We start from the raw sequence: 48427 nt of genomic DNA, 5'->3' as shown, positions 1-48427 counted from the left end.
GCTCCCTGCTCCCCTACCTATTCTCCCCCACCCCTATTTAATAAAACTTCAAATAGGTTTATTATCCTTTAAAATCTTTTGCAAAAATTTAGGTAGGTATATGGCTGATATTGTTGATATTGCTGTTACGGCTGAGTCTTTCAAAACACTAGTGGCGGCTGTACAAGCTGCTGGTTTAGTAGAAACATTAAAAAGTCCTGGCCCGTTCACTGTCTTTGCACCAAATGACGATGCTTTTGCCAAATTACCGCCGGGAACTATCCAAACTCTCTTACAGAATATTCCCCAGCTAACGCGGATTTTAAAGTATCATGTCGTTCCAGGAAAGCTGCTAAAGGATGATTTGGCAGAACTCGGCACGGTTAATTCTGTGGAAGGTTCACCGATTAAAATTCATTCTTTAGATGGTTTTGAAGTTAAAAATGCCACAGTTTTAGCAGCAGATATCGAAGCTGATAATGGCGTGGTACACGTTATCGATACCGTGATTTTACCGGGTTAATTCAGCTAGGGTGGAAAACATCCACCCTACTTATCCAAAATCTTTATAATTAACTAACTATTGAGTAGTATCAAAACGCAACTCAATATTTTAATTTATGTTATGTTTGCAATGTGATTACTCACTCACCTGTTAATGTAAATTTAGTTATTTTAAAATAAATTAAGTTCTTAAAAAGCTAACATCTATCCCAACAACATTAATGCTCGATTTTAACACCTTAGTAGAGTTCTCTCGTGGTAACTGCATAAGTATTTGTGCGTTTCTCGTTCCAGCGAACTTGCTTGTCACAATTTTAACAATGGCTCTGGTAGCCTTACGTCGCCCATCACATCAAATATGGCAATCTGCTGGAATTGCTAGCTTTTTCGCTTCTGTAATGATCCTGCACGTATATACTTGGTTTATGATTGGCGTGGTGATGGCTCCTACTTATATCTTGTTGTGGCTAGCAATCACGTGTTTGGTGACTAATTTGGGAGCAATTCTTTATCAAAGACGTTATAGTAACAGCCCTAGCCTTTCCAACAACGTCTGAAATCTAGATTTCTCCATTCATGCTCAAGGATGGCATATAGCCAAGAGTCTCGCCATTCTCCCTTAATCCAATGGTGTTCTCGCAAATATCCTTCTTGCTGCATTCCAATTTTTTGCATAACTCGTGCTGAAGCAATGTTTTCTGGATGACAAGTCGCAAAGATGCGATGTAAGCCTAACTCCTGAAAACCAAATGACACAACTGCTTTTACAGCTTCTGTTGCATATCCTTTTCCCCAAAATTTATTAGTAAAACAGTATCCAATAGAGCCTGTTTTATTATCAATATCCTTAACGGATATGCGACAGATACCAATTAATTGCTGTTGGGTTTTTAAAGTCACTGCTAGCGCAAAATGTTGACGGGGTTCTTCTCCTTGTAATGAAATCTCTCTTTGCAAAAAGTTTTTGGTATCTTCTTCACTATTAGGGCCAAAAGTCAAATAACGCACAACTTCGCGATCGCTAGCGTATTGATGAACCGCTAGCCAATCTGATTCTACAAAGTCTCGCAGTATGAGACGTTGGGTTTCTAGCGGTAGATTCATTGGGTAAATTCTGCACGTAACTGATTGACAACCCGATCTAATCCCACGGAATGGGCGGCTTTGAACAATAAACGATCGCCTGTTTGCACAAATGTCTTCAACCTAGCCACTAACTCGGCATGAGTTGCAAAGCATTCCGATGGGATACCTTCAGCACTTTGAGCCATAGCTTCGGCATCTTCTCCATCTACCAAAACCAACAAGCCGTCTAAATTCAACTTTCGGACTGTTTCTCCCACTCGCTGGTGCAACTGCTGCGATCGCTCTCCTAATTCTTTCATTGCACCCAATACAGCAATCTTCCGCTTTCCGGGTGTGTCTGCTAATAACTGCAAAGATGCAATCATCGCTTCTGGTGCAGCATTATAAGTTTCATCTAAGATTATCACATCATTGGGTAAGGTAAATCGCTGCGATCGTCCTGTAGGCATATCCACCTCTACACCTGCTTTAAGGCTTGCCCAATCAATCTCCAACACTTTTGCCACTGCTAAAGCTGCCAAGAAATTAGTGGCATTATGACGACCAGGTAGCGGTAGAGGTAGTTGGATTCCTGCAACTTCCACAGTTTCGTTATCAATTAACTGCCCTTGGATATCCCCACCAGAGAAGCCGTAAGTTAAAACTTCTCCTTGCCAAACTTTCGCCGCAGTAGCCATTAATAAAGGATTGTCGTGGTTGAGAATTGCCACACTATCAGCAGCCATTTCAGCTAATAACTCACATTTTGCCTCAGCGATCGCTTCTTCGGAACCCAGTAATTCAATATGTGCCGTTCCAACATTGGTAATTACTCCAATTGTTGGACGCGCTATTTGCGTCAGTTCGGCAATTTGTCCCCTACCCCGCATCGCCATTTCAATCACAGCGTAGTCATTTTCTGCACCAAGTTCTAGGAGAGTTTTCGGAACACCAATTTCATTGTTGTAATTTCCATAAGTTTTGTGAACTCGCCCCTTTGTTCCTAAAACTGCGGCGATCAATTCTTTGGTTGTGGTTTTACCCACAGAACCTGTTACGCCAATTACAGGAATATTAAAGCGATCGCGCCACCATCTGCCAATTTGTTGATATGCCTTTAAGGTATCTTTTACCCGTAACACCGGAAAACCGGGATTTTCGTATTCAAAATCTACAATTGCAGCTATTGCACCCTTTGCGATCGCAGTTGGCACAAATTTATGTCCATCAAATTTATCGCCTCGCAAAGCGACAAATACTTCACCCAGCTTCAGGGTACGGCTATCTGTTTGTATACCGCAACTTACTTGTGTTAAAGCAGTTTCAGATAAGTTTATCGGACTGGCCAAAAGAACTTCAACCAGTTGGGATAGGGTGGCAGAACAACGCATAAGTAATTTACAATTTAAAGTTCAAAATTATAAAATCGAATTATGACACAATACTGCATTGAACAACAAGATTTGCGACTTCTCGAAAAAGTCGCAAATTTAAAATAACACCAAAATATAGTGCCAAAGAAGCTTAAGTCCTTTGGCACGCCTTTTTTAGAAGCTATTTATATAGTTTAATTAAGCAGATGCTTTATTTTCCTATCCACGGTTTTTAATTAAGATTACTTGCATGATTTGTAGTGCTATCTCACGAGAAACGCCTAAAGCTTGATATAGATCGTTTAAGAAGCTTTTTTCTTCTTCAGCTACAACACCTTCAGCTAAGACTAAATCAGTGGCTACTGCAAAGGCTGCTTCCCGCAAGTCTTGAGATAGAGAATCCTTTGCTGCATCAAATAAAGCGTTAAAACCATCCTCCTTGAGAATGCCCAATATTTGGTCAAACAGCCTATTCATCATCTCATGACGATAACCTGTAAAAAGTTTCATCCGAGACAGCACAAAAGTGATAGAATTTGCTTGCTCAACAGAAAGATAACCGTCTGAAGCTGTTGCCGCCAAGACAATAACAGCAAAAGCTTCCGCTGAATTGAGTGCTGCTTGGGTTTGGTTTTCTGTACCCAACACAGCGTTGAATAGACTCATCTGTAGTAACTCCTTGGCTAGAGTCTCAATAGCGCTACAGTTACCTGTATGTTTGGTAGATTTACAAGTAAAACTGTAACGCTGTGAGACTTTCATGCTTTAGTATTCCCAAGATTTATCCACGGCGAACACTTGCACCCAATGGTTTTTAGCAAGAACTACAATTGCCATCTGTAAATTTAGCGTTCTCCTGCCTTTTCTATTGTTTCAATTACCGCTAAACCTATACCAGAAGCTGCTATTAACAGTATTGCTGATATCAAATAGGCATTAGTCAACATCCGTAAGGCTTCACCGAAAAAAATATAGGTGGTCATTGCTTCACCTTTGAAAATTTGTGCTGCTAGTACTTTTTATTTCTCCACACCCTGATAGGTGTATTTCGCTGAGAAACTGCTAGCAATTGCATCTTAACAAAACTTTAGCTCTTTCAGAACCCCATTCAAAATTTTTATTTCTGAAGATTTGATGAACTTGACAAAAAAGCGCATTAAGTATGGGGCATGAAGAAGAAACAAGGCAGAAAAGGGCTTAAAAAGGCTGGTATTTTGTATTTGGTCATTTTTTAACTATTTCAACCGATGTTTAAATCCTGAAACGACCAAACTACGTTAAATAGTTGAGAATTTTCTCAATTATTTTCGACATACTAAAAAACCTATCCTTGAAAGGAAGAAAAGGGGGAGAGACTTGTCTTCAACTCTTCAGTTCAAGAAACCTTTGCCTGCTTGACTTTTGTGAACTTTTGTTCGGTAATGAGGGAAACAAGGAAAGTTAAAGTAAACAGGATTCAATCGTCGCTACAACTGATTGACAAAGAGTATTAAAATCGTAACCACCTTCTAAGCCAAACAGAATTTTACGAGTTAGCCCTAGACAATAATTAGTAAATAAAGCATAGTCTTCTGGCTGCAAATTGATACTTGCTAGAGGATCGGCGGCATTGCCATCATAACCAGCACTCACAATCAGTAAATCCGCTTGAAAATTCTCTAAAAACGGTATGACTTGCCTTTCAAATAATGGCTGATACACTGCAATATCACTACCAGGAGGTACTGGTAAATTTAATACATTATTATGAAAGCCGCGTTCTGTGGCTCTCCCAGTACCGGGATAACATGGATATTGATGTAGGGAACAGTAGGCGATACGTGCTTCAGTTTCAACGATCGCCTGAGTACCATTACCGTGATGCACATCCCAATCGAGAATGGCGACGCGGTTAATTCCGGGTTGTTCGAGGGCAAAGAAAGCGGCGATCGCAGCATTAGAAAATAGGCAAAAGCCCATCCCAGCATCGCTTTCTGCATGATGTCCTGGGGGACGTGCTAATACAAAAGCTGGATTAGCCGACCTTAACACAGCTTCAACACCATCCAGCCATGCACTAACTGCCAACAATGCCACATCATAACTGCGTGGGGAAACTGGTGTATCTCCATCCAAAGGGCCGCCGCCACTAGAAGCGATTTGCCAAAGTTTTTTGATGTAGGCTGGGCTATGAGCTTTAACCAACATAGACATCAGTGATAACTGTTCTGATACTGGTGTGGGCGATCGCCAGTCAATTTTATCTGTGAATCTAGCTGCTTTTAGGGCATTAGCGATCGCAGTTAAACGTTCTGGTTTTTCGGGATGGTATTTTCCAGTCTTGTGATCTAAAAATTCGTCGGAATAGATGACTGGCAGCATAGGACGAAAAAAGTCGGCAGTAGGACAATAAACAATTCGTAATTCGTAATTCGTAGTTATGTCGTGTGACCGAATTTTAACCCCGACACAAAACAAGCTGTGTATGGGAACGGAGGTATCAACCCCTATTCAATTAGGAATTACGAATTATGATGAATGCTATTGTATCGTTACTGGTACAAACAGTTTTTTCTTGTATTAGATGATTGGTCGTTTACTTTCGAGGATTTCTGTTGCTTTCTGTTCAGGAAGTGGCCGGTAGAAGAAATAGCCCTGTACCTCCTCACAGTTGATAGATTTCAAGAACTCCAATTGCTCTGCTGTTTCCACCCCTTCGGCTGTCAACTTCAATCCCAAGCTGTGTCCCAAGGTAACTATGGCCTGGATAATATGAGATACTTTTGAATCCGGTTTCAAATCTCTCATGAAAGACTGATCTATTTTGAGATTGTGGAGTGGCAAAAGCTGTAGGCGCGAGAGCGAGGAGTGACCCGTACCAAAGTCATCAATGGAGATGTTAACACCCATCTGCTTTAGCTCCTCTAACACCGTTCTGGTAAAACCCAAGTCCTCAATGGCTGTGGTTTCCATAATTTCTAATTCTAAAAAATGGGCATCTAGACCCGTTTGCTCTAAAACTCTGGTTATAATCTCCACCAATTTGGGTTGGCGGAACTGCTTCAGAGAAAGATTGACAGCCATAGTTATAGGTGGCAATCCTGAATCTTGCCAGGTTTTATTTTGCATACAGGCTGTCCGTAGCACCCATTCGCCGATGGCGATAATTAATCCGCTTTCTTCGGCGAGGGGAATGAAGACACTGGGTGCAACCAATCCCATTTCTGGGTGCTGCCAACGCAACAGAGCCTCCATACCAGTAATTTCTCCTGTGCCAATGTTCACACGAGGTTGATAGAACACCGTAAATTCTTCACGTTCTAGGGCATAGCGCAAACTCTTTTCTAAAGTCAGAAGTTCAGGATTCTTGGCGCTCAGAGAAACACTATAGAATTGATAATTATTCCGCCCTTTGTCTTTGGCGTAGTATAAAGCGGCATCTGCGTGCTGGATTAGTGTTTCGGCATCAGGACTGTTGTTATCAAGCAACGCAATACCGAGGCTGGCAGTCACATAAAGTTCATGCCCTTGGAGATAAAAAGGATCTTCTAAGGTTTGTAAAATTCTGTACGCCACTTGCGTTACTTCTTCAATATCAGTGACTCGTGGGAGTAAGATAGTAAACTCATCGCCTCCCCAACGGGCTATAGTGTCTCCCCCTCTGAGTAAATTTTGTAATCTTTGAGCGACGTTTTTTAACAATTGGTCTCCCAAAGTATGCCCCAGAGTGTCATTAATTACCTTGAAGCGATCCAGGTCGAGGAAGATCACAGCTAAACTTTCGTCATTCCGAGTGGCATTGGGCAGAGTTTTACTCAGCAGTTCGTTAAATAGTAGGCGATTGGGCAACCCTGTCAGCATGTCATGGAGAGCTTGATAGCGGATCTTTTCTTCTACTTGCTGACGTTGCCGGGCACCAATAATACTAGCGGCCATTGTCAAAAGTGTAGATTCTTCGTGCTTTGACCAATGACGCTCAAAGGTGCAGTCTGCCAAGCCAAGATAGCCCCAGCACTCATTTTCCAAGCGGAGAGGCACCAAAAGAAGGGATTGAATGCCATCTCTAATGAGGAATTCTTGTTCGGCGATCGGAAATTTTTGGGTGAGTCCGCTAATTGACTGGCCGCTACAAAGAACAGTATACCAACGGGCTAATCCAGAACCTTGATAAACCTGATTCTGCCAATGGTGGTGGGTAGATTCAATTAAAGATTGCGTCCATTCAAACCGCAAACTGACTGCTATTTCCCCTGTAGCAGGATGGGGATGATTCTGAAAAAGATAAGCACGATCTGCCTTGGCAGCTTCGCCCAGTATAGCTAAAGCTTGCTCAATACCAGTTTCGTAATTCATTTCCCCCAGCAAATAATTAGCGGCTTCTGCAACTGCTTGCAGCAAGCGATCGCGCTGACGCAATTCGGCTGTAGCTTGTTTTTGCTCTGTAATATCCCTAATAATAAAAGTTCTAATTAAATCACTTTGAGGAAGGTAGAGAACGGATTGTTCAAAAACTTCTGTATCTACTTCCACCTCCCGCACAAAAGAATTTTTTTCTAAATTTTTAACCGTACTCAGGAGTCCTGCTAATATTGGGTGTTCTGTGCCAACTTCCCTAAGTTTGGGAAACTTGAGAGTAGCAGCAGGATTGATATAAGTAACTATTCCCTCAAAATCCATCTCAACAATTGGATTGGGGATGAGTTCAGGGAAAGATGCTAGACGAGCTAAGGCAGACTCACTAGCTGCTTCCAAGCTGGGATCGATAGCTAGGGTTTGAAAAGGATTTGCAGGACTGGCTTGCTCTGATAGGAAGCCAGATAAGTCTTCAACATCAAAAGATTCAGAAAATACTTCTTCTGAAATGTTGGAAATAGCATAATATTTAGCCTGAGCTTGATGACTGCCAAAGTCAATGGTATCTCCATTTCTAAGATTATGAGAAAAGGCTTTAGTACCATTTATAAATAAACCATTAGTACTTCCTTTACCCTTGAAGTTGCCATCAATAATTTGGAAGCCATATTGGTCAGTCTCTGGAACAGTTACTCGCAACAAAATTGCGTGTTGCATTGATACTGACCGGGAAACCAAGACAATGGTGTTTGCAGGATGCCGGCCCAGAGAATAAGTAGTCTCTCGCAGGGGGACAGTTCTCCGCCCTTGCAGGTCTTTGATGACCAACAGATGGCGTATTTTTTCCCGCTCATTTCCTAACATGGCTGTTCCTCAAATTCTCATATATTTTTGTCTTAATCTGAAAAATACAACTCCCAGAAATGCGCTCTGAAAGTCTTAACTTCTAGCAAAACTTGCTTCATAAAATTTGTCACCACCTACAGATAACAGTTGCGTTACCTTATCGCGATAACACACCCTACAACCACGATCGTTGGTTGAAAAATTTTTAACTGGAAGTCCCAGAGATAAGTTATCAGCTTTGTCCCTTCGTCTATTCAGCCCAACCTTGTCTTTCTTAGGATACCCAGAATAAAATCAAACACTGAATAGAATATATAGTATATTTACGGGTTTTTATTCTGAGTGGTAGAGAAACTCCGAATTATATAAATAACCGTCTGATTTTTAGTTTTTAATGGCGGGAACCCCCCGTTAATGTACTCCTAGGTCGAAGTAGCATCTCGTTAGAGAAGCCTATTGTAGATGAGGTAAGAGAATAAACTGTTTCTAACACTTAAATTTTAAAAAGGATTATACAGTAAACTAAAATACAGACCGTTCTCTTGTAATGTTCTCTCATTTGATTCAACTGATATTAAAGGAACGCCCCAATCAAGACGAACAGTGAAGCGATCGCCCTGTGACCAACGCAACCCCAGACCAACAGCAGCTAAAGTATTAGGGTTGGGATTTTCTCTATCCGAACTATTCCAACCAACACCAAAATCCACAAAGGGAACAACCTGTAACGTGCTATCTATCTTGGGTAAGCGCAGAATTGGTACTTGAACTTCCGCAGAAACAAAAGTGCCATTATCCGTTAAAAGGTAATCTTGACGATAGCCGCGAATACTATCTTGTCCACCTAAGCCAAATTGCTCTAAAGGCAGAAGTGTTCTAGATGCAAGTTGCGTATTTAAACGAAATAACATTAAGGTTTCAGGAGCTAAAAGCCGTACCCACTGCGCTTGCCCTTGCCAAGCAAAAAAACGGCTATCGGGAGCATTTTGATTAATCGTGGGACTCAAGATATCTATACCCAAACTAAATTGAGAGCGGAGGGCGATGACTTCACGGCTGTTACGACTCGTCCATTCTTGAAAAAATCGGAATGCAGATACCTTAGTGTGTCCCTGTTCATCAGCTCCAGGTGAAAGTTCAGAGCCGGGAAACCCTTCTCTTTGTAGCAAAGACGAAATATCACTTTCGCGTCGGGAGGCTGTCAACCCAAGGGCGAATTCTTGTGTCGGAGTTTGAACTATGGGCTGGCGGAATGTCAGTTCGTAATAGCGAGAATCTGAGTGGATATCTAAAACGTTGAAAGGAGGTTCAATCACATTGCTTGATGTGATGCCATAGTTGAAAGTCAGTGTGCCATTGCGGGGATTGAGTGGTAATGTATAGTTCGCATCAAGGGAGTTGCTACCATCGGTATTAGTGTAAGCGACACCTAGAGCGTCTCCCAATCCCAATAAGTTGGCTTCATTCAATTGTAAGCGGCGGCGAAAACTGCCAACACTAGGCGATCGCCCATTATCAAGAACTATCTGGCTACTAAAGGTTTTTGCCTCACTAACCTTGACTTCTAAAAGACTCGAACCAGTCAGCGATCCTGCGGAGAGTTCAGCAGAAACATTTTGAATCAAAGGATTCAGTTGCAAGAGTTGTAGTGCTTCTAGTAGACGCTGCCGATTCAGAGGCGGTGATGTAGCGATTGCTAGGCGGCTGCGGACATAATTCGGATTCAACCGCCGAGTTCCAGTTACTTGAATATCTTCTAATTTACCTTCAACGACCTGAATTTTTACAACACCAGATTTGATTGTTTGGGGTGGGATGTATGCACCAGAGGTAATATAACCATTTCTGACGTATAGATCAGTAATTTTAGAACGTGCTTGATACACTTCAGTCAGCGAGATTGGTCGTTTGGTAAATTCAGCAGTGGCGAGGGCTAACTCTTTGGGACTGAAAACTGTGCTACCAATAACTTCAAACCGTTCAACAACAATAGTTTGAGGAAACTTACCAGGTAGTGGTTCATCAGGTGTGGGAGTTGGGACAGAGGGGGGAAATAGTTCTGCTGGTGGGGGAAGTGGCTGAGGCAGTTCAGGTGAGGGAACTGGTGAAGGTACGGGTGGTTGTAAATCTTGTGGTGGTGGGAGTTGTTGTTGTGAAAGGATGAAAGTACTAGTTGGTAATTGTGTAGTATCAACAGCCTGAGCTTTCACTGGATTAGAAGAGATGCTGCTGAGTAATACAAGCATACTCAGTGGTAAATGGGACGCTATAAGATTCTGAGGATATTTATTAATCATCGCACTGCACTATTTTTTGTCCGTAACTATGGAATTATACGGAAACTGTCTCAGATGTGAATCTTACTTCATCTTTTGCCGCTAAGGTTAATATCTTGGGCAAATCTCAATTTAAAAGCTAAAGAATTTGGTAATTGCAAACTTCAAAGCATTGATGGTGTTCAATCTGCATCAGCAAGAAGACATATTGGAATTATCTATTGCTGCCGCAGCAATAGACTTAGTGGTTTGTCTCATTAGCTAAGAGGGCTGATCGGAACTTTATTCCTAGATTTTTCAGCACTGTTCGCGCAATGTTCCCACAGGGTAGTGCTTACTACTAAATCATCAGAATTAATGGTTCATGTCATTCAATTTGATTAGTTTATTTGTCATCAAAACTTTCTAGAGACGTAAAACTTCATGTCTCTACAACCCATTAAATGAAAGCTTAAAAATAATAGTTTTTACTCCATCTCCCTTTGCTGTAACATTCCCATCAATTTACGTTTACGAGCGTGGGTTTGCATCAAGTTTTCCCGATAGCTTAACCAGTCAGCTTTCTTGCCAGATTCCAAGTAGGCGGCACGGACTTTTTTTAACCATTCAACCGCATAGTAGTAATATTCTGCTTTACCTCCATCCATAATCTTTTCGGCACGGCGACGCGCATTAGCAATCACCCAAGCAGGATTGTGAGGGATAGCGGCATTCATGACGCGATGAATCAATTCTGAATAATAAGAACTGAGTTCACTAGCGATCGCAATTGCATCATCAATTAGCCCCTCATGCAAGAATATATCTACCTTGGCTGATTCTGTTCCCCAACCACTATAAGTACGAATAATTCTCAGCAGGTCTATTTTGACAGTTTCCCAGTTTTCCCCAGCTAATCCTGCCATCCTTTCGTAGTCAACAAAAGAGGGCTTGACTTGGAAAGCCGCCTTAATTGCTAATAAAGCAGCTTCGCTATTACCCAACTCAACAGCTAAATCACTTGTCCAAATTCCTAATTCGTACTGACAATTCCCTGGTAAAGTTAACCCACTCTGGGCTATATCTAGTGCTTGCTGTAATGCCCCTTGTTCGCTGATTGCTTTCGCTAGGGCAAACGCCTCTTCTATTGAGTTCATCTGGGTTTGAGCAGCATCAACTGCTTCTTCTACTCTGCCCAAACGCCCTAACATTGTGAGATAGTGCTGGGTTTGTCCTTCTGCTTCTGCTAAATAGAGATATTCTTGGTAACGTTCTTGACGTTCGAGAATTTTTAGCCGAATTAGTGCCAAATCATCTGCATAGTCTGGCACGTCTTCTTCCCAAGCTCCCCTTTCGGTAATATTACCTTGGAGAACTTGCACTAGGGGCAGATAATCCCAACCTTGCCGTAAAGCTTCCATAACTAGGCCAAAATCAGCATTCCACTCATCTTGCCAAGCCTCCAAATTTATTTGAATATCAACTTTTTCTTCTGGGGTAAGTTCAGCAGTCAGAATTGCTTCACACCAAGCCTCATTTAATTCCCCGACAATTTCATCATTTTCAGCACCGTAATCTGCAATATCGTCCCAATTTTCTACACAAGTAAAGGTAATCGCTTCTAAAATAGCGATCGCATTTTCACCCTCTCCCCGTTCGCTAAAAGCTACCGCAGTTTGCACCACACTCACCAATTCTTCGGCAATCGGGTCTTCTTCACACCCTTCCTCAAAAAAGCGCACAGCATCCCGAATAATTTGCCGGACTTGCCGTCGAATGGGAGCTGGATCAATAGTACGGCGACGCAAGGGTTTTATGCTTGTTTGCTCAACAATAGGATTCGTCATCCAACCTACATGACGGTCAATCGCATCAATTAGTGGTGGGTATTCATTTACCAACTCTTGCAGCAGCCTTTGAGTTTGGATATTATCCAGGCGATTGAGTAGTTGTTCTAGGGTGGGGCGCTGTTCAATACTTTCTGAATCACGCACACAGACAAGCATCGTGGCGATAATGTGTTTGCACCACCCGTCAAAGTTGTAGGCACAGGTGCAGTTTGCTGAGGTTAACCCACTGCTATCGAAACTCAAATTGACATGATAAGGTCTTGCTTCAGTACCTGCAACTTCCGCTTGAAGCAGATGACCACGTTGGGTAACAGTATGAACAGCACCAGCCTCATAGTATGCCTCGCCGCGTTGGAAAGATTTGGTGTTGGCATGACGGCGGATAGTAAATTCAGTAATTTGGGGAATAGACATCGAGCGATCGCCTGTGTAAATCCTCTGGATGAATCCTAAATCCAGCTTAGGTGTTAGGCGATGGCGCTGTAAAGTTATTAGTCATCGGGAATCGGGAATTGGGCATTGGGCATTGGGAATTGGGAATTGGTTGTTCTCCTTGTCTCTCCCATCGGGAGCATATTACTTTGGAGTATAAAAAAAATAAGTATCTAGATTTGACTATAATTACTGAAAACATCCATCTTTTCGCCCGAAGTCAGTGAATCATAATTGAAGTTAGCAACACCTGAACGTTAAATCAGTAAATAGTTATCAGGCGGATGGTAGGGGATTTAAATCAGTTAGCAGTTTCCAGTGTTCACTGAAAACTATGTGTTGGGGGCTTAAACTCAGCAATAAAACTGACAACTGATAACTGATAACTGTTAAAGGGGTTGCGCTGATTGTCGGTCAAGTTGAGAATAAATAGGCGAAGCAGACGGGGAACCTAACGTGAGTCAAGGATTTGATTACGATTTAGTCATTATCGGCGCTGGTGTAGGCGGGCATGGCGCAGCCTTACACGCCGTAAGTTGTGGTTTAAAAACAGCGATTATTGAAGCTGGTGATATGGGAGGAACCTGTGTTAATCGGGGTTGTATTCCTTCTAAAGCGCTGCTGGCGGCATCTGGACGGGTGCGGGAGTTACGCAATGCCCACCACCTCAAATCGCTGGGAATTCAAATTGGTAGCGTGGAATTTGATCGCCAAGCGATCGCTAATCATGCTAATAATCTCGTCTCGAAAATTCAAGGGGATTTAACCAACAGTCTCAAACGTCTAGGAGTCGATATTATCAGAGGTTGGGGAAAAATCGCTGGGGCACAAAAAGTTGCTGTAACCGGAGACGGTGGCGAAAAAATCATCACAGCTAAAGACATCATCCTTTCCCCTGGTTCAATTCCTTTTGTACCTCCAGGAATTGAAGTAGATGGCAAAACTGTCTTTACCAGCGACCAAGGTGTGAAGTTAGAGTCGCTACCAGATTGGGTGGCGATTATTGGTAGTGGTTACATTGGCTTGGAATTTTCTGATGTTTACTCAGCTTTGGGTTGTGAAATCACCTTGATTGAAGCCCTAGATCAGTTAATGCCAGGATTTGACCGCGATATTGCCAAACTTGCCGAACGAGTCCTGATTACTCCCCGCGATATTGAAACCAAAGTGGGGATATACGCCAAAAAAGTTACCCCTGGTTCACCAGTGGTAATTGAGTTAGCAGATTTCAAAACCAAAGAAGATGTAGATGTCATCGAAGTAGATGCTTGTTTGGTGGCTACAGGACGCATCCCAGCGACCAAAAATCTCGGTTTAGAGTCTGTGGGTATAGAACTCGATCGGCGGAATTTTATCCCAGTTGACGATCGCATGGCAGTGCTATCAGCTGGTGAAGTAGTACCAAATGTCTGGGCAATTGGCGATGCTAATGGGAAGATGATGTTAGCACATGCGGCTTCTGCTCAGGGCATCATCGCGGTAGAAAATATAGTTGGGAGGGAAAGAATAGTAGACTATCGCAGCATCCCCGCAGCAGCTTTTACCCACCCAGAAGTTAGCTATGTAGGTTTAACAGAAACCGCAGCGAAGGAATTGGGACAAACCGAAGGGTTTGAAATCGCCACAAGTCGGAGTTACTTCAAAGGGAATTCCAAAGCGTTGGCAGAAAATGAAGCCGACGGTATTGCCAAGGTGATATATCGCAAAGACACAGGAGAAGTCTTAGGCGTTCACATTTTCGGACTGCACGCCTCAGACTTAATTCATGAAGCGTCAGCCGCGATCGCAAACCGTCAATCCGTCCAAAGCCTCGCACATCTAGTTCACGCCCACCCGACACTCTCGGAAGTCCTAGACGAAGCATATAAACGAGCTATTTAGTCATTTGTCCTCTGTCATTTGTCCTTTGTCAATAAACAAGGACAAATGACCAATGACAAATGACCAATGACCACTGACAAATGACTAATTATGCAAATCCGTCGTCGTTCCCCTAACCCAGCTATTGCTGTATCCATGTTACGTTACCAGGCTGCCGTACCTGATTCAGCGCCAAACAATATCTTGGAAGAAATTGTCTGGCAGAAAGAAGCAGAATATGACTTGATGCGGGAAAAGGTTCCTTTACAAGAATTGCGAAAGCAGGTACTGACTGCGCCCCCAACCCGTGATTTTGTCGCTGCTTTGCGCCAAGGCAAGACTAAACCAGCATTGATTGCCGAAGTTAAAAAAGCTTCACCAAGTAAAGGCGTTTTCCGAGAAGATTTTGACCCAGTAGCGATCGCCCAATCTTATCAGCAAGGTGGTGCTAGTTGTCTTTCGGTGCTAACCGATGTCAAGTTCTTTCAAGGTAGTTTTGAAAACTTAGCCAAGATTCGGGCTGCCGTAGATTTGCCCCTATTATGCAAAGAGTTTATCATTTATGCTTACCAAATATACTTGGCACGGATTCATGGTGCAGATGCAATTTTATTGATTGCGGCTATCCTGAGCGATCAAGATTTGAAATACTTCCTCAAAATTGCTAACAACTTGAAAATGGCAGCCCTGATTGAAGTCCATAGCTTGGCAGAACTTGACCGTGTGTTAGCCTTGGATGGGGTCTCTTTAGTAGGAATCAATAATCGCAACTTGGAAGATTTCTCCGTTGACTTGCAAACTACTTGCCAACTTTTAGCTGCAAGGGGTAGCCAATTGCAGGAGAAAAACATCCTTGTTGTCAGCGAGTCAGGACTACACAACCCAGATGATTTGAGTTTAGTGCTTACAGCAGGTGCATCTGCTGTACTCATTGGAGAGTCTTTGGTAAAACAACCAGATCCCGGCGCTGCGATCGCCACTATATTACCGAAAAATTTCTGAAATAAAAACTTCCCCTGTACCTCTTAGTACAGGGCAACTAATGGGGCATACTATGCGTAGACACGCAGCACTTTGCTGTCAACTATTATCAATATCTTTGCTAAATCTTCATCGCTAATCAAATCAAAGCCATAAGCAACTAGTTATTTCTTATGTAACAATTTATGTACGAGAGATGAAATTTGACTAAGGCAAAATTCCAAATATGAAATCAAAATTAAACTTCATGGAGCAAATTCCTCTACCTTCACCTATTCACTACGAACTTATACTTCAACTTTTAGAAAGACAAACTATGTTAGCAGTAAATGATAATCCAGATTTACGACATCAGGTAAATCAACTAATTATTACTCTCCGTAAAGCTGCGGTACAACAAAAACGACTAGAAGAAATTTGCGAATTTTCCTCTGTAACTGTCGATCACCGTTGGTCAATCAACCATCATAATGGTAGCAAAGTTGTTGCCCCCGATTGAAGCTGATAACTGGATATCTCAACCTCAAATTTGGCATCTTTTTACTTACTTATGTAGAAAAAGACTGTCATCTTTCTCAAATTTTGGATTGTAACAAGTTCATACTGATTTAGCGGAAACTGTAATTCAGCTAAAATATTTATGAGATTCTCTCTCGAATTTGACGAAAGATGAAATATAACAGCATTGATGAACTCTTCAGAAATAATCAGGCTTGGGTTGCAGAGAAATTAGCTATAGATCCAACTTACTTTCAAGAATTATCTAAGGGACAAACACCACCTTTTCTATACATCGGGTGTTCTGATAGTCGTTTACCCTTGACAAACCTTACTCGTACAGAACCAGGAGAATTATTTGTTCATCGTAATATTGCGAATCAAGTTTCTCTAACGGATATTAACTTTTTAGCCGTTTTAGAATACGCAATTTTACATCTTCAGGTGGAACATATTATTGTTTGTGGTCACTACGACTGCGGAGGAATTAAAGCGGCTTTAGAAGGAAGAACCATCGGCATTCTTGATAATTGGGTAAATCCGATTCGGGAACTGTATTTACACAAACAAGAAGAAATTGATGCTTTACCAACCAGAGAAGAACGTCTGAATCGTTTGGCAGAAATAAATGTAGTGGCGCAAGTGAAAAATCTCTACCAAACTTCTATCATGCGTCAGGCACTTTATGAGCGAAAAGCGCCTATGGTTCATGGTTGGGTACTAGATATACGCACTGGCTTAATCAAAGATTTGAATGTCTCAACTGTGCAATGGCAGTTACACATCTGCCCTTTGCTTCTAGAGTTTAGACTCTATGCGATGTTAAAAAATGAGAGCTAATTTGGGATTGACTGCCACAGAGATTAATACTTTATCGACATGATTTATTGTGTCTTTAGAGTTTTTTAAGTAAAAGAAATATGGTATTGTGATATATCCGTGCAGACATCCAACTCAAAAGCCTTTTTGTAGAGGCAATTGATTAATTGCCTCTGTAGAGATGGTTACACCCAATTTACTCGTACAAAGAATTATTTCTTAGCAATTATCCATACTGCATGAATAATTCCAGGAATGTAACCGAAAAGCGTCAGAACTATATTAATCCAAAAGTCTATACCAAAACCTACTTGTAAAAAAACTCCCAAAGGTGGTACGAAAATGGCACACAGAATCCGAACTAAATCCATTTAAACCTCCTGTTTATCTCACTAAAAATAGCTTGTTAGCGAAGTAATCCACCACCGTTCAAGCATATTTGTACTTTTCAAAGATAACATTCCATTTCTCAATCTAGGTGACAGTTAAGATGCGGTAAACCGCACTCAAAATTAGCCACCGCTAATTTTGGCTTTATAACCTAGCTTGGTCAAAATCTCGACAATTTTCTGCTTGTGTTCGCCCTGAATTTCAATTTCGTTATCTTTAAGTGTCCCACCTGTCCCACACTGGGTTTTTAACTGCTTTACTAAATCTGCCAAGGTTTCTGGTTTAGCTTGAAAACCGCTAATCACTGTGACAGTTTTGCCTTTACGTCCTTTGCGGGAAGCTTGTACTTTAAGATTTTGTTGTTGTGGGGGTAGTTCTGGAATTGGTCTTTCTGTGGCGGCGGAGTTGTCATTACCAAATTCGCGGTAGGCGAAGCTTTTGTCAGAAGATTTAGAATTGGAAGAAGACATAAAATATTTGTTAAGAAAAATTTCAAAGGCAGTGGAAACTTCTACGCAACCATTCTGCTGAGATGTCAATTTCTAGGCTAACATTACAAATCCATTGCCAGGAATTGGGAATTGTTTTTCTACCTCATCCCCAGGTATACCCCAGATATGCCCCAGACTTTTCTATAATAATTAAGTCATTTCCGTCATCGAAAACAGCCTGTGACTACCACTCCCCTCTCTCCAAGTTCAACTGCTCAGGTTCCCGATGCGTTAGGTCGCTTTGGACGCTTCGGCGGTAAGTATGTACCTGAAACGCTGATGCCTGCCCTTTCTGAATTAGAAACAGCTTATCAGCAATACCGCAATGACCCTGGTTTTCAAGCAGAATTACAGCAGTTGTTACGAGACTATGTGGGACGCGCCACACCATTGTATTTCGCGGAACGCCTGACTGCTCATTATGCGCGACCCGATCGCACTGGGCCACAAATTTATCTAAAGCGCGAAGATTTAAATCATACCGGCGCTCACAAAATCAATAATGCTCTTGGTCAGGTTTTGTTAGCGAAACGCATGGGTAAGCAACGGATTATTGCCGAAACTGGTGCTGGACAACATGGAGTTGCTACAGCCACAGTTTGCGCTCGTTTTGGGCTGGAATGTGTAATTTATATGGGCGTTCATGATATGGAACGCCAATCTTTAAATGTCTTTAGAATGCGGTTGATGGGGGCAGAAGTGCGTCCAGTGGAAGCGGGAACTGGAACCCTGAAAGATGCCACTTCGGAAGCAATCCGCGATTGGGTAACAAATGTGGAAACAACTCACTACATCTTGGGTTCAGTAGCAGGGCCCCATCCTTACCCAATGATGGTACGTGATTTCCATGCAGTAATCGGCCAAGAAACTCGCGCCCAAGCAATGGAAAAGTGGGGCACATTGCCTGATATTCTCTTGGCTTGTGTGGGTGGTGGTTCCAATGCAATGGGACTATTCTATGAGTTTATTAATGAGCCTTCTATCCGGTTCATTGGGGTTGAGGCAGCCGGAGAAGGTGTTAATACCGAAAAACACGCAGCAACCTTGACAAAAGGACGGGTTGGTGTGTTACACGGAGCAATGAGCTATCTATTACAAGACGAGGATGGGCAAATCATTGAGGCGCACTCAATTAGTGCAGGGTTAGATTATCCCGGTGTGGGGCCAGAACATAGCTATTTGAAAGACACTGGTCGCGCTGAATATTATAGTGTGACAGATGCAGAGGCAATGGCAGCATTCCAGCGATTATCGAAATTGGAAGGGATTATCCCAGCATTAGAAACAGCCCATGCGATCGCATATCTTGAAACCTTATGTCCCCAACTAAGCGGCAGTCCTCGGATTGTAATTAACTGTTCTGGACGCGGTGATAAAGATGTACAAACGGTAGCTAAGTTATTAGATCCAGCGTAAATCTACTTAAAATATTTGGGAAGAAGCAATGATGGATCAACAATTCCAACACGCTATGCTACCACAACCCACTCATGATGAGTTGGCACGCCAAAACTTTGTGCAAAGCCTGAAAACGCACATTTTCAGGAATATTTCTCCTGGCAATAAAGTAGTTTATGAAAAACTAGCCAAGCCGAAGTTTGCACAAGAACATCAGCGTCCTCCCCAAAATCGCCATGAAATTCTGGAAGTAATGCAGCATGAACCCTACTACCGATGGACTAGTGCCCTCAAGCGCATCAACCAGGAAATATTATGGAATGCTGTAAATACCAGTGTTGACAGACAACTACCAGAATTGATTGAGCGTGCCAAAGATAGTGGTAGTGAACTGGGTACTTTAACCCTCGACCCAAATTTTCAAATACCTAATTATCAAAAAGCTGTAGACATTCACTGTATGCCTGGAGGATATCACAGCGAATTCACTGCTGATGATGTGGCTGCTGGCGCAACCTACGATCGCGGCGCTTACCTTTATGGTCTTGGTTGGTTGGGGCCGCTTAATAATGATATGGGGCTATCTATAGTCCAAAACTACCTTCTGCCAGAGTATCCATACTTTCGACCCAGAAAAATTCTTGATATGGGATGTTCTATTGGTAATAGTACATTACCCTACGTAGATGCTTACCCAGATGCAGAAGTCCATGCCATCGATGTCGGCGCACCCATGTTGCGTTACGGTCATGCAAGAGCCGAAGTTTTAGGCAAACGGGTACACTTCTGGCAGCAAAATGCCGAACATACTAACTTTCCAAATGAATCATTTGACTTAGTGGTTTCTCATATTTTGCTGCATGAAATTCCCCCGCCAGCCGTCCGTAAAGTCATGCAAGAATCTTATCGTCTACTGGCTCCCGGTGGAATCATGCTCCATCTGGAAGCACCCTTATATCATCACATGGATATTTATACACAGTTCATTTTTGATTGGGAAACCGCTAACAACAACGAACCCTTCTGGAGTGCAGTACGCGATCTGGATTTGGTGACATTAGCTACTGAGGCTGGTTTTGCAGCAGATAAGACATTCGAGAAGTTTGTCCCTAATGGGGCATGGAAAGCAAAAGTAACTAATGGTCTTTTTCAAAATGGTAACTCAGGCAGCCTAAACACGTGGTTTGTTGTTGCTGCAACGAAGTAAATACCAATTCGTAATTCGTAATTGAGAAAGCCAGATTTTATCTGGGTTTCTTTGTTTTGTGTATGTAGTCTTACTTTGGGAGAATTGGTATTAGGATGACAAAAATAGCTAAGGGCAAACGACCTGTTTACTTAGACAATCCACAAATCGATAAATTGTTAGCGATCGTCATGGCTTTGACTGGCGAGGTGTCTGTGCTGCATGAGCGTCTGGACACCATTGAAAGGTTACTAGAGGTTAAAGGTATTTTATCGGCTACTGAGATCGAAGCTTACGAACCAGATGCAAAAGTAACAAAAGAGCGAGAACTGTGGCGTGCAGAATATATTGCACGGGTGTTACGTGTAGTGCAGGAAGAGTTATAAACCCTCAACCAAAGCTATTCGCACAGAGGCTTTAGTGGAGAAAATTATGCTATTTAAATAGCGAAAATAATCCTAATGATAGAGGGAATTTTTTCATAAACAGCACTTTTTTCGTAAGATTGTGAATTTTAAAGTTTTGTAGTCGCGTTTGAACAAAAAAGAGCATAAACAGAAATATATAGACCTATAAGCAATTTGTCACATTTAGATTAGTTTGATTAGATTGTCTGGAAGTTTACTTTCAGCACATGATTAAAAGAACAATCTACGGCGTTGCTTTAGGCACTATTGTCCTCAGTAGCGGAGCGATCGCTACTCCTGTAACAAATTCAACTTTTACACCAGTGTCTTCATCTATATCAAGTGATGCTTTCAAAATTGCAGCATTTAGTATCAACACTACTGCTGTAGAGCAATCGGTTTTCAACCAAATTAATAGCTACAGAACTTCCCAAAGGCTACCAGCACTAACTCGTAATTCTGCTATCGATAATCAAGCTAGGATTCATAGTCAGAATATGGCTAGTGGGAAAGTTCCCTTTGGACATACAGGATTTTCACAGCGTATTCAAGCAATCGGTATTTCTTACACATCTGCTGGTGAAAATGTTGCTTACAACCAGGGATCTACTGACCCTGCGACGACAGCCGTTCAAGGCTGGCTCAAAAGTCCAGGGCATCTAGCCAACATCAGAGGCAATTTTAATAAGACGGGGATTGGTGTCGCCAGCAATAGTGCAGGCAAAGTCTACTTCACACAAATTTTCCTTCGCTGATATAGCGGTTCTCAATTGCATAGAATACAGACTTAACAAGAGCAACCCCTTACCTACTAGCGTTGGGGAGTAAGATTCAAAACCTCTCTCATAAAAGTTTTCTCAAATTCCCCAGACTGAAGTCTGGGGAAAAAGCTTGTTCTAAATTAGGACTTACGCAAAAAGGCAGTGAAAGCCCTGATTTATCTAGAGACAATACTCTGTGGGAAACCACTTTGCATCTATATGAATGCCCCGACATTTCATACCTAATCTGTAAGTCTTGTATAGCAGTTATCGTTTGAATGCAATACAGTTTAACCTCTCTCCTAAAAGTAGAGAGGCTTTGAGTCTTACTCCCCTTCCCTTATAGGGAAGGGGCTGGGGGTTAGGTCTATATTGCATTCAACTAAGAACCGCTATAAATTAAATGTTGAATCATGTAGTATTTAATAGACAAATGTAATTGAAACTACATTATTTTTTAGTAATTCATGAAAATCTTAAATTCTCAGCAAAAATAACCGTGATTTTATGAAAATGAACTATTGAAATATTGACAATTGAAAATGAGTTTTTCTATTTCTTGTAAAGGATTTAGCCAGATTGCCGAAATTCATCAATCCTTAATAGTATCGTGGTATATATCGTTGGAACAATAAGGTAGAGTAGAAGTCTTATATCTCTACACATCACGCAATTCTCCATGTTCCGACAAACTGCTTTTGGCATCGCTTTAAGTGCGCTTGTCCTTGCTAGTGGATTAACGACTGTTCCGATACCAAATCATCCTTCTACGAATACATCCACCCGTAATAAGCTGTTGTCGCTTTTTTCCAGTCAGGTTGCAATATCGACTCCTACTTTTAAAACTACTGAGCTAGAAAAATCAGTTTTTGAGCAAATTAATCGATATCGGGCTGCTAAAGGACTGCCAAAGTTGACCCTGAATGCAAATATTACTCGACAGGCAAGAATTCATAGTCAGAATATGGCTAAGGGTAAAACCCCATTTAGCCATCAAGGATTTGAAAGGCGAGTCAAAGCTGTCCCTATTCGCTACAACAGTGCGGCAGAAAATGTTGCTTTTAACCGGGGATATAGCAACCCCGTAGAGGAAGCTGTTACTGGTTGGATCAACAGTCCCGGGCATCTAAAGAATCTGAAAGGAAATTACAACCTGACTGGAATTGGCGTTGCTACTAATAATCAAGGCGAAGTCTACCTGACACAAATCTTTTTTCGCACTAGGTAGATTTAATTTATGATTTTTTGCACAATAATAATGTAGTGTCTGACAAGACTTGTATCTATTGGACACTGCTATTATTTTTTAACAATTCATGACATTACAAGATTTTCAGGTAAGCGATCGCGATCTTAGTGACGCAGCCCTTGGACAGTATTTAGAATCGACAGCGATCGCAGTTGACACAGAAACGATGGGATTATTGCCACAGCGCGATCGCTTGTGTCTTGTCCAGCTGTGCAACCTAGAAGGGAAAGTCACTGTAATTCGCATAGCCAAAGGACAAACTGAGGCCCCAAATTTAAAAAAACTCTTCGAAGCGGCCAATGTTGTAAAAGTGTTTCACTTTGCTCGCTTTGACATTGCCACTTTGCGGGCCAATCTGGGGATTCAGGTTAGCCCTGTTTTTTGCACCAAAATTGCTAGTAAGTTAGCCCGTACTTACACAAATCGCCACGGACTCAAAGATGTGGTGCAAGAGTTAGAAAAAGTAGAACTAGATAAAAGCTCTCAAAGTTCTGATTGGGGTAACGCCATTAGCTTATCTGAAGCTCAACTGAGTTATGCTGCCAATGATGTGCGTTACTTACTTAGTGTGCAGCAGAAGTTAACAGAAATGCTCAAACGAGAAGAACGCTGGGAAATTGCTCAAGAGTGTTTTGAATTTTTGCCAACGATAGTTTCTTTAGATTTATTGCAATTTAAGGATTTATTTGAACATTAGACCAAACACTAAATCTATTTCAAAATAGTGTATTGGTTATTGCAAGAGAGATTTTCATCTTTCCTTGTGAGTGTAATTCATGGAGTCTCTTGCAAAATTTATTGATGCTGTATTCCAGCATTAAAAGTCAAAATCTTCTGTCTTTCGACTAGTAAATTGTGACCTCTTTGCTCATACCAAATCAAGATTAGACCTCTTGGAAAATTCTCTAACACCCCACCTGTAGCCTCTCCCTGCAAGCAAACAGGGGAGACTGTGGTGTAACTCAAAGGTATAGTGGGGTTTTTATTCTTGATTTCTGCAAGAGGTCTATCGCTGATTTTCTCAGTTATTTTTCCTTAAGAGCCGACATTGGAATCATCTCTGTCTTTAGATTCACTAATGCCTTCTTTAAGGTTGCTAGCTCCCTCTTGAATACCTTCTTTGAGATTACTAGCTCCTTCTTGAATGCTGTCTTTGAGGTTACTAGCTCCTTTCTTGATGGCTTCCGTCGCGCTAGTACCTCCCCTTGGCTGATTTTGTTCGTGATTCTTTAGCCGATCTACGATATTGTAGTCGTCTGCACCTGCGGGAGTTTTTGATTCAACAATCCCTTCTGTTGGGCCACCAATAGCCTTCCATCCAGCAAGACCACCTATCAGTTGAGAGACATGCTCAAATCCATTAGAACGCAGTTGTTGCGCGGCTTGAGCAGTTTCTTCTTCATTAGCGCCGTAAACGTAAATATCACGGCTCTTATCTAAAGAAGGTACTGCACGCTCTACCAATTCATCTATGGGCATGGGCATTGCTCCCATAATGTGACCTTCATTGAAGGTGTTGCGATCGCGCACATCCAGTATTGTAAAAGCTGGTTCGCCCCATTCTAAACGAGACTTCAGGACATGAGCATCAGATTGTCCTTGTATTGGTGGTTGGGGGGGAATGATGCCGCCTACTAAATTGTTAACCATAGGTATTCCTTGCTGACGATATTAATAGCAATTTAACGGAGTCAATATCTTTAATTACTCTTTCTCTAGACTGAATCTATTCAAAATCTCTCTTGAGATAGAGTAGCTAATTAAAATATTTTCTACCATTTAACCCATTGCAAATATAGTCAAATTAGACTATTAAAAGAGATTTTTATTTATATTAATTTTAATAAAATGTTTAAAATTAATATTTTGGATATTTACTTATTTAAATAATAGGCTTTATTCTATTTTATTAAACATCCTATCCAAAATCGTCTAAAAATTAAAATTATTCAGCGAATATTAGAGGAATTACGTAGCTTTTCAATATCTGCGATCGCTAATAATAATGTTTCTTCAATCTCGTGCCGCACTATTGGAGTTACATCAGCCGCAATATTGAGACAATCAACTAGTAATTTATTACCATTATAATATTTTTGGAGCAATTCTTTTTGCTGTTCGTTGAACTGCCAATCATAACCAATATGGCGATGCTTAATTAGCATATCTCTTAATTGTTCACCCCAAATTTTACTTTTAGCTTTCCACCAGTCCCTAAACTGCTCTGGATTACTATCTATTTTTGGTAATTGTTTCTTGAGTTTTTGCAGCACTTGCTTAAATTTAAGATCAACAACAATATCAATAGCTTTATCAAAGGCAATAAGAAGGGCATGAGCATGATCGAGGGCATCGTTGAGGGTATGCTCAAAGGCAAAGTCAAGATCGTGAATACAGGCAACAGTACTGAATAGAAACTCATCTAATACAAGCTCTGCATCAAAGGTGATGTTACCTACAAGAGCGCACTCAAGGTCATAACCAGAGGCATATACAAAAGCATTATGTCTACTGCAAATGCAAGAGCTTCGCTCAACGCAAATGAGATAAAAAGCACGAATACCTGCTGCTTTGTAACTACTAGAAACTGAACTAGATTTTTGATGCAGCCAGGTTAAAAAATACTGCAATTTTTCATCGTCAGCCAATAGCAAATCAATTTTTTGTTTCATTAAATGTAGTATTTCATTAGCATTTGGCAACATAGTAACAGTTAGTAAAAATACTTGCCGCCAGTGCCTTTCAGTTATATGATTGACGAGATTGTTACAATCATAGTCTTGGTAACTTTCAACAATTTTTCGAGCCGTGAAATACTCTTGAAATGTCAGATGAGAAAAAGAGTAAATTCCCCGTGCCCTTTCCACCAATAACCCATTCTGTACCTCAATTGCTTTTAGCACTGCTTCATTATCTAGCTGGCATTGAGTTGCATCAGAGTTAAGATTTTGTATGGGTTCAAGATAGTCAGCAATAAGTTGCAGGATATTTTCTTGTTCAAAAAAGTATTTTTTTTGCTCAAAAGTGATAGCTGCAAGTTGAAAAATCAGTTTTTTCTTACTTGCTAGAGTTAAATTATAAGCAACTCGATCGCGTTTAATTCCTCTGATTTCATCCCATCTGAACAACAAAATGTTCAGTGCTTGCTCATATAACTTGGCTGGATTTACGGGAAATTGATTTTTTACTTGGAACACTAAGCAAATCAAATGCAGCAGTAAGGGAGTGACCGCCAATTCTCGGATATGCTGATTTTCTGGTAGATGAAGCTGATTAATAAATAAATTTCCTATTGCTTCCCCATCTTCTTTAGACTTAAGAGCAACTCCAACAAACCAATTTTTGGCAAAAAATTCTATTTGTCCTTGGTCAAAGTCTTCTAACTCAACTTCAGTAAATCCCTGAAATCTATATTTTTGGGCAGCAATCCGACAGCTAATAACAAACTTATTTTTATAAAAAGTTTGAGTAAGCCTCCGAATTTCGATTGTTAATTGTTCTGCCTTTTCTGCTGGCACTTCATCTAATCCATCTAGCAAAATCAGCAGTTTTCCTTCTGTCAGCAGAGTTTTAGTTGATTCCTTTGCAACACCACAATTGAGAAAATCTTGGATGATGTAGTTTAATAGATTGAATTCACTATCATTTTTGACATCTTCAGCAAATTCTTTCATCCTAATAAAAGTTGCGATGCGGTTTGGCTGAAAATCGCCTTTGTTACACTCAATCGCTAGATATTGTAAAAATATAGTTTTACCTGACCCTGGTTTACCCAGCACCATCAGTTTTGAGTGCCTTAATACTGCTTCCAACCCTGGTAATCTTTTCTGACGGTTGTATCCTCCAAGTTGATTAAAGTCTGATTCAGATTTCAAGTCTTTCAACAGATCAGAAATTTCTTGCCATTGCAGGCTTACTATCTCCTCTAAGACATTAGTATTGGTGTAAATATCCATCAGTTGGACTGTCTGGGAAATGTCCAACATTTGCAGAGTGTTGCACTGGTCTTGAATTTTCTCTTGGCGCTTTTGACGCACTTCCCGCACCAGTGTATCGAGGTCAGTACCTTTGATTTGCGTCTTAGTAGTTACCTCAAATGCCACATTTTCAGGTAAACCAGCAACCTTTTGCCAAGACAACCCTAGCTGTTGGCAAATTTGCACAAAACAAGATCGGGAAACTGACTCACCTGCAAAAAATTTGGAAACTGGTTGACGTGTAATGCCTAAAGCTATTGCTAATTTATGCTGACTCCAAGTTTTGTCTGTTAAAGCTGTTTTTGCTGCTCTTATACCTTCTGGTGATGCTCTGAGTCCTTGGCTTGTCATAGTCTCAGGCTGAAATTTGTAGTATAGTATATGCTTAAAAGGGTAGCTACATGTAAATGCACGTAGAGTGAATTTTCGTAGTCCTTCTTCAGGAGCAGATACTAGTTAGTTCAAGTAGGATTGGGTAGAATCTAAATTGGCTTATGGCTTAGTTTGTGGGCCTCTACGAATCACTAATTAATCAGGGAGTACATTGCTTTTCCAAAGTTGTAGGAAACTGCCGTAGCGTCTGGTGTCTCTCTAGACTATTTTTGATTATACAAATTGTCTCACATTACACTTATCTTAAGTATTAAAGTCAATAATTATACAATGTAAATTCAAAATTATACAAAAACCATACAAAAATCATACAATTTATCAGCATTACGGTGGCTGAAGTTTTCACAAACTTCATGGAAAATTAATTGTATACAAGTACTACAGTAGCGATCGTACTCAGCAGAGACGCGCGTGAATCCACTCTCAACAGAAACACGTACAGCAAAACTGGGACAACAGCGAATCGCCCAATCTACAATAGGCAGCATTATGGTTATGATTACCGCTACTACTCCTAAAATTCTGATTGTTGATGACGACTTCGGCGTGAGAAATCTCGTTCATCGTTTTTTGAGTCGGAAATATCAAATAGAGGCAGCAGCAGATGGTAAGACTGCCTTATCGATGTTTGAGCAATTCAACCCAGCCTTAGTAATTCTGGATTGGAATTTGCCGGATGTTAATGGTTATAGCCTTTGTCAAGAAATGCAGAGTCGTACTAATGTTTTAGTGCTGATACTGACTAGTAGGACTGATGAGGCTGATAAAATTAAAATCTTGAGTGCAGGTGCTGATGATTTCATGACTAAACCATTTAGTCTTGCAGAAGTAGAAGTTAGAGTAGAAGCTCTTTTGAGGCGGATACGCTATATCAACCCTTCACCAACACAACGGATCATTTTCAAGCAGCTAGTAATTAACCCAGAAGGACGGGAGGTAATACTAAACGATAAGCTTCTCGCTTTAACAGCACTGGAATTTAATATTTTACATTTTTTGGCAAGTCATCCTAATCAAGCTTGGAGTCGTCCACAGTTAATCCAAAAAATCTGGGGTTGCGACTACGTAGGAGATGGCCGGGTAGTTGACGTACATATTGGTCAGCTTCGCAAGAAGATGGAAGTCGATCCTAGCGTACCAGAGTTTATTAAAACTGTACGCGGCTATGGTTATAAGTTTGAAGCACCCGACGAAAATACTACTTCCTGAGCTTTGCGATTTCAGGAGTAGTTTATAACAAAGAATGACTCATCTGAGTCAGCATTAGTCTTATTGTTTACTTAAATACTTTTACTGAGGCTTGACCGTATAACTTGCGTTAGTTTGGAGCGTTGATACAAACAGATTTGGTGATTTCGTGTCTGATCAAGCCTCAGATAGTAACTTTATTGCTTTTAATATATCGTCTCAAGATAAGTTTCAGAAAAATCAAAACTTACAAACTTTGTCCGAAGTTTCGCCTATAGGTAAAATTTGGGATAAGCATAGAGCTAATACTGATAAAGTTTTGTATTATTACGCCAAAGCAGACGAACATTATTTTCACCAGTATGCTTGGCGCATGAAAATATGTTCCGAGTTGCTGAAATTGCAATTAGTACCAGACGAATCGGAAGGTATTCTCAAGTTAAAGTTATCCGATGCCCGATTTTGTAGGGTTCGTCACTGTCCGGTTTGTCAGTGGCGGCGATCGCTAATGTGGAAAGCAAGAGCTTACAAAATTCTCCCACAGGTTGTAACTGATTATCCCAACTACCGTTGGCTGTTTGTCACCTTAACTGTAAAAAATTGCCAGTAGAGCGATCGCTGTTGGGGGTATACTCAGGCAGTATATGCGCGAATTAGAGGAGAAAAACCAAGACCTCATTGATGAAAGTGAAGAGACAGATGAGGTGGATGGAAAAAGTTTGTAGTTTCGATGATAAGCTCAAAAAGGTTCAAGTAATAAATTATAATTTTCACATATACTGTTAAATGACAGCTTGCAAAATTAGGAAACACAAAACCCAGACAAACAACTAGTGAATGACTGGGATATTCAAATTAGCTTCACTCGAAATTAGGAAATAACTTCGAGGGGCAATTTATAAACTGTAAAAATAAATTGGTAAGGTATAAGAGGATGTTTGAAAAGTCCTCCAGCGTGTGTTTCACTACCCTGGCTACCGAGAAACTGCTACGAGATAATCAGAGTTTTGGGATTTGACATTGCACCTCTGAGTCGCACTTGAGGATTAATCCGACCCTTTTCAAACATCCTCTAAGACTGAGCGATTTAAACTGTCCTTAAAAAATCACCTCATACTGACTTCACTGTTACTGCTAGCTGTAATCCCAATGCATCCAGTAATTTCCTCAGACAATAAAATTCAATTTCTCCTTGCTCAGATAACATCAAGTCGAGTTGCTCATAGGATTGTTTAACTTGCGCTGGAAACTGATCAATTCCACCCTGTGCCTCAATTACATTCTTGAGCGCTTTTCCTAACATTTTAGGATCGCCCTCTTCTAGAACTACTTCGATATAAGATGCTGCTTCTAGTGGATCTTGGAGATGTTTAACTCGGTCAAGTCTGGCTCTTATTTTAGCTTTTGATTTTCTATCTCGCAGAGAATCAAGCCACTCATCAAAAATATTCTTTCCATCTACTGTCAGATAATTCCTAATTTCTCTTGGTTGCACTTCCATGATTCTTTGGACAAGTCTATTTATAAATCATGAAATAATTCATAGTTTTCTCGCCGCTAACCTTTGACTAACCAACTCAGCCGCTAAATGTATTGCTACTTTCATACTCGTAGCATCAGCAATTCCCTTACCCGCAATATCAAACGCTGTTCCATGATCCGGTGAAGTCCGAACGAAAGGAAGACCAATAGAAGTATTAACTGCCCGATCAAATGCCATCAGCTTCACAGGAATTAAACCTTGGTCGTGGTAAAGTGCCAAGTAGCCATCAGCCGGATTTTGGACTAAAGAATTTCCATACCAAGCTTGACCAGGTTTAACCCACATCGTATCTGGCGGTATTAGCCCATCTAGTTGTAATTGTGGTCGTTTTTGCCGCTCTTGCTCCAACCAGGGAATTAACCAATCCTGTTCTTCATGTCCAAGTTGTCCCTGTTCGCCACTGTGAGGATTCAAACCTGCGATCGCAATTCTCCCATTTTCTATCCCAAAATCTTTCTCCAAACACTCCACCAGCAAATCCAATTTCTGTGTCAACAATTGTGGTGTCAATGTATCCGCTACTTGACGGAGGGGAATATGTGTGGTAGCAAGTAAAGCGCGGAGTGTCCAGTTAGTATGGGGCGATCGCGCCACAAATAACATCCCAAAGCGGTCAACACCTGACTTGTGTGCCAAAAGTTCCGTTTGCCCTGGATAATTATACCCGGCGGCTTTCCAAGCAGATTTAGCGATCGGCCCCGTGACTATCCCATCAAATTTACCAGCGAGTGTTTGTGCGATCGCACATTCCATATAAGCAAAACTAGCCGCACCACTAGCCGCATTACCTATTCCTGGAATAATTTGACCTTTAATTTTTCCATCCAATTGCACATCACTAACAGACAACTCTTCTGGATTTGCCAAAGGTGCTAAATTCTCGATTAAATTCAATTTGTGATAAGTCTGTGCCAGCAAATCCCCATTACCCACCACTGTTACGTCGTATTTTTTACTAATTTCCGGTTCTGCTAAAGCTTTTAAAATCACCTCCGGCCCAATACCTGCCGGATCTCCCAGCGTCAGCGCCAAACGTGGGCGATTCTTTTTGCTAAAATTCACTAAATCACCTTGATTATTTTGATACATAAAATTTATTCATAATTATTATCATTAAAATTTTCCCCATCCCCCTCATCTCCCGCTCTACAGTAGGGATTGCCCCCCAAACCAGTAGGGATTACTTGCTAAACTAGTTTAAAATTATTTACACAGGTCTAATCCTACAGTAACTATTGAAAAGCTTCTGCTAGACCTAGTTTACACACACTAATTTGCATAAGGAGAATCACACCAATGGGCGGCGAAATTTTGAATGCAGCTATATTGTCCTTCGGTTTAATCTTCGTGGGCTGGGGCTTAGGCGCATTGTTACTGAAAATTCAAGGCGGAGAAGAATAACTTCTACGGTAATTGAGTATTGAGAGGGAAGAGGTTTTCCTCTGCCTTGAAAAGTTCTGTTCGCCCCAAGCTGGCGTTCATACTTTTCGCTAACTGGGAAAAAAGCTTGTCCGTTTACCGGACAGCGATTTTCCCATGAATTCTTCCATAACAAACGATTTTCTTAGAAAAGATGTAAACTTTTGTTTACATAGGTTATTCTGATAACATTCTTTTCATAAAACATTAAAATTTATTACAAACCTCATGACATTATTAATCGTCGGTGCCACTGGCACCTTAGGAAGACAAGTGGCTCGTCGTGCAATCGATGAGGGATATAAAGTACGCTGCCTCGTGCGGAGTAGTAAAAAAGCAGCTTTTCTCAAAGAATGGGGTGCTGAACTTGTACCAGGAAATTTACGTTACCCCGATACCCTAGCGGCAGCATTAGAGGGTGTAACCCAAGTTATTGATGCGTCAACATCTCGTCCTACAGATTCACTGAGTATCAAGCAAGTGGACTGGGAGGGCAAAGTAGCATTAATTCAAGCAGCAAAAGCAGCAGGTGTAGAGCGCTTTATCTTCTTTTCAATTTTGGATGCGGATAAATACCCAGAAGTACCGCTAATGGAAATTAAGCGTTGTACAGAACTATTCTTAGCTGAGTCAGGCTTGAATTATACCATCTTGCGGCTAGCTGGTTTTATGCAAGGGTTAATCGGTCAATATGGGATTCCCATTTTGGAAGGACAGCCAGTTTGGGTGACAGGTAACTCTTCTCCCATTGCCTATATGGATACTCAGGACATTGCTAAGTTTGCAATCCGTGCATTGAGTGTGCCCGAAACGGAAAACCAAGCTTTTCCTGTAGTTGGTACTCGTGCATGGAGTGCAGAAGAAATCATCAACCTGTGCGAACGCTTATCTGGAAAAGATGCCAGGGTAACGCGGATGCCAATCAGCGTACTGCGTGCCGTGCGGGGCTTAATGCGGTCTTTTCAGTGGGGATGGAACGTGGCAGACAGGCTAGCGTTTACAGAAGTATTGGCTAGTGGTAAACAGCTAAATGCTTCAATGGATGAAGTATATACAGTTTTTGGTTTAGATCCGCAACAAACCACAACTCTAGAAAGCTATCTCCAAGAGTATTTCAGCCGGATTATGAAGAAGCTCAAAGAGGTAGACTACCAGAAAAATAAAAATAAAAAGCAGAAACCTAAAAAAACTCCTTTTAAACAGTCTTCAAAAGCCAATAGTCAATAGTAATTACAGAAGAGACATTAGTCATGAAACTCTACACTCTGGATATTTGACTCCAGATTAATGACTACATGACCCAAAATGTGTAAGGATTACATAATACAAAGCATCGCCTAAACTTGGATATTTGAGTGTGCCGAAAGCAGGCATTATCTACAATGACGTTAAACCGATAGCGGGTCGTGTCGCTATCGAGTTGAAAGACAAGCTAACCGCAGCCGGTTGGGATGTGTGTATCACATCAAGTATCGGTGGAATATTAGGCTACTCTAATCCAGATAGTCCTGTATGCCACACCCCCATTGATGGTCTAACGCCCCCTGGTTTTGACTCAGATATGGAGTTTGCAGTGGTGTTAGGGGGAGACGGCACTGTTTTAGCAGCGTCTCGTCAGGTAGCCCCCTGTGGTATTCCACTATTAACAGTGAATACCGGTCACATGGGATTTTTGACAGAAACTTTCCTGAATCAATTGCCCCAAGCACTTGAACAGGCAATGAATGGTGAGTATGAAATTGAAGAACGAGCCATGCTCACCGTCAAAGTATTTCGGGGAGATGCAGTACTGTGGGAAGCTCTCTGCTTGAATGAAATGGTTCTGCACCGAGAACCTTTGACCTCTATGTGCCATTTTGAAATTGCCATAGGTCGTCATGCACCAGTAGATATCGCGGCGGATGGTGTGATTGTTTCTACGCCTACTGGTTCTACAGCTTACTCATTGAGTGCTGGTGGCCCAGTCGTGACTCCTGGTGTACCTGTTTTACAGCTAGTACCCATTTGTCCCCATTCTCTAGCTTCTAGAGCATTGGTATTTCCAGATACTGAATCGGTGAACATTTATCCAGTCAACATTCCTCGGCTAGTGATGGTGGTGGATGGTAATGGAGGGTGTTATGTCCTACCAGAAGATAGAGTATATATGGAGCGATCGCAATATAGTGTGCGATTTATTCGCCTTCAACCGCCTGAGTTTTTCCGAATTTTACGAGAAAAATTAGGTTGGGGTTTACCACATATTGCCAAACCAACTTCGGTAGAATTACCGTAATGATTGGGCATTGGGCATTGGGCATTGGTTATTAATTCTTCTCCCTCAGTCCCACCCTGCGGGAAGCTAAAGCTACATCACCCTATTCTCTATGCCCAATGCCCAATTTACTGATTTCCGTCCAGAATTACTGGTACAGGGATGGTATTTGGAGTTAGTTATTAAGATTGCATCGGAGAATTCGATTGCTGACACCTGAACGTGCTAAAAGATTCTTAGCCGTGCGTCAAATCAGGATTGCTTCATCGTTAAAAACTCGTAATTGCACTTTATAACTGATGTAAAGATTTTCTCTGGAACATCTTTACAATCCCAAATCCAATATCCCAAATTGTTATGACAGTTGCTCCAAGTCCCTGTGTTTTGGTGATTGAAACCGATGAGAGCCTAGCAAATCAGCTTGCTTGCGATTTGCAAGAAGCTGGCTATGAATCGATATTGGCTCATGATGCGACCAGTGGTTTGCAATACTGTCGCGATCGCCAACCTGCTTTAATTGTTTTAGACCGGATGTTAGCAGGAGAATCAGGACTCTCATTGTGTAAAAATTTGAGAAGCACTGGTATGCGATCGCCTGTGTTGATTTTAATGGCAAGGGATACCGTCGATGATCGTGTAGCTTGTCTAGAAGCTGGAGCGGATGATTACATCCTCAAACCTTACCGCTCTGAAGACTTTTTGAAGTTAATTCGGCTCTACTTAAAACCCGATGTGGATACCACGGAGCAATTACGCTTTGGGGATCTTATTTTAGACATCGCAAGTCGCCGTGCTATCCACGGCGGTCGGGCAATTGACTTGACAATGAAAGAATTTGAACTATTAAAATTCTTAATGGAACATCCCCGTGAGGTGTTAACCCGCGAACAAATTTTAGAAAATGTTTGGGGTTATGACTTTCTGGGTGAGTCGAATGTCATTGAAGTGTACATCCGCTACCTGCGCCTCAAAATCGAAGATGAAGGTCAAAAGCGCCTAATTCAGACAGTGCGCGGCGTAGGGTACGTTTTAAGAGAATCCTAGTAGAGATGGCGAAAGTTTGCCTACCTTTGACAATGGGCTTAAGCCCATTGTCTAGTTAATTCAGCCTGAAAACGCCTGTGTATTACCAGACAAATAAAAGCGTGAGCTTTTTAGCTTAAATTCTGTAAAATTGAAATCTAAATTACAAAATCAAAAATAATTATGAATCGTTGGCTAGGTTTATTCTCAATGTTGCTGAGTGTTTTATTGATGGGCTGTTCTGTGCCAACAACGGCTAAACCTCCAACCCCCACGTCTGATTCTAAACCTCCAACCCCAGCGAGTTTAGGTCAAAAACTACCAATTTCTGCAAAAGCCATTCTTCCTAATGGCACAACTATTCAGCTAGAAGTCGCGAAGACACCACAACAGCAACAAATGGGGTTGATGTATCGACCAGCTTTACCAGATGACCGAGGAATGCTATTTGGGTTCGCTTCACCACAACCAGTTAGTTTCTGGATGAAAAATGTACCTGTAGCCTTGGATATGGTATTTTTACAGAACGGTGTAGTTAAATATATCCAATCTGCTGCACCTCCTTGTGCAAGTGAGCCTTGTCCTACTTATGGCCCCAACACACCAATCGATAAGGTAATTGAACTTCGCTCTGGAAGAGCTGCCGAATTGAAGTTGAAAGTGGGCGATATTGTCAAAATTGAGAGTTCTGAGACTTAGCTACTTTTCAAGGATAAAGATTTGGATAGTTGCTCTGTTCAGACCGTATACTACCTAAATCGATGTTTTTTTTGTAAAAAATGTCACGTGCTGTAGCAAAAAGTCATCTGTAACGCTACTATTTAAAAACTGTGGTAATAATGTAAAATTCTACTGTCTCCAATCTGAAATCGCGAACTTGAGGTTTGGTTGCAAAAATATTCCCTTCGGCGTAAGTGTAAATAGTCGCCAATAAGAGAGTATAGGTTATGGAATCTTTGTTACTACATGTGTAATTAAAAAAACTACACAAGTAAACAAGATGGAGTCATTGAATTAAGTAAAAATGCTGCTTGATAATTGAGCAGATGACAAGCCTCTCTTAAAGGCAAATCAAAAAAAACTGTGCTGGGGTGTATAGCCAATAACGGCACAGTGACAGATGAAATACTGGCTACTGGCTACCGAGCAATGGTGAACTGATATATGACAATACATTCTGCACAAGGAGGTGAGATTCAAATGTCACCATCAAAATATTCTCGACTGATTCATTTTTTGCAAGAAGATTTGGCAATTTCCACAGCATCGCTGGCGGTTGCACTGCGCCATCGGGAGCAAGACCCAGGCCCTTTGGCAATGATTCTTTGGCAGTATGGTTTGATTACTCTAGAACAGTTAGAACAAATTTATGATTGGCTGGAGACGGCATAATTTATGCCAATTTTGGGTTTTGGATTAAAAGTCTCTATCAAAAGGCTGTTACCGGAATCTCAAACAATACTATGTTATGCAAATTCTGGATCGTACTAAGTTGCCAAAGTTGGTATTGTTTGGTGTCAAATAAGCTGTGTGACTCTCTCAGAAGCAAATAATACTATCTAGGGCAAGTTGGTCTCATTTAAGATAATAAAAGTATGTCACATCAACTCTATCTTGTACAAAGGTTGATATATAGGTTTATTAACTCTGACGGTTTCTACTTATTTATATACAACAAATCAAAAGAGCGAGTTGATAATTTAACTCGCTCTTTTGATTTATTAGGACTGACTAAACACTTTAACTGCTGCTGCTATACCAGAACCAGGGGTGAAGTCTTTGTATCCAAGTTCTGTTAGGGTAACTTCTAAGGATGCTATACAGCTAAGGATATCGCGATCGCTCACAAAGCCCAAGTGACCAATGCGGAAAATCTTATTACTCAAATGGTCTTGACCACCTGCAAGGGCAATATCAAAGCGTTTTTTCATCAATGACCGAATCTTATCCGATTCAATTCCCTGTGGTGCTACAGCCGTAATCGCCGGACTAGCGGAACTATCTGCTGCAAACAGAGGCAAATTCAACCCTTGAATGGCGGCGCGGGTAGCATTTTTCAGCCGTTCATGTCGAGCAAATATTGACTCTAATCCTTCCTCTTTCATCATTCGCAACGTGGTGTGTAACGCTACGATCAAGTTCACGGGTGGAGTAAATGGAGTTGTATTTTTGGCTGTGGCTTTGCGATATTTGCCTAAGTCCAAATAATATTTCGGTAGTTTCGCAGTTTTGTAAGCTTCCCAAGCTTTGGGACTAACAGAGACAAAACCCAATCCCGGCGGAATCATATAACCTTTTTGAGAACCGGAGGCGACTATATCCAAACCCCAAGCATCTACCGGGAGATTGAATGCACCCAAGCTTGTGACGGCATCAACGATAATCAAAGCTTCACCGTGTTCTTTCACATGGCGGTTGATGCTTTCTAGGTCATTCAATACACCTGTCGAGGTTTCACTGTGGGTAATGATTACAGCTTTAATTTGCTTTTGGGTATCTGCTTGGAGTTTTTCGGCAAATACTGCGGGGTCTAAGGGTTTTCCCCATTCCACCTTAACTTCTTCTACATTCAAACCGTAGGCTTGGCCAACTTCTACCCAGCGTTCGCCAAATTTACCATTAGAGCCAACTAAAATGCGATCGCCTGGAGAGAGAAAATTAATTATTCCAGCTTCTACAGCACCCGTACCACTGACATTCAGTGTCAGCACATCACTTTGAGTTTGGTGCAACCACTTCAGGTTTTCCGTCACCTCTGCCAAGATGTTGCTAAATTCACTGGTACGGTGTCCAATCGGATGCTTGGCTAATGCCAGTAAAGCAGCTTCTGGCACCGGGGTTGGGCCTGGAATCATTAGCATCAGCTTATCGTTCATGTGTCTATCCTAAAAGTCAAATAAAAGTCAAAATTGTGGGAAATTGGTTTAGTCTGGTAGCAAATTTTAGATATTCATCTACAAATTACACTCAGATCGCCACCAGTCTTGTTGTATATTTTCCAAATCCATAGGAAAAGTATCGTGGGAGTTAATGATCGGTCAGCTTGACCTTCGCAATTTCTACGAGACTCCAACTCAAATAAAACCTCTGTTCCAGGCAATCTTACCATACACTTAGACACCAGGTTAAGGCGTGTGCTAGTAGGGGAGTAGCTAAAATAGCTGAGGCTGAAGCGTCCATTTAAGCTCTCCCAATTTTAGGTATAGATATTATAAATTCTTTAATCTTCCCCATCATCGGCCTCAGTTGTTTTGATAGAAATATGCGAAATCGATTTAAATATCGTGGAAATCGTCGGTGAAAAAGCTCTGTTTTGCTTCAACCAAGGAAGTAACCGCCTACACTATGCGGAAGAGTTAGATGTCATCGTTTGCTAAGAGATAAAAGATACCCAACCAAAAGTTTTCAATCTGCCTAGGTAGAAGATTTGTTCTTTGGTTCTCATTCTCTAAAGAATAGCTTTATCTATTGAGGAGGTGATGATTTTATTGCAGTCTAAATCGCTTTCATGCAGATATATAAGCCATCTCAGGCTTACTTGATGGCGATTTTTCACTGATACCTTCCAGTTTATTTGCTGCTAAATTTGAGATATTTATGCTGCTAATTGCTGCACATTTTGAAGCTTTACTCAAAGGCAGGCAATGCCTATGCCTACGCTAATCAACTATAAGTTTTTATACTATACTTACAAACTTGCTACAATTGTGCTTAGTTTCGTTAGTTACCATTCATGGTGAGTCGTTTTTAACTAGTGTTCAGTTCATAAACTGTCACTCACCAGATCCCCGGTTTTCTTGTAAAAGAGATATTCTTAGTTAGTGCAAGGAGTGATACCATTTCACCAAATGTTTGTCACAAGTTATCCCCGCAATACTCCCTGATAAGGGGGTGTTGCAGATTTCAAATGTTGCATCAAACAAGTGAGTTGGTATAAGCTTTTACGGGGAAGCGCTTGAGTGAGCAAAACTCTCAAGCGCTTTTTCGTGTATAAATAAAACAGTTTAACTCTTTGAACGATAATTATAGATGTTTTTAAATACACACATACCAGAGAAAGAGACTACTGTTACAATATTTTTTGCAACAGATTCTTGATGGTTTTAACATCCGTGCATTCCATCAAAATCTTTTTAAGTGACTGGACGTACCACACGAATTAGTTTTCCTTGCAACGCTTGTTCTGCTGTGACAGTCTCATCTATCCGTGATGCAAACTGTCCCCAATTACGATTGTTCGTACAAACAATAATACCGAAGTGGTTAGAATCACGACGATGCAAACGGATAAAATCAATTCTGTTGATAGTTAATATCGAGGGTTCTTGACTTACAGCAAATGCTAGCACTTCCTCATCAGGTACACCTTGGTCTGCATTTTCTGCTTCTTGAACTGTCAAAACATCATGTCCCAAAGCGCGTAATAATTCCACAACTGGAAATGGAAACTGCTCATCTGCGTAAAACCTTGCCATCGACTGGGCTACCTCATTACGCTCAATTGCCAATTAGATTTCATTAAGATGAGCTTCTGCGTATACCCAAGCATTGGCTAAATCTGTAGCTGTAATAGTTGGATAGCTCGTTAAAAGGTCAGCATCACTATATCCAAGACGGCTAGCTTCCACAAGTACCCAGACAGGAATACGAGTTTTAGCGATACGAGCCTCTCCACCACAGACTTTAGGAGTTTTCTCAATTCCTTGCCAATTGTTGCCGAGGCTTTGAGCAAGTAACTGTATAGCCTGCAATTTTTCACGCTTGTCTGAGGGCAAGAAGTTGTTGTTCTAACTCTTTGAGTGTCACGGATGTAAATCCTTTGGTGTTTTGGAAGTCTTGAGCAACTGGTGTAGTCTAGAGGGAAAGACATTTCAGGTTTTCAGTGCATAAATCCTAAGCATATCTCTTCCCTCTACTTTTAGCTGACTACAAAATTCACTAACTTTCCAGGCACTACAATTACCTTCTTAATCTCTTTGCCTTCAATGTAACGCTGGGCAATTTCTGATTCACGAGCGTATTTCTCCAACGCTGCTTTATCTGCTTGTGCTGGTACTTGAATCGCGCCACGAGTTTTGCCCATAACTTGAATCACTAAAGTGATTTCATCAGCTACCAAAGCAACAGGGTCAAATGATGGCCAAGTTTGAGTGTGAACTGAATCACTTTCACCCAACAAATGCCACAATTCATCAGCAATATGTGGTGCAAAGGGTGCGAGTAACATCACCAAAGTCCGAATACCTTCTGCGTAAATTGGTGAATTTTTGTCGGCATCACTTAGGGCATTACTCAACTTCATCAATTCGGAAATAGCTGTGTTGAATTGATATTCGTCTTCCACGTCTTCCGTTACCGCTTGAATAGCCGTGTGAATCGTCCGCCGTAATTCTTTTTCAGCCTTAGTTAAATCAGAGAGTTGAGCTTTTTTACGAGATACCCCAGCAGTAATATAATCCGTCACCAAACGCCAAACCCGATTTAAAAAGCGGAATTGTCCTTCCACATCGGCTTCATCCCATTCCAGGTCTTTTTCTGGCGGCGCTTTGAACAAGATGAACATCCGCGCTGTGTCTATACCGTATTTGGTAACTACATCTTCTGGCGCGACACCGTTGCCCTTTGATTTAGACATGGTGGCGTAGAGACGTTGCAAAGGTTCGCCTGTCTGAGGGTCACGAGGGTCAGCAGAATTGACCAGATTAGAAGGAATCCATTTATCCTTACCGCCCTTATTGGGATTTAGATAAGTTAAACCCTGTACCATCCCTTGAGTTAACAGACGTTGGAAAGGTTCATCAAAGTTCAGTACCCCTCTGTCGCGCAGTACCTTAGTAAAGAACCGCGAATATAACAAATGTAAAATCGCGTGTTCAATCCCACCCACGTACTGATTCACTGGCATCCAGTCATTAACTTTACTGGAATCAAAAACCTGTTGTTCATTTTTAGCGTCAGGGAAGCGCAAGAAATACCACGAGGAATCAATAAAAGTGTCCATCGTGTCAGTTTCGCGCTTCGCTGGAGTGCCGCAAGTTGGACAAGGTACATTTACCCAGCTTTCTAACTGAGTTAAAGGTGAACCCCCACGTCCAGTAAATTCCACTTCTTCTGGCAACTGGACTGGCAAATCTTTGTCAGGTACTGGCACTATTCCACAGTTTGGACAGTGAATTACAGGTATCGGTGCGCCCCAGTAACGCTGCCGGGAAATTAACCAATCCCGCAAGCGATATTGCACCCGCACTTTACCAAAACCTTGTTTTTCGGCGTATTCAATTATGGCTTGTTTAGCGTCTGTGGAAGATATACCAGTAAAAGCCCCAGAATTAATTAAAATTCCTGGTTCAGTGTATGCCTGTTTATAGTCAACTTCGACAAGTTGTGTGATTCCATCAATCTCTGATGTTGGAGTTAAGTCAAAACCTGCAACATCATCTGGGGAAGCGATGACAAAATTAATTGGTAAATCGTAATTTTTAGCAAACTTAAAATCTCGGACATCGTGTGCGGGTACACCCATCACTGCCCCAGTACCATACTCATACAGTACATAGTCAGCAATCCAAATAGGCACTTCTTCCCCTGTAAACGGGTTAATTGCCACCCCACCTGTGGGGATACCTCGCTTAGGTTTGTCTTCAGAAGTACGTTCCAACTCACTTTGATTAGAAACCTCTTTAATAAAGACTTCTACCGCCGCTTGTTGTTCTTTTGTGGTAACACGATTTGTTAAGGGATGTTCTGGTGCTAATACTAAATAACTGACACCATAAACGGTATCTGGGCGCGTGGTATACACGGCAATTTTTTCATCTATCCCGATAATGGGAAATTCCAAATAAGCGCCTGTGGATTTACCAATCCAGTTTGCCTGCATCAATTTGACCCGTTCTGGCCAACCTGTCAACTTATCTAAGTCATTGAGTAATTCTTCGGCATAGTCAGTAATCTTAAAAAACCACTGCCGTAACAATTTGCGCTCAACTATTGCACCACTGCGCCAGGAACGTCCTTCGTTATCAACTTGCTCATTTGCTAATACAGTTTGGTCAATGGGGTCCCAGTTTACGGCTGCTTCTTTTTGGTAAGCTAACCCTGCTTGCAAAAACTGCAAGAAAATCCATTGTGTCCACTTGTAATAATCTGGTGAACAAGTAGCTAGTTCACATTCCCAATCAATTGATAAACCAAGACGCTGCAATTGCTGCCGCATCTGGGCAATATTCTGATAAGTCCACTTTGCTGGCGGTACACCACGGTCAATAGCGGCATTTTCTGCTGGCAAGCCAAAGGCATCCCAACCCATTGGGTGTATTACCCGATACCCTTGCATTCGCTTGAGGCGGGCAATCACGTCAGTAATGGTATAATTACGGACGTGACCCATGTGTAGGCTGCCCGATGGATAAGGGAACATGGATAAGGCGTAGAATTTTGGCTTGTTGCTAGCTGAAGGTGTTTTATCTAAGCCAAGTTCTAACCATGTTTTCTGCCATTTTTCCTCAATCGCTGCGGGGTTATATCGGGAATCCACCAAAAATTCTCCTAATGGGTCTGTCGTAGGTTAACCTTTTATGTCAACCTCTTAGGTTAACCTATATTGTAGGTCAACTAATCACAGATTTATATAATTGAGCATCAGCCAAATTATGCCTGAACTGCTAGTGTTTCAGGTATGGCAACAGTCATTTGATAAAGGTTTAGATGGTTGAATTAAATATAAAATTTTCTGATTTGGTGCGGGTTTTTGTCTACGGCACACTCAAACCAGGTGAGGCTAACTATAAAAAATACTGTGCTGGCAAAGTAGTTGATGTCAAAAGAGTTTTTGTAGAAGGTAGATTGTTTGCTCTGCCAATGGGCTACCCAGCAATGACGCTGGGAAATAGCAAAGTTTACGGATATTTACTTTCTTTTCCCAACACAAGAATTTTAAATGAGCTAGATGTGCTGGAAAATTACCAGCCCACTAGACAACCCTCAGAAAACCTCTATAATCGGCAAATTATCGAGGTTTATAAACCACAGTCGCTCTTTCTGGGTTGGGCTTGGGTTTATTTAATGGCTCTAGAGCAAGTTGCCCAACTAGGAGGATTACTCCAACCTGACGGCTGGTGGAGTGGCTGTGGTTTAACTGCAAAGCACAATTACGAGCTGTGAACCGTTAACTTTGCAATTAGTTTATGTCCTGTTTGGAGTCGTGCCGTTGTGGTTGTACCGGATAAATTGGATTTTTTGGAGAAGCTACTGCTGCTTTAGGAATCTCAATTACCGGGTTATTTAGTCCCACCATCAGAGGAGAAGGTGGAATTATAGACGCTGAGGATGTTTGAATCGGTTCTTTTTGTGGTCGTTGCGCCAGTTGCGGCACATTCAAACCACCAGGTACTAAGCTAGATACTGCACCGATTACGCAAGCAGCAACGGCTGCACCTCCCGCCATCCAGTTTAAACGGGAACGGCGGCGCAAACGTGTGAATACTTGCTGAACTGTTGCTTCTGGTGACTCTTGGGCTGTGGTGGGGACTGGAAGAGTCCGCAAGCCTTGGCGCAGCTTTAACAGTCGGGCATACAAGCATTGAACCGAGGCATCATTTGCCAGCCATTCTTCTACTTGCCTGCGTTCAGGGGCTGTGACTTCACCATCAAGGTAAGCACTCAATAACTCGAAGCGATCGCGCTTCACCATATCCATAAGACCCGTTGATTCATTGGTATGCTTGGCCATTCCATCTGACAAATCTTGAGGAAGTTGCAAAGAAGAACGGTCGTAAAACTGAGAATCAGTAGTCATCTTAACATTATTACCAATTCATACACGGGTAAACTGGGCGGGAATTTCGGGAAAATTAGCCATTTTTCCTTCTTAAGATAGAAGTGATCTACGTCTTTATGCTAATTCTTAATCTATGCTTAAATTCTGTCATTGGGCAGAGGCAAGATGCTGTAAATTAGGAGTCTAGATAATTCTGCAAGTGAGCTTGCAGCCTCGATCTAGCTCTGGCTATTCTTGACTTCACAGTTCCTAAAGAAACTCCAGTGATTTCAGCAATTTCTTCATAAGCCATGCCCTCGATTTCTCTCAGGACAATGGTAGTACGAAAGACTTCTGGTAAATCCGCGATCGCTTCCCGCAATTGCTCGTAAAATTCTCTAGTTGTCAGTTCTTCTTCAGGCCCGGGAGTATCGCCAGCGATTTCCCAATCCATCTCACCGTCCTCTAACGAGCGGGGAGCATCCAGTGATAAAGGGCTAACAACCCGCTTGCGTTTCCGTAACTCATCGTAAAACAAGTTGGTGGCAATGCGGCTTAACCAGCCCCGAAATTTAGCAGGCTCTTGTAATCGGTTAATATTCCGATAGACTCGAATCCAAACTTCTTGAGCTAAATCGGCTCTGTCAGACCAATCTGGAGCTAGGTGGTAGAGAACTCTATCAACTTGACTTTGATAGCGGCGTAATAGTTCTGAAAACGCAACACGATCTGGCCGCAGTCCCGCTTGACAGCGCAAAATTAAATCGTGGTTAGGGAGTTTGTCAACTTGCACTGATGCTTCTGGATACTTTGCATCAACCGTTGACCAGGATACAGTAATCGACTGACTCATAGATCGTACTGGCTCTAAATCATCCCTATCTATTAGACCTGCTAATGGGACAGAAGTTCCATGCTAAGGTGACGGATTTATGACTGGAACACGGAGGCAGACAATTTTGGATACATTTATAGCAATAAGGTGAGCCACTTTTTCCTTATACTGCTCGCATAGTTGCCCTTACAACCATCAACTCAAAAAAGCGCAGCAATATGCACATTTTAGTACTTTTAGCAACTGGGTATATACGCTTGATAAAAATAATTAAATCTGGTTATTAAGGATGAAGAGAAAAATTTTGTAATTCTACCTTCTTGATACCTTTAAAATTCAGGTAATAATTTCTGGGAGTTGGGTTGCTGTGGTTACTATAATGGTGATTTATTTTTTTGATTTTGTTACCAGAATAGTTGCTGATTGTTCTAGTTGTGACCCGTAAATAGCACCAGAGTTATGTTGCTCTGGTACACGAACTTGAAAAAATAAATTGAGGGAAAATGTAATTGTGACCGCTAGCAATAGTTTTTCAAACATGGTTTTTCTCCCGCCGACACCACTAATCATTGATTGCTACATTGCAAAAGTTCCGCCAGAAAGTCTAAGTATTGGCTTACAACCCCCAGAACTTTGGAGGAATGAGGTTGGTCACTTGAAGTTTTGCTGCTGGGACAATTTGCATAGTCTTAGTTTGCCCAGAGGTGTTGGCAGATTTATAACGGAAATGATAAGTATTGATAAATTTTTGATAATCGGATGATGAACACATCCAATTTCTCGGCTGGATATGTCAGGGATAAACAATAGGCGATGGCAATGGTAAGAAACGAATCTGTAGGGCGGATGGTAATGTTGCTCTGTTTTGGCACAGCATTTTTATCTTTAGCTGTCCATTGGCGCATTACTACGGCACAACGGCAGTCTGATAAGTCTGCATCTACTTCGATGCGGCGAGATTCTACCCTAACCAATCCCAAGGGAAGCCGCTCAGAGGAAGTCTACAAGAATCTGTCACAAGTGAGTTTAGGGGAAATTGCGCTGGGTGCATCTGTGCCACCTGCTGAAGTTGCCCAAGGCTCAAGTGTTCAGAGGGCGGTTACACCAAAGTCCTCTGCTATTAAGCCTCGAACTAAGTCGAAAATAATTAAGAAGAATGTAGCTAAAGCAACGACTCGCAAGGCTTCTACACTCAAATATTCTGCGATTAAGTCGAAAATAATTAAGAAGAATGTAGCTAAAGCAACGACTCGCAAGGCTTCTACACCAAAATCTTCTACTATCAAGCCTCAAACTCAGCCGAAAACAATTAGAAATAATGTAGCTCAAGCAACTGAACTACCAATTAAGATGCAGCTGGTGGCGCAAGCCGAAAGACAAAATCCAGTTGTGGATAGTTGGCCAAAAGGTTTATGGTCTAAGGCTTCAGCCCAACAAGCACCATCCGCATCTGATAGTCTGGCAGATGGCAAAACGCAAGTGGTGGTTGATTTAAGCGATCGCCGCACTTACGTATATGCAGGAGATGAGGTAATAGCTAGCTACCCAATTGCTGTAGGTAAGAAAGGTTGGGAAACGCCCACAGGTTCTTTCCAGGTGATCCACATGCGACACTATCCAATCTGGCGGCACCCAATTACAGGCAAAGTATTTGAGGCTGGTACGGATAGTCCCTTGGGAGACAGATGGATTGGTTTTTGGTCAGATGGACGCAATGAAATTGGCTTTCATGGTACGCCGGAAATTGACCTGGTAGGAACAGCTGTATCCCACGGTTGTTTAAGAATGCGTAATTCTGATGTCAGAATGCTTTATGAGCAAGTAAGTATAGGGACAACAGTACTGGTACGTAATTAATTAAGAGTCATTAGTCATTAGTCCTTTGTCTAAAACAAATGACAAATGACAAATGACAATGACTATTGAAATTATAATTTTTGCTCAAAATTAGGTGCGTATGTCTGGAGTAAGGCACTAACCTGGCGTACAACCTCATTACCAGTATTTTTGCCCAAAGCTTGCCGTTCTGGGAAGAAATTGGGTCGATCTAGGTAACGATTAATCGCTTCACTCACTTGCTGAGAAATTAATTCTTGCAGTTCTGCCTGAGCCGTTTGGCGCTGGAAGCTAGCACCCTCTTCTGTAGTAGCATACAAAGGTGGTAGTCGATTGAGAGCATAAGCAGCAATATCTCCTACATCTAGAGAACTTTCGCTGGTGGCTTCAATTTCTGCGACTCTGGCGATCGCTTCTGTCAATACCAATTCTTCCATAACGTTAATGAATTGTTTGCGAGGTACCGCCACTACCTCACCAGTCAATAGCGCTCCCATGAGCCGATCCAGCGCCATATACTCTTCAATTGAGAGTTCCGAGGCGTTATCACAGATTCTACCGACTTCTGCTTCCATTGCTGGTGTTAAATAACCATCCTGGAGAGCTTGTTCTACAATTTTTTCGATACTCATAACACTTATCATCATTTATGTTGGCCAAGCAAGGTAGGGACGGTATCAATCCAATTGATTTTGCTTAATCTTCAGCAAAAAAAACACAAATTACGCACAGACGCGATTATTCCGCCTCTACTAATTAACGACCTTAGTTCGCCAAGGTGTTGGATCAACAGATTGTCCGTTGACATACAGACCCCAGTGCAAATGTGGACCTGTGGAAGCACCTGTTGAACCAACTGCACCAATTAGTTGACCAGCTTTCACAAGATCACCTTCTTTAACGTTAATACGACTCAGGTGCATGAAAATACTGGTTACTCCTTGACCGTGGTCAATGCCAACTACGTTACCGTGTATCCTAAACCCTTGGGATACCCTACCCACCAAAGCAACTCGCCCAGCAGCTGGGGCAATCACCGATGAACCGGCAGCACCAGCGTAGTCAAGACCACGATGATAGTAGTCCTTTGCAAATGTACCATTATAGTAGCGACGAACACCATAGGTTGTACTCATTCGCCCTGCATTTGGTTTCAGAAATACTCCATTCCAATACTTTTCTGGTGTTTTTAATGCTTTAAAAGCCGCTACACGCTTAAGTTCGTATTCTGTGGCATCTACTCCGGCTTTGCCAGGTGGCAAAGTAATGCGTTGTACAGGGAACTTGCGATTAAGCACATTCACTGCCAAGTTTTGGACTTGACCATCCCCTACAACGCGAAGTGTTCTAGTTCCAGGTTTTTCTAGGGGAGTTGTGGGAACAAAAGCCCGATACTGATTGGGGGCAATTTGAAAGGCTGGGTATGTATTATTACCATTCGCTACTGTTGGATTTGTACCATTCTCAGGATTATCTAGATTAATCTCTACCGAGAGTGTATCCCCTAATTTAGGACTAGTTGGAGTCACCTTTACTTGTAAAGCATCTACAGGCAATGCCAAGGTGATAGGGAGAACAGCAAATATTCCCATTAACACATTTATTGCAAGGCGATTGGCTGTCAAACTTTTGACATCAAAACCGAGCAACTTCTGGTTTGAACTACTAGCACTATTCTCAATAATCATAGAGCTACAAAAATTCCTTGCTTGTGTTGGAAAATAGACTAGCTTATTTTTACTCGTGTTTCCTCTTTGACGTAGATGTTTTTGAAACCCTCCAGAGACTTATAGACCTCAGAGTTACATCAGGTAGGAGATAAGAGAGAATGATTTGTAACTGTAATTTAGTTAGTTGGTATTAACTTTATGTATTACATTGACATTGGTAATGATCTTAAAATTTAACTAGATTGGAGGCAAAGACTCTATAAGTGTTTGCCAAGGTATCATTTATTAGGCAACAAAAGAAACACCTTGTGATTATACCCATTACATAATAATACTTGAAGAAAATCTTGGAATCAACTGGACACTTGTTTAACTGGACACTCGTACTAGATTGCTAAGTTAAAATTGGTGTAAGTAAATGGCGCAAGCCAGGTAAACCCTGACTTTTCACGGCATCTGCAAAACCTCTCTCTAAATCTCTCTCCTAAAAGAAGAGAGACTTTGAATTTTCACCCTTCCCGTGTCGGGAAGGGGGTTAGGTTTTTGGTGGACTTTTCCACATAATGTGAAAAGTCAGGGTAAACCAAGGGCAAAGTATTAGAAATAACCCTATTAAGCTTAGACAAAGTTCGATTTATTAAGTTATTGAGCATTTAATTTGCAAAAGTAGGGTAGGCAAGATACCTACCCTACAATAGTTTTTAGTAAAATATAGTGTGAAATTATATTATTTTTAATTTATCTAATTCTTAATCACCGTTTATACACTAATAACAGATATAGGAATCATATTTGATTTTTGAAAAAGACTACGAGATAATACTGAGGTAAATATCGGTCTAAGAGTGAACCATG

45 protein-coding genes and 2 pseudogenes are annotated in these 48427 nt (G+C 41.5%); 23 read left to right on the top strand and 24 right to left on the bottom strand.

The genetic code is table 11. The annotated features are described in order from the left end of the window. Positions 1-100: 100 nt before the first annotated feature. Positions 101-502: a fasciclin domain-containing protein gene (locus G1O98_RS12425; RefSeq protein ID WP_163929094.1), complete on the top strand. Its 402-nt coding sequence runs from the start codon at positions 101-103 to the stop codon at positions 500-502. A gap of 202 nt (positions 503-704) precedes the next feature. Next, complete coding sequence (locus G1O98_RS12420; RefSeq protein ID WP_163929093.1) at positions 705-1040, top strand: hypothetical protein; 336 nt, start codon at positions 705-707, stop codon at positions 1038-1040. On the opposite strand, the gene G1O98_RS12415 is transcribed toward G1O98_RS12420, so the two are convergent. The 8 genes from G1O98_RS12415 to G1O98_RS12385 form a co-directional block, all read right to left on the bottom strand. Then, positions 1018-1587 carry a GNAT family N-acetyltransferase gene (locus G1O98_RS12415; RefSeq protein WP_163929092.1) on the bottom strand — a complete coding sequence of 190 codons (570 nt, stop codon included), beginning with the start codon at positions 1585-1587 and terminating at the stop codon, positions 1018-1020. The genes G1O98_RS12420 and G1O98_RS12415 overlap by 23 nt on opposite strands. Then, positions 1584-2939 (bottom strand): UDP-N-acetylmuramoyl-tripeptide--D-alanyl-D-alanine ligase, encoded by a 1356-nt coding sequence (murF, locus tag G1O98_RS12410; RefSeq protein WP_163929091.1) that lies wholly within the window; start codon positions 2937-2939, stop codon positions 1584-1586. Before murF ends, G1O98_RS12415 begins: the two co-directional genes overlap by 4 nt. 201 nt (positions 2940-3140) lie before the next feature. Next, positions 3141-3587, bottom strand: a complete 447-nt coding sequence (locus G1O98_RS12405; protein ID WP_163929099.1) for a tellurite resistance TerB family protein — start codon at positions 3585-3587, stop codon at positions 3141-3143. A gap of 179 nt (positions 3588-3766) precedes the next feature. After that, on the bottom strand, positions 3767-3904 hold the full coding sequence (locus G1O98_RS38745; RefSeq protein WP_167306192.1) for a hypothetical protein: 138 nt from the start codon (positions 3902-3904) through the stop codon (positions 3767-3769). A gap of 457 nt (positions 3905-4361) precedes the next feature. After that, positions 4362-5282, bottom strand: coding sequence for a histone deacetylase (locus G1O98_RS12400; protein ID WP_163929090.1), 921 nt, complete (start codon positions 5280-5282; stop codon positions 4362-4364). Between the two features lie 198 nt (positions 5283-5480). Beyond that, complete coding sequence (locus G1O98_RS12395; protein WP_163929089.1) at positions 5481-8117, bottom strand: EAL domain-containing protein; 2637 nt, start codon at positions 8115-8117, stop codon at positions 5481-5483. A gap of 482 nt (positions 8118-8599) precedes the next feature. Next, complete coding sequence (locus tag G1O98_RS12390) at positions 8600-10396, bottom strand: ShlB/FhaC/HecB family hemolysin secretion/activation protein (protein WP_163929088.1); 1797 nt, start codon at positions 10394-10396, stop codon at positions 8600-8602. A gap of 446 nt (positions 10397-10842) precedes the next feature. Beyond that, entirely contained in the window at positions 10843-12618 is a 1776-nt protein-coding gene (locus G1O98_RS12385; protein WP_175586650.1) for an SWIM zinc finger family protein, read from the bottom strand. A 28-nt stretch (positions 12619-12646) separates the two neighbouring features. Here G1O98_RS12385 and G1O98_RS12380 point away from each other — a divergent pair, with 28 nt between their 5' ends. The 5 genes from G1O98_RS12380 to G1O98_RS12360 all read left to right on the top strand — a co-directional run bounded on the left by G1O98_RS12380 (position 12647) and on the right by G1O98_RS12360 (position 16815). Beyond that, the gene (locus G1O98_RS12380; protein ID WP_163929087.1) at positions 12647-12796 is read left to right on the top strand and encodes a hypothetical protein; all 150 of its coding nucleotides are present in this window, start codon (positions 12647-12649) and stop codon (positions 12794-12796) included. Positions 12797-13092: 296 nt separating this feature from the next. After that, entirely contained in the window at positions 13093-14517 is a 1425-nt protein-coding gene (lpdA, locus tag G1O98_RS12375) for a dihydrolipoyl dehydrogenase (protein WP_163929086.1), read from the top strand. A gap of 90 nt (positions 14518-14607) precedes the next feature. Next, a complete protein-coding gene (trpC, locus tag G1O98_RS12370; protein ID WP_163929085.1) occupies positions 14608-15498 on the top strand; it encodes an indole-3-glycerol phosphate synthase TrpC in 891 nt (296 codons plus the stop codon). Positions 15499-15724: 226 nt separating this feature from the next. After that, the gene (locus G1O98_RS12365) at positions 15725-15976 is read left to right on the top strand and encodes a DUF5340 domain-containing protein (protein WP_163929097.1); all 252 of its coding nucleotides are present in this window, start codon (positions 15725-15727) and stop codon (positions 15974-15976) included. Between the two features lie 170 nt (positions 15977-16146). Further along, positions 16147-16815, top strand: a complete 669-nt coding sequence (locus tag G1O98_RS12360) for a carbonic anhydrase (RefSeq protein WP_163929084.1) — start codon at positions 16147-16149, stop codon at positions 16813-16815. Between the two features lie 191 nt (positions 16816-17006). Here G1O98_RS12360 and G1O98_RS12355 read toward each other — a convergent pair whose 3' ends face one another. Beyond that, positions 17007-17165, bottom strand: coding sequence for a YqaE/Pmp3 family membrane protein (locus tag G1O98_RS12355; RefSeq protein ID WP_012410519.1), 159 nt, complete (start codon positions 17163-17165; stop codon positions 17007-17009). 141 nt (positions 17166-17306) lie between these two features. Continuing rightward, positions 17307-17654 carry a translation initiation factor gene (locus G1O98_RS12350; protein WP_163929083.1) on the bottom strand — a complete coding sequence of 116 codons (348 nt, stop codon included), beginning with the start codon at positions 17652-17654 and terminating at the stop codon, positions 17307-17309. 201 nt (positions 17655-17855) lie between these two features. Here G1O98_RS12350 and trpB point away from each other — a divergent pair, with 201 nt between their 5' ends. The 6 genes from trpB to G1O98_RS12320 all read left to right on the top strand — a co-directional run bounded on the left by trpB (position 17856) and on the right by G1O98_RS12320 (position 23373). Continuing rightward, positions 17856-19091, top strand: a complete 1236-nt coding sequence (trpB, locus tag G1O98_RS12345; protein WP_163929082.1) for a tryptophan synthase subunit beta — start codon at positions 17856-17858, stop codon at positions 19089-19091. A gap of 28 nt (positions 19092-19119) precedes the next feature. Further along, complete coding sequence (locus G1O98_RS12340) at positions 19120-20280, top strand: class I SAM-dependent methyltransferase (protein ID WP_163929081.1); 1161 nt, start codon at positions 19120-19122, stop codon at positions 20278-20280. Positions 20281-20375: 95 nt separating this feature from the next. Continuing rightward, positions 20376-20645 carry a hypothetical protein gene (locus G1O98_RS12335; protein WP_163929080.1) on the top strand — a complete coding sequence of 90 codons (270 nt, stop codon included), beginning with the start codon at positions 20376-20378 and terminating at the stop codon, positions 20643-20645. Between the two features lie 248 nt (positions 20646-20893). Beyond that, entirely contained in the window at positions 20894-21421 is a 528-nt protein-coding gene (locus G1O98_RS12330) for a CAP domain-containing protein (protein WP_163929079.1), read from the top strand. Between the two features lie 685 nt (positions 21422-22106). After that, entirely contained in the window at positions 22107-22655 is a 549-nt protein-coding gene (locus G1O98_RS12325; RefSeq protein WP_163929078.1) for a CAP domain-containing protein, read from the top strand. Positions 22656-22743: 88 nt separating this feature from the next. Beyond that, positions 22744-23373 carry a ribonuclease H-like domain-containing protein gene (locus G1O98_RS12320; RefSeq protein ID WP_114082948.1) on the top strand — a complete coding sequence of 210 codons (630 nt, stop codon included), beginning with the start codon at positions 22744-22746 and terminating at the stop codon, positions 23371-23373. A 512-nt stretch (positions 23374-23885) separates the two neighbouring features. Here G1O98_RS12320 and G1O98_RS12315 read toward each other — a convergent pair. The 3 genes and pseudogenes from G1O98_RS12315 to G1O98_RS12305 form a co-directional block, all read right to left on the bottom strand. Continuing rightward, positions 23886-24326: pseudogene (locus tag G1O98_RS12315) on the bottom strand (rhodanese-like domain-containing protein); the annotation flags it as partial. Positions 24327-24625: 299 nt separating this feature from the next. Beyond that, a complete protein-coding gene (locus tag G1O98_RS12310) occupies positions 24626-27004 on the bottom strand; it encodes an NACHT domain-containing NTPase (RefSeq protein WP_163929076.1) in 2379 nt (792 codons plus the stop codon). Between the two features lie 326 nt (positions 27005-27330). Continuing rightward, entirely contained in the window at positions 27331-27534 is a 204-nt protein-coding gene (locus G1O98_RS12305; RefSeq protein ID WP_163929075.1) for a hypothetical protein, read from the bottom strand. A gap of 1 nt (position 27535) precedes the next feature. Between G1O98_RS12305 and G1O98_RS12300 the strand changes: the two genes are divergently transcribed. Both G1O98_RS12300 and G1O98_RS41115 read left to right on the top strand, forming a co-directional pair. Continuing rightward, entirely contained in the window at positions 27536-28255 is a 720-nt protein-coding gene (locus G1O98_RS12300; RefSeq protein WP_163929074.1) for a response regulator transcription factor, read from the top strand. Positions 28256-28403: 148 nt separating this feature from the next. Then, positions 28404-28844: a protein rep gene (locus tag G1O98_RS41115; RefSeq protein ID WP_163929073.1), complete on the top strand. Its 441-nt coding sequence runs from the start codon at positions 28404-28406 to the stop codon at positions 28842-28844. Between the two features lie 501 nt (positions 28845-29345). Here G1O98_RS41115 and G1O98_RS39190 read toward each other — a convergent pair. Together G1O98_RS39190 and pdxA are read right to left on the bottom strand one after the other, a co-directional pair. Then, entirely contained in the window at positions 29346-29735 is a 390-nt protein-coding gene (locus G1O98_RS39190) for a hypothetical protein (protein WP_243458419.1), read from the bottom strand. Positions 29736-29774: 39 nt separating this feature from the next. Then, a complete protein-coding gene (pdxA, locus tag G1O98_RS12285; RefSeq protein WP_163929072.1) occupies positions 29775-30866 on the bottom strand; it encodes a 4-hydroxythreonine-4-phosphate dehydrogenase PdxA in 1092 nt (363 codons plus the stop codon). A 207-nt stretch (positions 30867-31073) separates the two neighbouring features. Here pdxA and G1O98_RS12280 point away from each other — a divergent pair, with 207 nt between their 5' ends. The 6 genes from G1O98_RS12280 (at position 31074) to G1O98_RS12255 (ending at position 35865) form a co-directional block, all read left to right on the top strand. Beyond that, a complete protein-coding gene (locus G1O98_RS12280) occupies positions 31074-31178 on the top strand; it encodes a PetM family cytochrome b6-f complex subunit 7 (RefSeq protein ID WP_012410508.1) in 105 nt (34 codons plus the stop codon). A gap of 246 nt (positions 31179-31424) precedes the next feature. Then, entirely contained in the window at positions 31425-32423 is a 999-nt protein-coding gene (locus G1O98_RS12275; protein WP_163929071.1) for an SDR family oxidoreductase, read from the top strand. Positions 32424-32553: 130 nt separating this feature from the next. Continuing rightward, entirely contained in the window at positions 32554-33471 is a 918-nt protein-coding gene (locus G1O98_RS12270) for an NAD(+) kinase (protein ID WP_163929070.1), read from the top strand. A 336-nt stretch (positions 33472-33807) separates the two neighbouring features. Then, positions 33808-34494, top strand: coding sequence for a response regulator transcription factor NblR (gene nblR, locus G1O98_RS12265; protein ID WP_012410505.1), 687 nt, complete (start codon positions 33808-33810; stop codon positions 34492-34494). A 162-nt stretch (positions 34495-34656) separates the two neighbouring features. Then, the gene (locus G1O98_RS12260) at positions 34657-35172 is read left to right on the top strand and encodes a DUF192 domain-containing protein (RefSeq protein ID WP_163929069.1); all 516 of its coding nucleotides are present in this window, start codon (positions 34657-34659) and stop codon (positions 35170-35172) included. A gap of 465 nt (positions 35173-35637) precedes the next feature. Next, entirely contained in the window at positions 35638-35865 is a 228-nt protein-coding gene (locus tag G1O98_RS12255) for a DUF2949 domain-containing protein (protein WP_012410503.1), read from the top strand. Between the two features lie 329 nt (positions 35866-36194). Here the strand turns inward: G1O98_RS12255 and G1O98_RS12250 are convergent, their stop codons facing one another. The 4 genes and pseudogenes from G1O98_RS12250 to leuS all read right to left on the bottom strand — a co-directional run bounded on the left by G1O98_RS12250 (position 36195) and on the right by leuS (position 42010). Continuing rightward, the gene (locus tag G1O98_RS12250) at positions 36195-37349 is read right to left on the bottom strand and encodes an alanine--glyoxylate aminotransferase family protein (RefSeq protein ID WP_163929068.1); all 1155 of its coding nucleotides are present in this window, start codon (positions 37347-37349) and stop codon (positions 36195-36197) included. A gap of 1257 nt (positions 37350-38606) precedes the next feature. Beyond that, a complete protein-coding gene (locus tag G1O98_RS12245) occupies positions 38607-38948 on the bottom strand; it encodes a DUF5615 family PIN-like protein (RefSeq protein WP_163929095.1) in 342 nt (113 codons plus the stop codon). Positions 38949-38981: 33 nt separating this feature from the next. After that, positions 38982-39279: pseudogene (locus G1O98_RS12240) on the bottom strand (DUF433 domain-containing protein). 112 nt (positions 39280-39391) lie between these two features. Beyond that, positions 39392-42010 (bottom strand): leucine--tRNA ligase, encoded by a 2619-nt coding sequence (gene leuS / locus G1O98_RS12235; protein WP_163929067.1) that lies wholly within the window; start codon positions 42008-42010, stop codon positions 39392-39394. Between the two features lie 170 nt (positions 42011-42180). Here leuS and G1O98_RS12230 point away from each other — a divergent pair, with 170 nt between their 5' ends. Next, positions 42181-42636: a gamma-glutamylcyclotransferase gene (locus G1O98_RS12230; protein ID WP_163929066.1), complete on the top strand. Its 456-nt coding sequence runs from the start codon at positions 42181-42183 to the stop codon at positions 42634-42636. 16 nt (positions 42637-42652) lie between these two features. Here the strand turns inward: G1O98_RS12230 and G1O98_RS12225 are convergent, their stop codons facing one another. From G1O98_RS12225 to G1O98_RS38740, 3 genes are all read right to left on the bottom strand, one after another. Beyond that, the gene (locus tag G1O98_RS12225) at positions 42653-43270 is read right to left on the bottom strand and encodes a zf-HC2 domain-containing protein (RefSeq protein ID WP_163929065.1); all 618 of its coding nucleotides are present in this window, start codon (positions 43268-43270) and stop codon (positions 42653-42655) included. A gap of 157 nt (positions 43271-43427) precedes the next feature. After that, a complete protein-coding gene (locus G1O98_RS12220; protein WP_114082966.1) occupies positions 43428-44084 on the bottom strand; it encodes a sigma-70 family RNA polymerase sigma factor in 657 nt (218 codons plus the stop codon). A 369-nt stretch (positions 44085-44453) separates the two neighbouring features. Then, positions 44454-44606, bottom strand: coding sequence for a hypothetical protein (locus G1O98_RS38740; RefSeq protein WP_167306191.1), 153 nt, complete (start codon positions 44604-44606; stop codon positions 44454-44456). A 279-nt stretch (positions 44607-44885) separates the two neighbouring features. Between G1O98_RS38740 and G1O98_RS39930 the strand changes: the two genes are divergently transcribed. Continuing rightward, a complete protein-coding gene (locus G1O98_RS39930; RefSeq protein ID WP_228058042.1) occupies positions 44886-45923 on the top strand; it encodes a L,D-transpeptidase family protein in 1038 nt (345 codons plus the stop codon). A gap of 71 nt (positions 45924-45994) precedes the next feature. Here G1O98_RS39930 and G1O98_RS12210 read toward each other — a convergent pair whose 3' ends face one another. Then, positions 45995-46534 carry a late competence development ComFB family protein gene (locus G1O98_RS12210; protein WP_041565537.1) on the bottom strand — a complete coding sequence of 180 codons (540 nt, stop codon included), beginning with the start codon at positions 46532-46534 and terminating at the stop codon, positions 45995-45997. 120 nt (positions 46535-46654) lie between these two features. Then, positions 46655-47590 carry a M23 family metallopeptidase gene (locus G1O98_RS12205; protein ID WP_163929064.1) on the bottom strand — a complete coding sequence of 312 codons (936 nt, stop codon included), beginning with the start codon at positions 47588-47590 and terminating at the stop codon, positions 46655-46657. Positions 47591-48427: the final 837 nt, after the last annotated feature.

Origin of the sequence: Nostoc sp. UIC 10630, from assembly GCF_010747425.1 — a bacterium.
Taxonomy (GTDB): domain Bacteria; phylum Cyanobacteriota; class Cyanobacteriia; order Cyanobacteriales; family Nostocaceae; genus Nostoc.
The sequence above is the reverse complement of the archived record's forward strand: the minus strand, read 5'-3'. Positions and strand labels throughout refer to the sequence as shown.

Excerpts from the sequence above, each read along its gene's own strand:
- G1O98_RS12350 (WP_163929083.1), bottom strand. The coding sequence starts at position 17,654 with ATGTCTTCTTCCAATTCTAAATCTTCTGACAAAAGCTTCGCCTACCGC.
- G1O98_RS12405 (WP_163929099.1), bottom strand. The coding sequence starts at position 3,587 with ATGAGTCTATTCAACGCTGTGTTGGGTACAGAAAACCAAACCCAAGCA.
- G1O98_RS12205 (WP_163929064.1), bottom strand. The coding sequence starts at position 47,590 with ATGATTATTGAGAATAGTGCTAGTAGTTCAAACCAGAAGTTGCTCGGT.
- G1O98_RS12385 (WP_175586650.1), bottom strand. The coding sequence starts at position 12,618 with ATGTCTATTCCCCAAATTACTGAATTTACTATCCGCCGTCATGCCAAC.
- G1O98_RS12415 (WP_163929092.1), bottom strand. The coding sequence starts at position 1,587 with ATGAATCTACCGCTAGAAACCCAACGTCTCATACTGCGAGACTTTGTA.
- G1O98_RS12330 (WP_163929079.1), top strand. The coding sequence starts at position 20,894 with ATGATTAAAAGAACAATCTACGGCGTTGCTTTAGGCACTATTGTCCTC.
- G1O98_RS12305 (WP_163929075.1), bottom strand. The coding sequence starts at position 27,534 with ATGCTGCCTATTGTAGATTGGGCGATTCGCTGTTGTCCCAGTTTTGCT.
- G1O98_RS12425 (WP_163929094.1), top strand. The coding sequence starts at position 101 with ATGGCTGATATTGTTGATATTGCTGTTACGGCTGAGTCTTTCAAAACA.
- G1O98_RS12220 (WP_114082966.1), bottom strand. The coding sequence starts at position 44,084 with ATGAGTCAGTCGATTACTGTATCCTGGTCAACGGTTGATGCAAAGTAT.
- G1O98_RS12225 (WP_163929065.1), bottom strand. The coding sequence starts at position 43,270 with ATGACTACTGATTCTCAGTTTTACGACCGTTCTTCTTTGCAACTTCCT.
- murF (WP_163929091.1), bottom strand. The coding sequence starts at position 2,939 with ATGCGTTGTTCTGCCACCCTATCCCAACTGGTTGAAGTTCTTTTGGCC.
- G1O98_RS12420 (WP_163929093.1), top strand. The coding sequence starts at position 705 with ATGCTCGATTTTAACACCTTAGTAGAGTTCTCTCGTGGTAACTGCATA.
- G1O98_RS12250 (WP_163929068.1), bottom strand. The coding sequence starts at position 37,349 with ATGAACGATAAGCTGATGCTAATGATTCCAGGCCCAACCCCGGTGCCA.
- pdxA (WP_163929072.1), bottom strand. The coding sequence starts at position 30,866 with ATGTATCAAAATAATCAAGGTGATTTAGTGAATTTTAGCAAAAAGAAT.
- G1O98_RS12275 (WP_163929071.1), top strand. The coding sequence starts at position 31,425 with ATGACATTATTAATCGTCGGTGCCACTGGCACCTTAGGAAGACAAGTG.
- G1O98_RS12335 (WP_163929080.1), top strand. The coding sequence starts at position 20,376 with ATGACAAAAATAGCTAAGGGCAAACGACCTGTTTACTTAGACAATCCA.
- G1O98_RS12360 (WP_163929084.1), top strand. The coding sequence starts at position 16,147 with ATGAAATATAACAGCATTGATGAACTCTTCAGAAATAATCAGGCTTGG.
- G1O98_RS12320 (WP_114082948.1), top strand. The coding sequence starts at position 22,744 with ATGACATTACAAGATTTTCAGGTAAGCGATCGCGATCTTAGTGACGCA.
- G1O98_RS38745 (WP_167306192.1), bottom strand. The coding sequence starts at position 3,904 with ATGACCACCTATATTTTTTTCGGTGAAGCCTTACGGATGTTGACTAAT.
- G1O98_RS12355 (WP_012410519.1), bottom strand. The coding sequence starts at position 17,165 with ATGGATTTAGTTCGGATTCTGTGTGCCATTTTCGTACCACCTTTGGGA.
- G1O98_RS12245 (WP_163929095.1), bottom strand. The coding sequence starts at position 38,948 with ATGGCAAGGTTTTACGCAGATGAGCAGTTTCCATTTCCAGTTGTGGAA.
- G1O98_RS39190 (WP_243458419.1), bottom strand. The coding sequence starts at position 29,735 with ATGGAAGTGCAACCAAGAGAAATTAGGAATTATCTGACAGTAGATGGA.
- G1O98_RS12340 (WP_163929081.1), top strand. The coding sequence starts at position 19,120 with ATGATGGATCAACAATTCCAACACGCTATGCTACCACAACCCACTCAT.
- G1O98_RS12230 (WP_163929066.1), top strand. The coding sequence starts at position 42,181 with ATGGTTGAATTAAATATAAAATTTTCTGATTTGGTGCGGGTTTTTGTC.
- G1O98_RS39930 (WP_228058042.1), top strand. The coding sequence starts at position 44,886 with ATGGTAAGAAACGAATCTGTAGGGCGGATGGTAATGTTGCTCTGTTTT.
- G1O98_RS12400 (WP_163929090.1), bottom strand. The coding sequence starts at position 5,282 with ATGCTGCCAGTCATCTATTCCGACGAATTTTTAGATCACAAGACTGGA.
- G1O98_RS12280 (WP_012410508.1), top strand. The coding sequence starts at position 31,074 with ATGGGCGGCGAAATTTTGAATGCAGCTATATTGTCCTTCGGTTTAATC.
- trpC (WP_163929085.1), top strand. The coding sequence starts at position 14,608 with ATGCAAATCCGTCGTCGTTCCCCTAACCCAGCTATTGCTGTATCCATG.
- G1O98_RS12390 (WP_163929088.1), bottom strand. The coding sequence starts at position 10,396 with ATGATTAATAAATATCCTCAGAATCTTATAGCGTCCCATTTACCACTG.
- G1O98_RS12310 (WP_163929076.1), bottom strand. The coding sequence starts at position 27,004 with ATGACAAGCCAAGGACTCAGAGCATCACCAGAAGGTATAAGAGCAGCA.
- G1O98_RS12325 (WP_163929078.1), top strand. The coding sequence starts at position 22,107 with ATGTTCCGACAAACTGCTTTTGGCATCGCTTTAAGTGCGCTTGTCCTT.
- G1O98_RS12300 (WP_163929074.1), top strand. The coding sequence starts at position 27,536 with ATGGTTATGATTACCGCTACTACTCCTAAAATTCTGATTGTTGATGAC.
- G1O98_RS12380 (WP_163929087.1), top strand. The coding sequence starts at position 12,647 with ATGAATCCTAAATCCAGCTTAGGTGTTAGGCGATGGCGCTGTAAAGTT.
- G1O98_RS12395 (WP_163929089.1), bottom strand. The coding sequence starts at position 8,117 with ATGTTAGGAAATGAGCGGGAAAAAATACGCCATCTGTTGGTCATCAAA.
- G1O98_RS12365 (WP_163929097.1), top strand. The coding sequence starts at position 15,725 with ATGGAGCAAATTCCTCTACCTTCACCTATTCACTACGAACTTATACTT.
- G1O98_RS12260 (WP_163929069.1), top strand. The coding sequence starts at position 34,657 with ATGAATCGTTGGCTAGGTTTATTCTCAATGTTGCTGAGTGTTTTATTG.
- nblR (WP_012410505.1), top strand. The coding sequence starts at position 33,808 with ATGACAGTTGCTCCAAGTCCCTGTGTTTTGGTGATTGAAACCGATGAG.
- G1O98_RS38740 (WP_167306191.1), bottom strand. The coding sequence starts at position 44,606 with ATGTTTGAAAAACTATTGCTAGCGGTCACAATTACATTTTCCCTCAAT.
- G1O98_RS12255 (WP_012410503.1), top strand. The coding sequence starts at position 35,638 with ATGACAATACATTCTGCACAAGGAGGTGAGATTCAAATGTCACCATCA.
- G1O98_RS12210 (WP_041565537.1), bottom strand. The coding sequence starts at position 46,534 with ATGAGTATCGAAAAAATTGTAGAACAAGCTCTCCAGGATGGTTATTTA.